This is a genomic window from Butyrivibrio hungatei NK4A153 (assembly GCF_000424465.1).
Classification (GTDB): Bacteria; Bacillota; Clostridia; order Lachnospirales; family Lachnospiraceae; genus Butyrivibrio; species Butyrivibrio hungatei_A.
Map to the genome: position 1 here is coordinate 115344 of NZ_AUJY01000008.1, position 54880 is coordinate 170223.

At 42.2% G+C, this 54880-nt stretch carries 77 protein-coding genes (2 of these 77 only partly in view); all 77 read left to right on the top strand.

The features are described from left to right. Window positions 1-181 carry the final stretch of a hypothetical protein gene (locus tag G628_RS0106130; RefSeq protein ID WP_027208721.1) on the top strand. It extends 632 nt beyond the left edge of the window, so only the last 181 of its 813 coding nucleotides appear in the window; the start codon falls outside the window, past its left edge; its stop codon occupies window positions 179-181. A 180-nt stretch (window positions 182-361) separates the two neighbouring features. Then, window positions 362-1225, top strand: coding sequence for an aldo/keto reductase (locus tag G628_RS0106135; protein ID WP_027208722.1), 864 nt, complete (start codon window positions 362-364; stop codon window positions 1223-1225). A 104-nt stretch (window positions 1226-1329) separates the two neighbouring features. Next, a complete protein-coding gene (locus G628_RS0106140) occupies window positions 1330-2256 on the top strand; it encodes an aldo/keto reductase (protein ID WP_027208723.1) in 927 nt (308 codons plus the stop codon). Between the two features lie 948 nt (window positions 2257-3204). After that, a complete protein-coding gene (locus tag G628_RS0106150) occupies window positions 3205-3687 on the top strand; it encodes a MazG nucleotide pyrophosphohydrolase domain-containing protein (protein WP_027208725.1) in 483 nt (160 codons plus the stop codon). Window positions 3688-3708: 21 nt separating this feature from the next. After that, entirely contained in the window at window positions 3709-4107 is a 399-nt protein-coding gene (locus G628_RS0106155; protein WP_026654234.1) for a GNAT family N-acetyltransferase, read from the top strand. Between the two features lie 48 nt (window positions 4108-4155). Beyond that, window positions 4156-4359, top strand: coding sequence for a hypothetical protein (locus tag G628_RS19135; RefSeq protein WP_027208726.1), 204 nt, complete (start codon window positions 4156-4158; stop codon window positions 4357-4359). Then, window positions 4337-4669, top strand: coding sequence for a hypothetical protein (locus tag G628_RS19140; RefSeq protein WP_242827182.1), 333 nt, complete (start codon window positions 4337-4339; stop codon window positions 4667-4669). Before G628_RS19135 ends, G628_RS19140 begins: the two co-directional genes overlap by 23 nt. A gap of 70 nt (window positions 4670-4739) precedes the next feature. Continuing rightward, entirely contained in the window at window positions 4740-5825 is a 1086-nt protein-coding gene (locus G628_RS16605) for a carbon-nitrogen hydrolase family protein (protein WP_242827183.1), read from the top strand. 112 nt (window positions 5826-5937) lie between these two features. Beyond that, window positions 5938-6642 carry a hypothetical protein gene (locus G628_RS0106175; protein WP_034500680.1) on the top strand — a complete coding sequence of 235 codons (705 nt, stop codon included), beginning with the start codon at window positions 5938-5940 and terminating at the stop codon, window positions 6640-6642. Between the two features lie 44 nt (window positions 6643-6686). Beyond that, complete coding sequence (locus tag G628_RS0106180; RefSeq protein WP_027208729.1) at window positions 6687-7307, top strand: class I SAM-dependent methyltransferase; 621 nt, start codon at window positions 6687-6689, stop codon at window positions 7305-7307. A 52-nt stretch (window positions 7308-7359) separates the two neighbouring features. Then, window positions 7360-8055 (top strand): NUDIX hydrolase, encoded by a 696-nt coding sequence (locus G628_RS18450; RefSeq protein ID WP_081670580.1) that lies wholly within the window; start codon window positions 7360-7362, stop codon window positions 8053-8055. Window positions 8056-8123: 68 nt separating this feature from the next. Next, entirely contained in the window at window positions 8124-8477 is a 354-nt protein-coding gene (locus G628_RS0106190; RefSeq protein ID WP_027208731.1) for a VOC family protein, read from the top strand. A 541-nt stretch (window positions 8478-9018) separates the two neighbouring features. Next, a complete protein-coding gene (locus G628_RS0106195; protein ID WP_026654239.1) occupies window positions 9019-9591 on the top strand; it encodes an HD domain-containing protein in 573 nt (190 codons plus the stop codon). Window positions 9592-9619: 28 nt separating this feature from the next. Then, a complete protein-coding gene (locus G628_RS18055; RefSeq protein ID WP_051199056.1) occupies window positions 9620-10390 on the top strand; it encodes a class I SAM-dependent DNA methyltransferase in 771 nt (256 codons plus the stop codon). Window positions 10391-10460: 70 nt separating this feature from the next. Next, window positions 10461-10901 (top strand): DUF5680 domain-containing protein, encoded by a 441-nt coding sequence (locus G628_RS0106205; RefSeq protein ID WP_026668253.1) that lies wholly within the window; start codon window positions 10461-10463, stop codon window positions 10899-10901. Window positions 10902-11246: 345 nt separating this feature from the next. Next, entirely contained in the window at window positions 11247-11630 is a 384-nt protein-coding gene (locus G628_RS0106210) for a VOC family protein (RefSeq protein ID WP_027208732.1), read from the top strand. A 14-nt stretch (window positions 11631-11644) separates the two neighbouring features. Continuing rightward, window positions 11645-12121, top strand: a complete 477-nt coding sequence (locus G628_RS0106215; RefSeq protein ID WP_027208733.1) for a pyridoxamine 5'-phosphate oxidase family protein — start codon at window positions 11645-11647, stop codon at window positions 12119-12121. Continuing rightward, entirely contained in the window at window positions 12118-12756 is a 639-nt protein-coding gene (locus G628_RS0106220) for a methyltransferase type 11 (protein WP_027208734.1), read from the top strand. The genes G628_RS0106215 and G628_RS0106220 overlap by 4 nt, the downstream gene beginning before the upstream one ends. A gap of 130 nt (window positions 12757-12886) precedes the next feature. Then, window positions 12887-13552 carry a zinc dependent phospholipase C family protein gene (locus G628_RS0106225; protein ID WP_027208735.1) on the top strand — a complete coding sequence of 222 codons (666 nt, stop codon included), beginning with the start codon at window positions 12887-12889 and terminating at the stop codon, window positions 13550-13552. Window positions 13553-13689: 137 nt separating this feature from the next. Next, on the top strand, window positions 13690-14289 hold the full coding sequence (locus tag G628_RS0106230; RefSeq protein WP_027208736.1) for a 5' nucleotidase, NT5C type: 600 nt from the start codon (window positions 13690-13692) through the stop codon (window positions 14287-14289). Between the two features lie 3 nt (window positions 14290-14292). Next, window positions 14293-15117, top strand: coding sequence for a Cof-type HAD-IIB family hydrolase (locus G628_RS0106235; protein ID WP_027208737.1), 825 nt, complete (start codon window positions 14293-14295; stop codon window positions 15115-15117). Window positions 15118-15153: 36 nt separating this feature from the next. Beyond that, window positions 15154-15309, top strand: coding sequence for a hypothetical protein (locus tag G628_RS18890; RefSeq protein ID WP_196803725.1), 156 nt, complete (start codon window positions 15154-15156; stop codon window positions 15307-15309). Then, on the top strand, window positions 15309-15428 hold the full coding sequence (locus G628_RS19405; RefSeq protein WP_242827184.1) for a hypothetical protein: 120 nt from the start codon (window positions 15309-15311) through the stop codon (window positions 15426-15428). The genes G628_RS18890 and G628_RS19405 overlap by 1 nt, the downstream gene beginning before the upstream one ends. A gap of 44 nt (window positions 15429-15472) precedes the next feature. Further along, window positions 15473-16294, top strand: a complete 822-nt coding sequence (locus G628_RS0106245) for an alpha/beta fold hydrolase (protein WP_027208739.1) — start codon at window positions 15473-15475, stop codon at window positions 16292-16294. After that, window positions 16284-16979 (top strand): 2-phosphosulfolactate phosphatase, encoded by a 696-nt coding sequence (locus tag G628_RS0106250; RefSeq protein WP_026654250.1) that lies wholly within the window; start codon window positions 16284-16286, stop codon window positions 16977-16979. Before G628_RS0106245 ends, G628_RS0106250 begins: the two co-directional genes overlap by 11 nt. A gap of 16 nt (window positions 16980-16995) precedes the next feature. Next, on the top strand, window positions 16996-17439 hold the full coding sequence (locus tag G628_RS0106255) for a GNAT family N-acetyltransferase (protein ID WP_027208740.1): 444 nt from the start codon (window positions 16996-16998) through the stop codon (window positions 17437-17439). A gap of 45 nt (window positions 17440-17484) precedes the next feature. Beyond that, complete coding sequence (locus G628_RS0106260) at window positions 17485-17862, top strand: SdpI family protein (RefSeq protein ID WP_027208741.1); 378 nt, start codon at window positions 17485-17487, stop codon at window positions 17860-17862. A gap of 38 nt (window positions 17863-17900) precedes the next feature. After that, a complete protein-coding gene (locus G628_RS0106265; RefSeq protein WP_027208742.1) occupies window positions 17901-18551 on the top strand; it encodes a class I SAM-dependent methyltransferase in 651 nt (216 codons plus the stop codon). Window positions 18552-18621: 70 nt separating this feature from the next. Further along, entirely contained in the window at window positions 18622-18744 is a 123-nt protein-coding gene (locus G628_RS19245; protein ID WP_255346787.1) for a hypothetical protein, read from the top strand. Window positions 18745-18950: 206 nt separating this feature from the next. Then, window positions 18951-19730, top strand: a complete 780-nt coding sequence (locus G628_RS18060; RefSeq protein WP_051199057.1) for a GNAT family N-acetyltransferase — start codon at window positions 18951-18953, stop codon at window positions 19728-19730. 82 nt (window positions 19731-19812) lie between these two features. Continuing rightward, the gene (tsaA, locus tag G628_RS0106280) at window positions 19813-20265 is read left to right on the top strand and encodes a tRNA (N6-threonylcarbamoyladenosine(37)-N6)-methyltransferase TrmO (protein WP_026654253.1); all 453 of its coding nucleotides are present in this window, start codon (window positions 19813-19815) and stop codon (window positions 20263-20265) included. Between the two features lie 30 nt (window positions 20266-20295). Next, a complete protein-coding gene (locus G628_RS0106285) occupies window positions 20296-20748 on the top strand; it encodes a GNAT family N-acetyltransferase (RefSeq protein WP_026668409.1) in 453 nt (150 codons plus the stop codon). 81 nt (window positions 20749-20829) lie between these two features. After that, entirely contained in the window at window positions 20830-21375 is a 546-nt protein-coding gene (locus G628_RS0106290) for an NUDIX hydrolase (protein WP_027208744.1), read from the top strand. A 55-nt stretch (window positions 21376-21430) separates the two neighbouring features. Continuing rightward, window positions 21431-21895: a GNAT family N-acetyltransferase gene (locus tag G628_RS0106295; protein WP_034461898.1), complete on the top strand. Its 465-nt coding sequence runs from the start codon at window positions 21431-21433 to the stop codon at window positions 21893-21895. A gap of 542 nt (window positions 21896-22437) precedes the next feature. Then, the gene (locus G628_RS0106300) at window positions 22438-23088 is read left to right on the top strand and encodes a CatA-like O-acetyltransferase, family 3 (RefSeq protein WP_027208745.1); all 651 of its coding nucleotides are present in this window, start codon (window positions 22438-22440) and stop codon (window positions 23086-23088) included. Between the two features lie 29 nt (window positions 23089-23117). Continuing rightward, window positions 23118-23612, top strand: coding sequence for a hypothetical protein (locus G628_RS0106305; protein WP_027208746.1), 495 nt, complete (start codon window positions 23118-23120; stop codon window positions 23610-23612). A gap of 267 nt (window positions 23613-23879) precedes the next feature. Next, window positions 23880-24053 carry a hypothetical protein gene (locus G628_RS19050; RefSeq protein WP_207637987.1) on the top strand — a complete coding sequence of 58 codons (174 nt, stop codon included), beginning with the start codon at window positions 23880-23882 and terminating at the stop codon, window positions 24051-24053. Window positions 24054-24068: 15 nt separating this feature from the next. After that, complete coding sequence (locus G628_RS0106315) at window positions 24069-24284, top strand: hypothetical protein (protein WP_027208748.1); 216 nt, start codon at window positions 24069-24071, stop codon at window positions 24282-24284. 101 nt (window positions 24285-24385) lie between these two features. Continuing rightward, on the top strand, window positions 24386-25012 hold the full coding sequence (locus G628_RS0106320) for a nucleotidyltransferase domain-containing protein (RefSeq protein ID WP_027208749.1): 627 nt from the start codon (window positions 24386-24388) through the stop codon (window positions 25010-25012). A 97-nt stretch (window positions 25013-25109) separates the two neighbouring features. Further along, window positions 25110-26000 carry an AraC family transcriptional regulator gene (locus G628_RS0106325; protein WP_027208750.1) on the top strand — a complete coding sequence of 297 codons (891 nt, stop codon included), beginning with the start codon at window positions 25110-25112 and terminating at the stop codon, window positions 25998-26000. Between the two features lie 110 nt (window positions 26001-26110). Then, entirely contained in the window at window positions 26111-27022 is a 912-nt protein-coding gene (locus G628_RS0106330; RefSeq protein WP_027208751.1) for a hypothetical protein, read from the top strand. Between the two features lie 47 nt (window positions 27023-27069). Continuing rightward, window positions 27070-28449 (top strand): radical SAM protein, encoded by a 1380-nt coding sequence (locus G628_RS0106335; protein ID WP_027208752.1) that lies wholly within the window; start codon window positions 27070-27072, stop codon window positions 28447-28449. After that, window positions 28442-29449: a hypothetical protein gene (locus G628_RS0106340; RefSeq protein ID WP_026654263.1), complete on the top strand. Its 1008-nt coding sequence runs from the start codon at window positions 28442-28444 to the stop codon at window positions 29447-29449. Before G628_RS0106335 ends, G628_RS0106340 begins: the two co-directional genes overlap by 8 nt. A 58-nt stretch (window positions 29450-29507) precedes the next feature. Next, window positions 29508-29873 (top strand): ACT domain-containing protein, encoded by a 366-nt coding sequence (locus G628_RS0106345; RefSeq protein ID WP_026654264.1) that lies wholly within the window; start codon window positions 29508-29510, stop codon window positions 29871-29873. A 488-nt stretch (window positions 29874-30361) separates the two neighbouring features. After that, window positions 30362-30508, top strand: a complete 147-nt coding sequence (locus G628_RS18455) for a hypothetical protein (protein ID WP_196803716.1) — start codon at window positions 30362-30364, stop codon at window positions 30506-30508. Window positions 30509-30539: 31 nt separating this feature from the next. Then, on the top strand, window positions 30540-30977 hold the full coding sequence (locus tag G628_RS0106355) for a GNAT family N-acetyltransferase (RefSeq protein WP_027208753.1): 438 nt from the start codon (window positions 30540-30542) through the stop codon (window positions 30975-30977). A gap of 19 nt (window positions 30978-30996) precedes the next feature. Next, a complete protein-coding gene (locus G628_RS0106360; RefSeq protein WP_027208754.1) occupies window positions 30997-31569 on the top strand; it encodes a chromate transporter in 573 nt (190 codons plus the stop codon). Further along, on the top strand, window positions 31566-32126 hold the full coding sequence (locus tag G628_RS0106365) for a chromate transporter (protein ID WP_027208755.1): 561 nt from the start codon (window positions 31566-31568) through the stop codon (window positions 32124-32126). The genes G628_RS0106360 and G628_RS0106365 overlap by 4 nt, the downstream gene beginning before the upstream one ends. Window positions 32127-32153: 27 nt before the next feature. Beyond that, entirely contained in the window at window positions 32154-32711 is a 558-nt protein-coding gene (locus G628_RS0106370) for a hypothetical protein (RefSeq protein ID WP_027208756.1), read from the top strand. Between the two features lie 52 nt (window positions 32712-32763). Beyond that, on the top strand, window positions 32764-33198 hold the full coding sequence (locus G628_RS0106375; RefSeq protein WP_026668396.1) for a GNAT family N-acetyltransferase: 435 nt from the start codon (window positions 32764-32766) through the stop codon (window positions 33196-33198). A gap of 23 nt (window positions 33199-33221) precedes the next feature. Further along, window positions 33222-33992 (top strand): MBL fold metallo-hydrolase, encoded by a 771-nt coding sequence (locus tag G628_RS0106380; protein ID WP_027208757.1) that lies wholly within the window; start codon window positions 33222-33224, stop codon window positions 33990-33992. 71 nt (window positions 33993-34063) lie between these two features. Continuing rightward, complete coding sequence (locus G628_RS0106385; protein WP_026654269.1) at window positions 34064-34324, top strand: type II toxin-antitoxin system HicA family toxin; 261 nt, start codon at window positions 34064-34066, stop codon at window positions 34322-34324. After that, window positions 34321-34668 (top strand): type II toxin-antitoxin system HicB family antitoxin, encoded by a 348-nt coding sequence (locus G628_RS0106390; RefSeq protein ID WP_026654270.1) that lies wholly within the window; start codon window positions 34321-34323, stop codon window positions 34666-34668. The genes G628_RS0106385 and G628_RS0106390 overlap by 4 nt, the downstream gene beginning before the upstream one ends. Window positions 34669-34795: 127 nt before the next feature. Further along, window positions 34796-35293 carry a hypothetical protein gene (locus tag G628_RS0106395; RefSeq protein WP_034500682.1) on the top strand — a complete coding sequence of 166 codons (498 nt, stop codon included), beginning with the start codon at window positions 34796-34798 and terminating at the stop codon, window positions 35291-35293. Between the two features lie 138 nt (window positions 35294-35431). Beyond that, the gene (locus G628_RS18460; RefSeq protein WP_081670582.1) at window positions 35432-36628 is read left to right on the top strand and encodes a helix-turn-helix domain-containing protein; all 1197 of its coding nucleotides are present in this window, start codon (window positions 35432-35434) and stop codon (window positions 36626-36628) included. 35 nt (window positions 36629-36663) lie between these two features. Further along, window positions 36664-36825 carry a hypothetical protein gene (locus tag G628_RS18465; protein ID WP_242827185.1) on the top strand — a complete coding sequence of 54 codons (162 nt, stop codon included), beginning with the start codon at window positions 36664-36666 and terminating at the stop codon, window positions 36823-36825. A 329-nt stretch (window positions 36826-37154) separates the two neighbouring features. After that, on the top strand, window positions 37155-38114 hold the full coding sequence (locus tag G628_RS0106410; protein ID WP_027208759.1) for a D-2-hydroxyacid dehydrogenase: 960 nt from the start codon (window positions 37155-37157) through the stop codon (window positions 38112-38114). 92 nt (window positions 38115-38206) lie between these two features. After that, entirely contained in the window at window positions 38207-38452 is a 246-nt protein-coding gene (locus G628_RS0106415) for a hypothetical protein (protein ID WP_027208760.1), read from the top strand. A gap of 160 nt (window positions 38453-38612) precedes the next feature. Then, complete coding sequence (locus G628_RS0106420) at window positions 38613-39041, top strand: NUDIX hydrolase (RefSeq protein ID WP_027208761.1); 429 nt, start codon at window positions 38613-38615, stop codon at window positions 39039-39041. A gap of 142 nt (window positions 39042-39183) precedes the next feature. Further along, entirely contained in the window at window positions 39184-39930 is a 747-nt protein-coding gene (locus G628_RS0106430) for a hypothetical protein (protein WP_027208762.1), read from the top strand. 47 nt (window positions 39931-39977) lie between these two features. Beyond that, entirely contained in the window at window positions 39978-40775 is a 798-nt protein-coding gene (locus G628_RS0106435; protein ID WP_026668388.1) for an alpha/beta fold hydrolase, read from the top strand. Between the two features lie 187 nt (window positions 40776-40962). Beyond that, on the top strand, window positions 40963-43002 hold the full coding sequence (locus tag G628_RS0106440) for a HelD family protein (RefSeq protein WP_196803717.1): 2040 nt from the start codon (window positions 40963-40965) through the stop codon (window positions 43000-43002). A 564-nt stretch (window positions 43003-43566) separates the two neighbouring features. After that, a complete protein-coding gene (locus G628_RS0106445) occupies window positions 43567-45108 on the top strand; it encodes an ATP-binding cassette domain-containing protein (protein ID WP_027208764.1) in 1542 nt (513 codons plus the stop codon). Between the two features lie 518 nt (window positions 45109-45626). Beyond that, on the top strand, window positions 45627-46172 hold the full coding sequence (locus G628_RS0106450) for a GNAT family N-acetyltransferase (protein ID WP_027208765.1): 546 nt from the start codon (window positions 45627-45629) through the stop codon (window positions 46170-46172). A 153-nt stretch (window positions 46173-46325) separates the two neighbouring features. Continuing rightward, complete coding sequence (locus G628_RS16620; RefSeq protein ID WP_278246545.1) at window positions 46326-47057, top strand: GNAT family N-acetyltransferase; 732 nt, start codon at window positions 46326-46328, stop codon at window positions 47055-47057. A gap of 38 nt (window positions 47058-47095) precedes the next feature. After that, on the top strand, window positions 47096-47560 hold the full coding sequence (locus G628_RS16625) for a GNAT family N-acetyltransferase (protein WP_051199059.1): 465 nt from the start codon (window positions 47096-47098) through the stop codon (window positions 47558-47560). 90 nt (window positions 47561-47650) lie between these two features. Next, a complete protein-coding gene (locus G628_RS0106465) occupies window positions 47651-49015 on the top strand; it encodes an MATE family efflux transporter (protein WP_034500683.1) in 1365 nt (454 codons plus the stop codon). A 6-nt stretch (window positions 49016-49021) separates the two neighbouring features. Continuing rightward, window positions 49022-49897 (top strand): NAD-dependent epimerase/dehydratase family protein, encoded by an 876-nt coding sequence (locus tag G628_RS0106470; RefSeq protein ID WP_027208767.1) that lies wholly within the window; start codon window positions 49022-49024, stop codon window positions 49895-49897. Then, window positions 49894-50262: a fluoride efflux transporter CrcB gene (gene crcB, locus G628_RS0106475; RefSeq protein ID WP_027208768.1), complete on the top strand. Its 369-nt coding sequence runs from the start codon at window positions 49894-49896 to the stop codon at window positions 50260-50262. The genes G628_RS0106470 and crcB overlap by 4 nt, the downstream gene beginning before the upstream one ends. A gap of 37 nt (window positions 50263-50299) precedes the next feature. After that, the gene (locus tag G628_RS0106480) at window positions 50300-50767 is read left to right on the top strand and encodes a GNAT family N-acetyltransferase (protein ID WP_027208769.1); all 468 of its coding nucleotides are present in this window, start codon (window positions 50300-50302) and stop codon (window positions 50765-50767) included. 5 nt (window positions 50768-50772) lie between these two features. Beyond that, window positions 50773-50928: a hypothetical protein gene (locus tag G628_RS18695; RefSeq protein WP_155833779.1), complete on the top strand. Its 156-nt coding sequence runs from the start codon at window positions 50773-50775 to the stop codon at window positions 50926-50928. Then, window positions 50925-51698: a PhzF family phenazine biosynthesis protein gene (locus G628_RS0106490; protein WP_027208770.1), complete on the top strand. Its 774-nt coding sequence runs from the start codon at window positions 50925-50927 to the stop codon at window positions 51696-51698. The genes G628_RS18695 and G628_RS0106490 overlap by 4 nt, the downstream gene beginning before the upstream one ends. Window positions 51699-51711: 13 nt before the next feature. After that, entirely contained in the window at window positions 51712-52086 is a 375-nt protein-coding gene (locus tag G628_RS0106495) for a hypothetical protein (RefSeq protein WP_026654287.1), read from the top strand. An 86-nt stretch (window positions 52087-52172) separates the two neighbouring features. Beyond that, window positions 52173-52886 carry a hypothetical protein gene (locus G628_RS0106500; RefSeq protein WP_027208771.1) on the top strand — a complete coding sequence of 238 codons (714 nt, stop codon included), beginning with the start codon at window positions 52173-52175 and terminating at the stop codon, window positions 52884-52886. Window positions 52887-52932: 46 nt separating this feature from the next. Beyond that, window positions 52933-53700: a GNAT family N-acetyltransferase gene (locus tag G628_RS0106505; RefSeq protein WP_027208772.1), complete on the top strand. Its 768-nt coding sequence runs from the start codon at window positions 52933-52935 to the stop codon at window positions 53698-53700. Beyond that, window positions 53697-54215, top strand: a complete 519-nt coding sequence (locus G628_RS0106510; protein WP_242827186.1) for a GNAT family N-acetyltransferase — start codon at window positions 53697-53699, stop codon at window positions 54213-54215. The genes G628_RS0106505 and G628_RS0106510 overlap by 4 nt, the downstream gene beginning before the upstream one ends. A gap of 55 nt (window positions 54216-54270) precedes the next feature. Further along, a protein-coding gene (locus G628_RS0106515; protein WP_051199060.1) for a DMT family transporter crosses the window boundary here: on the top strand, window positions 54271-54880 show its 5' portion. The gene runs 341 nt beyond the window's last position; the window shows 610 of its 951 coding nt (coding positions 1-610); it begins with the start codon at window positions 54271-54273; the stop codon falls past the right edge of the window.

A 54880-nucleotide genomic window follows, 5' to 3' on the forward strand; every position in this document is an offset into this window, starting at 1 on the left:
GCGTGAAGAAACTGACGATCACTTTTTTATCAGCATCGGCAGTGATCAGCGCGAGACATATTATGTATCAAGCGTAGTTTTTGAAATGGGTGATGTGCGATATTCCATAATGACATTTGATGAGAATATAATGTCCGATGAGCTATTTGGAATGGCGGAGGAAATAATAAAAGCAAGGTGAGTGTCAGAAAAAAATATAAATGATGGCGAAGGAAGCAGGTATCTGTTGGATATCTGCTTTTTTTACATCAAAAAATGACAGATAATATCGCAGAATATGATAAGTGGCGGTATCGTAGAAATGCTACAATATAAAAGTTATGTGGAAAATGACGGCTATTCTTTTTACGGAGGGCGAGATATGAAGAAGCAAACCGAAGTTTACAAGCTTTCAAACGGTGTGGGAATTCCTTGCATAGGATTCGGAACATGGCAGACACCTGAGGGTGATGTAGCTGTTGAAAGCGTGAAATGTGCTATAGATGCGGGGTATCGTCATATTGATACGGCGCAGGTATATGGAAATGAAGAAGGTGTCGGCAAGGGCATCAGAAGAGGAATCATCGACAATAAATTACAGAGAGAGGATATCTTTGTTACGACCAAGATCTGGAACGATAAGCATAGCTATGAGCTTACCGTCAGCTCTTTTGACGAATCATTAAAAAAGCTGGGGCTTGATTATGTCGACCTGCTTTTGATCCACTGGCCCAATCCGGCTATGTTCAGAGACCGTTGGGAGGAGGCAAATGCCGAGACCTGGAGAGCGATGGAGAAATTTTATGAAGCGGGAAAAGTGCGTGCGATCGGTATCAGTAATTTCAAGCAGCACCACATCGATGCGCTCATGAAGACTGCAAGGATCAAGCCGATGGTGAATCAGATCAGGCTTTGTCCGGGAGCTACGCAGGATGAGCTTGTCGCATACTGCAGGGAAAAAGGAATGATTCTTGAAGCGTACAGCCCGCTTGGAACAGGCAAGATTTTTGATGTTCCCGAGATGAAAGAGCTTGCGGAAAAATACGGAAAGAGCATTGCGCAGATCTGCATTCGCTTTAGCATACAGATGGGATATCTTCCTCTTCCGAAGTCGGTTACACCTGCAAGGATTGAAGAGAACTTCAAGGTGTTTGATTTTGAACTAGAGGAAGCTGATGTTAAGCGCATCGCCGACCTTAAGGGCTGCGTAGGATATGAGACAGACCCTGATACAGCGCCATTCTAAGCAGAGTTGGCAAAGATTTTTGCATGTGAAACGCTTTGCCTGACTTTTGTTATGACATTTGAAGATTATGCAAAGAATCTGCATAGAGACAGAAAGGATCACCGATGAAATACATTGACATAATGAACGGACCACAGAACGCATCTGCTATTATTCAGGGGTGCATGAGAATGCCTTCTCTTTCGAAAGAGGAAGCCGCAAAGGTTATAAAAACTGCCCACGAGCGCGGAATCAATTATTTTGATCATGCGACATGCTATGGAATGGGAGAGGCTGAAACGCGCTTTGCAGAGGCTTTTCCGCTCACAGGAATTAAGAGGGAAAAGATATTTATTCAGAGTAAGTGCGGCATCTGCCCCGAGAGATCTGAGTTTGACTGGACAAAAGAGAATATTATAGCGAGCGTTGACGGCATTCTTGGCAGGCTTAAATGCGAATATATCGATACACTTCTTTTGCACAGGCCGGACCTTTTGTTTGACCCTGAAGAAGTTGCGGAGGCTTTTGATGAACTTGAGGAAGCAGGTAAAGTGTGCCGTTTCGGTGTAAGTAATCTGATGCCTATGCAGATTGAACTTTTGAAAAAATATGTAAAGCAGCCGCTTGTCATCAATCAGGTGCAGCTTTCACTTGAGCAGTCGCAACTGATCGACCAGTCGCTTTACATGAATAACAAGACAACGGATATGTCTATAAACAGAGACGGAAGTGCGCTTGATTATTGCAGATTGAATGACATTACGATTCAGGCGTGGTCACCGCTTCAGATCGGTATGTTTGGCGGTACGTTTATCGACAATCCCGATTATCCTGAGCTTAATAAGGTACTTGCAGAACTTGCGGATCGCGAGCATGTATCCAAAACAGCAATTGCGATTGCATGGATTCTTCGCCATCCCGCCAAGATGCAGGCAATCATCGGGACAATGAATGTCGATCACATCAATGATGCGTGCGATGCCACAAAAGTTGAGCTTTCTCATCATGACTGGTATGCGCTGTATCTGGCAGCAGGGAAGTTCCTGCCGTGATGTAGCGCATCTGGTAGAAGGGGAAGGTTCTTCTGTGGTGCGGCTGCATTTGGCAGCAGGAGAGTTCTTGCTGTTATGCGGCTATGTTGAGTGCTTACGCCATTTGTTTTGTTAATGAAATATGGATGTGTATGGCTCTTCGGAAAGAGAAATCTTTTGCGAGGAGCTTTTATATATCATAGGAAGTGCTTTCCTATGATATATAAAAGCTCCGAAGGGTTGCGCAGCTCGCGGAATGGTAGATAATTGCTTTGCAATACCGCTCGCGCGCAGCATTTCGCGAGCGAAATGCTTTTTCAATTGAATTTGAGGAGATTTCTCCGGAATTGTACGGTGTGGAAAAGAAAAGAGGCACCGTATGGATGATATATGAAGGAAGTGTACGGTGCGGAAGTTGAGAAATGCACCGTACATAAAAGCTGTGGATGATATGTGTGGTGCGAAAATGCGAACAGGCACCGCACAGAAAAGCTGTGGAGAATGTGTGCGGTGCGGAAAAGCAAACAGGCACCGCACAGAAAAGCTGCGGAGAATGTGTGCGGTGCGGAAAAGCAAACAGGCACCGCACAGAAAAGCTGCGGAGAATGTGTGCGGTGCGGGAAAACAAATAGGCACCGCACAGAAAAGCTGTGGAAGAAATGTACGGTGCGTTAGACAAAAAATGCACCGTACGGGTGGTTCGCGACGGAAGTGTACGGTGACGAAGAAAAATCTTATCTGTGAGGAGGAAAATTGTGAAAATGAAGGTGCGCTACAGCACATTGCTGTTATAATGGTGAGTATGTATATAGCACGCTATGATAGTGGCATAATATCATTGAATATGATGCCATTGTAGTATCGACTAGGATTGCATGACAGCACTGGCAATGACAGTATAGTAGCATTATGGAATCATAGCAGACATGATAATGGCGGCAACAGAGAAAGCGAGAACATCCTAAGGATATGAAGAATACATCACAAATAGAAAGACTAAAGAAAATAGTAGAAACACTTCGAAGTGAAAACGGTTGCCCGTGGGACAAGGTACAGACGCATACAAGTCTTAAAGCAGGTTGTATAGAAGAGGCTGCGGAGGTTATCGGTGGAATCAATATACTTGATGAGACCGGTGATGCGGAGAACCTCAAGGAAGAGCTTGGAGATCTTTTGTTTCAGGTAATGTTTCATTCGGTGATTGCTGAGGAAGAGGGGTTTTTTACATTCGAAGATGTGGCAAAAACGGTTGCAGATAAGATGGAACGCAGGCATCCGCATGTTTTCACCGATGTAAAGTTTGAGACTGAGGAAGAACTTCATGCCGCCTGGGCAGAGATAAAGAAGCAGGAAAAAGCGGGAAAAGAATGGCACGCTGATTATCTTTTCGGTGCATTTGAAGAAGCGCATGATCTTATAGATAAAGCGCAGGAGAGAAAAGGTTTCAAGTAATCTTCGCAAGGAGGGCAGCGCATGGAGTACAGAATAGTTGAAGATATAAACGAAATGAAACTTGATGATATCGTGCGACTTCTTCGGACGACGTATTGGGCAGATAAGCGCCCTGTGGAAAAGATTGAGAAGTCTGTGCAAAATTCCAAGTGCTATGGCTTGTACCTTGAGGAGGCAGAGAATCTCGTAGGATTTGCGAGGATTATCACCGATTATGCGACAAACTATTATCTGAGCGATGTTATAATCGATGAAAAATATAGGAACAAAGGGCTTGGAAAGGCGCTTGTGTCACACATAGTTTCATCGCCGGAACTTCAGGGGCTTCGAGGTATATTGGTCACAAAGGATGCGCAGAAGCTTTATTCGCAGTATGGATTTGAAGTTGTGGATGGCAGAGTGATGCTGAGAAATCCGTAAGAGGCGGCGATTTAAGCATAACCGATAGCATCGGCAGCAGGAGAATAAATGAGATCTTTTTTAAGACTTACTGATTATAAAAAAGAAGAATTGCGGGAAATCTTTAACATAGCCGATAACATCAATCGTTACGAGGGCTTTTTGACCGGAAAGACGGTTGTCATGTTTTTTCCTGCAAACAGCATCAGGACGCGAGTGGAAAGAAGCGTCGAAAGCTTTTGGATTTTCTTTGACGCAGAGTTGTCCCGATGAGTTTCGGATTCCGGAGACAGACTGCATCGAGAATTTGAGAGATGCAATCGTGGGAAAAGATATTGTGTGTACGGATTCTTTTCCTTCGGAGATGCTTAACGGCGATAATAAATATCAGGTTACGAAAGAAATAATGGATCTTGCAAATGCCGGAGCAGTGCTGAATCCTTGCCCGCCGTTTTACAGAGGCGAAGAGGTTTCGTATGATGTGATTGATTCTGAGTATTTTGTGGGGTATGAATTCAAAAAGAACCTGCTCAGAGTGCAGCAGGCGATTATTGTCTTTTGCATGGAAAGAAGTGTCCGATAATGTTTTTGAATTAGTATATGGTTTTAACAGATTAAAAGCGTTTCTTTGGTTAGAAATGATGGAGGGGGAAATGAATATCAGAATAGGTTTTTTGCAAATACATCCAGGGACAGACATCGAAGAAAACCTTGCGCTTGGGAAAAAGGCGTGCGCCGAGGCAAAAGAAAAAGGCGCGGATATAGCTCTTTTCCCCGAGATGTGGAGTGATGGGTATCGCCTGCCTCAGGACAAGGCGGAGCTCAAGAAGCTTGCAATCTCGAAGAATAGCTTTTTTTTAGAAGAATTCCGTGCGCTTGCGGCAGAACTGCAGATGGCAATAGGAATTACTTTTCTTGAGGCAAATGATCCAAAGCCTCTTAATTCCGTGATTATTTTTGATAAAGATGGAAAAGAAATCCTGCATTATTCCAAGGTTCACACCTGTGCGTTTGATCTTGAAAAAGTGCTTTCGGGCGGGGATGACTATTACACGGCCGAGCTTGATTTTGGGAGAGGAACCGTGAAGATCGGCTCGATGATCTGCTTTGACAGGGAGTTTCCCGAGAGTGCCAGGATTCTGATGATTAAGGGCGCCGAGCTTATTTTGGCGCCGAATGCCTGTCCTATGGAAATCAACAGATTGGCGGCGATTAGGACAAGAGCTTACGAGAACATGGTTGCTGTGGCGACCTGCAACTATCCGGAAGGGCATCCTGACTGTAACGGACACTCGACGCTCTTTGACGGAGTTCCGTGGAATGAAGACGGAGTCAGGGATATGTGCGTATTCGAGGCTTCGGGCGAATCAGGCGTGTATGTCGCTGAGCTTGACCTTGATAGTCTGCGTGCGCACAGAAGAAATGACATCATGGGCGATAAGTATAGAAGGCCCGATAAGTATGGAATTCTGGCAGATGTCGGTTCAAAGAATGAGAAAGTTAATATGATTCTCTGCGGCGAAGTTGTGGAAAAAGATGACGCAGATGCAGAGAAGGTCGGTGTTGTCTCGGTTGTCTATGTTTCTTCTGATGAGCTTAAGATAAAGGAGAAACTCGATGAATTGCAAAAGTCTAATCCGGATAAGTTCTATATGGAATACACAACGCCGTTTGATGCTAATCTGACTGAACTTGAACATTACCCGTCTATCGAGGTTTCGAAAGAGGATTTACAGTAGAGAATTTGTTGAGAGTGCAGTATCAGTATTTAATGTGTTTCTTAAAGTATATTTTTTAATCGGAAAAGAAGTTACGTAAAAGATTATGCTTGAAATAATGGAGCAAAGAACAATGAAGAAGATTTTATTTATCGGAAACAGCCACACATATATGAATGATATGCCGGAGCTTGCAAGGCGCATGATCGAGGAAGCGACGGGAGAAGCATGTGAGGTATTCGCGTTGACTTATTCCGCAAGACCGCTTAAGTGGCACTTGGGGGAAGAATATTTTGCGGTGCGGTTTAATATCCTGCATGGCGGGTATGACTACTGTGTTATTCAGGAGCAGGCGCATCCTATGCCTCCCGAGAAGGATACGGTAGAGTGCGCGGACAGGATAATCAAGTTGTGTAAAAAAGTAGGTATCGAGCCGATTATTTTTGAAACCTGGGCGGAGAAGGCGAAGCCTGAAAATCAGGCAAAGATGAATAAAAGATATAGGGCAATTGCAGAGCAGCAGGGAGTGACATTGGCGCCAATCGGAGAAGTATGGGAGCGTGTGCTGCAGGCACTGTCCAAGTTGCCGGATGCGAATCTTTATGACCTTTATTACCGCGACGGTGCTCATGCATCTGCCGTCGGTGATTATCTGGTTGCTACAGTTCTTACCAAGGTGATTACAGGTAAACTTCCGAAAGAAGATTTTTTGACCGCGTTCGACTTTAGTCTCCCCGATGATGAATGGTTGCATGTAAAAGAAAACGTGGAAGAGGAGACTACGTGCCTGCCGCGAGAGGTGGCGCAGGTGATCAGAGACTGTGCGGAGTTGGACTGAGACTTAATTAAAAAGACATTATAGAGAATGACAGGAGGAAACAAATGCTAGACAACAAGGGATTTAACTTATGGGCTGACGGCTATGACAAGGCGGTAGGTATTTCAGAGGAGGCAAATACCTATCCGTTTGCGGGATATAAGAGCGTTCTTGGTGGCATTTTTGATGAGATTATGCACAAAGAAAAGGCTGCTGTTCTGGACATTGGATTTGGGACGGGAACGCTTACGACCAAGCTTTATGAGAATGGGTGTGACGTGTACGGACAGGACTTTTCTCAGAGGATGATCGAGCTTGCAAAAGAAAAAATGCCCGATGCGAATTTGTATCAAGGCGATTTTTCAAAGGGGCTTGTTACGGAGCTTAGTGCGCACAAGTATGATTTTATCTTGGGAACATATTCGTTGCACCATTTGACGGATGAGAAGAAGGTCTTTTTCTTCAAAGAATTACTGGATCTTCTTGATGAGGGCGGAAAGCTCCTAATCGGAGATGTGGTGTTTGAGACGAGAAGCGAACTTGAGAAGTGCAAAGAAGAGGCCGGCAGTGCCTGGGATGAGGATGAAATCTATTTTGTGATAGATGAACTTCGCAAGGCGTTTCCTGAGCTTGAGTTCGAGCAAAAGTCGTATTGCTCGGGGATTATAAGTATAAGTAAGAACTGAAGATGGTGTGGGCTGTAAGGAATGAGTTTTGTCGTTCGGAGGGAGGAAAGGTATGGCCACAACAGAGTTGGTTACAACAGAGTGGTTTCTTACATTTATGACAATAGTCAATTTGATACTTAGGATACTCCTTTTAGCAGTGATTGTTATGGGGGTAATCAAAGGGATACGTTATATCAAGAAAATCATTAAATTCATTGATAAAGCTGAGAAATACATTGATGAAAAAGATACAGCTAATTTTTCCAAAACAGAAAGAAAACTTTCAATCGCTGACTATATCAAGCTGTACAAGGAGTGCGGCTATATCATGGAGATGCGCAAGTACGTCGGACATGCACCGATTATGTCATGCTCGTGCGGAGTGATAATTGAAAATGCTGCAGGAGAGATTCTTTTACAGAAAAGACGTGACAACGGCTGCTGGGCACTGATCGGCGGTGCGATGGAAATGGGCGAGACTTTTGAAGAAGCTGCAAAAAGAGAAGTTAAGGAGGAGTCGGGGCTTTCGCTCGGAGAACTTGAAATCTTCAAGATTTGCTCAGGACGTGACTGCATTATTGAGTATCCGAACGGGGATGTGACTTTTGGCCCGGGAATTATTTTTTTAACCAAAGAATACGAGGGTGAAATCGAAGTAGATCCCAAAGAGGTTATTGAGCACAGATTCTTTAAAAAATCGGAGATTCCGGAGAACCTGAATGGGTTCGATAAGGCAGCCATATTGGAATGGGCGAGCAGGGCTTGAGACATAATTGAAAAAGATATTTTGGAAGAGACAAGTGCCTATATATGATTTTTTTCACGGAGAATGACATGAATTGCAAGATTACTTCATTATATATTTGCGTAAAAGACATGGAGCGGGCCGTAAAGTTCTACGAAGTTTTTTTTGCCTGCCCTGTCACTGAACGCGACGAGATATACAGCGTTTTCAACATCGGCGGATTCAGGTATGGCTTGTTTGCATATCAGAAGATGAACGAAGAGCATGTATTCGGTAGCAATTGCTTGCCAAGTGTAAGCTTTGAAAGTGTGGATGAGCTTAAAGCTAAGCTTGTTGGGAAAGAAATTTGTTTTCCTTTGACTAGGATAAAGAATAATTGGGTTGCGGAGTTCGTTGATTCCGAAGGAAATCATGTGGAAGTGACTGCGCCGGTGAAGGATTGAGGAAAAGTGCAGAGATGTTATTGCGCCGGTTAAGAAATGGTGAAAATCACAGATATATTGTTGTATCGATGAAGCTGGCGGTGAGATTTTTTCACTTTTTACTACAATTATCTGCTCATAATCGAAAAAGTTGAAAAATGGTATATCAATTTATCTGCCTATATTTCGAAGAGCGAAGATAGAGGCAGTGCAAAAAACAAGAATAAAATTGTGAAATGGGTGAGATGGCCTGCTCATTTCTCATGAAGTAAGAAAATAGGCAGTGCATTTTGAAGTGAAATGGATAGAAAAAGCAGGAAAACCACTGCTTATATGTAGCGAAATGATAAAATAAGCAGAATGGAGTGCCTGCCTATATTATTAAAGGATGAGATATGAGCAGTCCGAGTGAAGGCTCACGTGGAAAAATAGCTCAAAATTCTCTGCCTAAAATATCTTAAATGATGTTCTAGGCAGAACCGGTGCAGGTAAAGTGGCTTTTTATAGCCTGATAGCGACTGCCTATTTATGGCAAACTAAAGGAAATAGCAGAGAAACTAAGATGAATGCTTCAATAATTGAAAATGCAAAAAGTTACATAGAGGAAATTTTCAGTAATAACGCGGATGGACATGACGCGGCGCATTCGATGCGGGTTTATGCAAATGCTATGAGACTGGCGGAGCGTTATCCCGGGTGTGATAGCGAGGTCGTGGCGCTTGCGGCTTTATTACATGATGTTGATGATCATAAGTTGTTTGATACGAAGGACAATGCTAATGCGAGAGCTTTTTTGACAAGTAATGATCTTGAAGAAAAAGAGATTGAGCAGATCTGTGCTATTATCAACGGAGTTTCTTTTAGCATGAACAGGGGCCAAAGGCCGGAGAGCATTGAAGGGCAGATAGTGCAAGATGCGGATAGGCTTGATGCGATTGGAGCAGTGGGAATTGCAAGAACATTTGCGTACGGCGGAAAAGTCGGAAGATCTTTGGATGATTCAATTCAGCACTTTTATGACAAGCTCTTGCTGTTAAAGGATGAGATGAATACCGAAGAAGCAAAGAAAATGGCTCTTCATCGTCATGAGTACATCAAAGGGTTTATTGAGGAGTTTAATACAGAAACTAAATAAATACATAATTGAAACGGAGAAATTAGAAATGAACGAGATAAAAATAGATTGGAACAGCATGGCAAAGGCATATGAGGAGTTTAATAATGCAGAGGATTCTTATAGCTACTGCATTGAGTGGCCGTGCATTAAGGAAATGCTTCCTGATTTGAAGGGAAAGACAGTAGTGGATTTAGGCTGTGGTACGGGGATATTTACTTTTCTTTTGGAAAAGAGTGAGCCGGCGAAGATTGTAGGAATCGACCTTTCGGAAGAAATGCTTAAGATTGCGGGAGAAAAAGCCGGCGCAAGCGGTTCAAAGGCTGAATTTGTGCAGCATGATGCAGCTACTTGCAAAGAGGTGATAGATGAGCCTGTCGACTTTATTTTTTCATCGACAACAAGTCATTACATTGAGAATTTGAAGCAGCTGTTTGAGAATGTGGCAAAAAGCCTTAAAGAAGGCGGGGAATGTATCTTTTCCGTGATCAATCCGGTATATTCGGCGATGTATCCTGTTGAGCATGAAGATGGTTCTTTTCCTGAGGACGAAGAGTGGAATGTCAGATATATGGACAAAGCGATGAGGGCTTACATCCAGCCGTGGCTTGAGTACAACGATGACTACGAGAATCATCTCAGCAAAAGTTATCATCATATTTTTTCGGACTATGTAAATGCCATAGTTGGTGCGGGACTAAAGATTGAGAAGGTGTGTGAGCCGATGGCGCCCGAAGAATGGAAGGAAACGCAGGCTTACAGATACGAGAGCTTTGTTGAAAATCCGGTGTATATGATCATCAAGATGAAGAAGGCGTAAAACATAAGGGGCCGGAATAGCTGATGAAAGGCGGAGCTGACATCAGCTTATATTAGGAGACATAAGAAAAATGGACAAGAAAATAATTGATTTTTTGATAAAAGCGAAGCAGGCAACTTATGCTGGAAAAGGCGCGGAGACTACACCGTCCAGGGAAAAATCGCATGATCTGATCTATAAAGATGGAAATTATATGTACTACGATACGTACCTTGGCGGCAATAAGTTTGCAGGCGAGGAGGCGCTTTGGAGTGATGGCGAGCCGTTTTGGAGCATGAACTATGTAGGAAGAGTTATCGGAGATGGTTTTAGTGGAGATTTTCTGAAGGAAGCTCTTTTGCACGTTCCCGAGGATAAGCCTTTCAGAGGCCCTGCTGATTACAGCAACGGTGACTATAATTACAAGTGCAGCGTAGACGGCGATTTTGAGTGGTTCAGCGGAAAAGAGATCATAAGCTATAAAGGTAAGAGTGTTTACGAATGCGTATTTCATGGCGGAGCGATTGAGTGAAGGGATTGATATCGACTTCTACACGTAGAAGTATGAGGTGAGAGAATGGCTTTACGGACATAGAATCCTTAAAATCGATTTTTACACGTAGAAGTAAGCGAATGAGGGAATGGCTTTACGGACATAGAATCTTGAAAATCGATTTTTACACGTAGAAGTAAGCGAATGAGGGAATGGCTTTACGGACATAGAATCTAGAAAATCGATTTTTACACGTAGGAATAAGTGAATGTGAGAAAGATTTTACGGACATAAAGTTTGTAATTGAACATAAGTGACGTAGGTGAGGACAAGAGAGTCTATTTGGATTATGTGATGGGCTGACCATAGTTAAGGAGGTAGCAGATGAAGATAGAGCATGTAGCGATGTACGTTAATGAGCTGGAGGTGGCAAGAGATTTCTTTGTTAAATATCTTGGCGGAACATCCAACGACGGTTATCATAATGAGAAAACAGATTTTAGATCGTACTTCATCTCTTTTGATGACGGGGCAAGACTTGAACTAATGAATAAGCCGGGCTTGAATGATATGGAAAAACCGCTTAATCGTACGGGCTTCATTCACATTGCCTTTTCTGTGGGTAGTAAAGAAAAGGTCGATGAGCTGACTGAAATGCTTAAAGCTGCCGGCTACGATGTTGTCAGTGGCCCACGCACTACTGGTGATGGCTACTATGAGAGTTGCATCGTGGGGATTGAAGGGAATCAGATTGAGATTACGGTCTGACAGGAGGGACGCATATGTTCAGAAAAATGAGAAGATTTAATCAGCAGATAACTGATGAAGAGTGCATAGAAGTTCTCAAGAATACCAAGAGAGGTGTGCTTTCGCTTATAGGCGACGACGGATATCCTTATGGAGTGCCGCTTGTGCACTGGTATTGCGAAGAGGACGGTAAGATTTATTTTCACGGGGCAAAAGACGGACACAAGAATGATGCAATCAAGTCTTGTGACAAGGCTTGCTATACCGTTCACGATGAAGGCTACCGCGAAGAGGGCGAGTGGGCGCTGAACTTTAAGAGCGTTATCACTTTCGGAAGGATAAGCTTTGTGGAAGATGAAGAGAAGGCAAAAAAGATTTGCATTGCTATGGTAAAAAAATTCACGGACGATGAGGAGTTTCTTGCAAAAGAGCTCAAGTTCTTTTTCCCGCGAGTGCAGTGCTTTGAATTTACGCCGGAGCACATGACGGGAAAGAGAGTCAAAGAAGAATGAAAAATCCATGGGAAGAGATTGGGCTGGACGACTACGAGAATCATATGAAGCTTGATTCCGTAAAGCAGCTTCAGACGCTTAATTCGATGATGAAGGCGCAGTTTGACGAGTATCCCGTGACTACAGCGATGGTTCTTGGCGTTGCGGGCGGAAACGGTCTGGAGCATGTGTATGGTGGCAAGTACAGCACTGTTTACGGCGTTGATATAAATGAGAAATATCTTGATGCTGTGGCGGCAAGATTTGCAGGAATGACGGATTCGGGAGTGCTTAAGCTACTTAAGGCTGATCTTATTTCTGAACCTGAGAAGTTGCCGCAGGCAGAGCTCTTGATAGCAAATCTGTTGATCGAGTACATCGGCTATGATGCTTTTGCAAAGGTGGTTTCCGCGGTGAATCCGCGCTTTGTATCTTGCGTTATCCAGATCAATGAGGATGTCTGCAACTGGGTTTCCGATTCGCCTTACATTCATTCTTTTGACAAGCTTGAAGAGGTTCATCATCAGATGGAGGAGAATGAGCTTGTTGCTACAATGAATGCGGTTGGATATTCTGAGAAAGCGAAGATGAAAGAACGCCTTCCGAACGGAAAGGCACTTGTACGAATAGACTTTGAGAATGAAGTGCTTAACTGACATGCCAAGGAGGTGTACATGAACAGTATTACCTACAGAGGATTAACGGAAAAAGACCGTAGGAACGAGCGCAATTTCATGCAGTATAAGTTGTAATCAAAATGTTTAGTAAATAAAAAGGTAAAATTCAATGGCTTTACAAATGACTCACTTAGCAGTTGCCTTCAAGGTTGCAGAGATTTTGAGAATAGAGGATAACAGGGCGGAATATATTCTTGGATCCGTTGCGCCTGATTCTGTCTGGTTTTCGGATGCATATCTTGAGAAAAAAATTCATTCCCACAGTTTTGAAAACTGCGGACCATGGGGCGATACGCAGTATTATGATAACTGGCTCCTGAACATAGAAGCCTTTTGGAAAAAGTACGTTGTAAGTGAGAAGGACGCGCAGACGAGAGCTTTTTTGACCGGAATGTGCGTGCACAATCTGACTGACTATTGGTACGACCTTATGGTCTGGAGTGCGCTTAAAAGAAAGATGATTCCGCCGATGACATTAGATGAGTTTAAGGAAAAGTATTATCCTGAGGCGCAGTGTTTGGATAAATGGCTCTTTAAGAATTTTTACGGGTCAAAAGAGATTTTGAAGCTGCTTCGGGAGTCGAAGGAAACAGACTTTGAAGACTTCGTTACGGCTGATAATCAGGTTGCGATGAAGAGGCATCTTATTGAGAAGCAGTTCAATATTGAAGAAATTGTCGATGTGTCTTCGAATGAAATGTTTGCGGTTAGTATGTTGAGCAGCTTCATTGATGAAGCGACAGAGAAGATATGTGAGCAGATACGAAATTATTAAAGCGAACTGCGATATTCTTCATGTGATAATTTGAAACAGTGAATATATTGAATGCGTTTAAAGATTGGAAAACGCCGATTAGATCATTGTTTTCATAGATGTTGTGATAAAGCATAATTGATAATGAGGTTTTCAAAATGAAATTTTATGTAGATTTTGATGACTGTCTGTGCGAGACGGCAAAGGCGTTTACAGTGATTGCAAAAAGGTTTTTCGGAAAAGATGTTCCGTATGAGAAGGTACGTTTTTTTAACTTGCAACAGTCTTTTGAACTTACCGATGATGAGTACGAAAAGCTGATGCTTGAGGGGCATCGCACGGAGGAGCTTCTTTCCTATGATGAAACTCCGGGGGCTTCTAAAGTGCTTAATGAACTTATCGACAAGGGGCATGAGGTCTTTGTTATAACGGGGCGTCCGTCGAGTTCCTATGAGGCGTCAAGGAGATGGCTTGATGAGCATGGTCTGGAGCGTGCGACGCTTTATTGCCTGAACAAATACGGCAGGGACTCTTTTATCAAGAACAGCAATTTCAATCTGGAGCTTGAGGATTACTATAAGATGAGCTTTGACTATGCGATTGAGGACTCGCCGATGGCATTCAGGTTTTTTGACCATATGCCTGAGCTTAAGGTTCTTGTCATCGACAGGCCGTGGAATCACGAGTGTGAGCTACCGGGCGAGAACTACACAAGATGTTTTGACTGGGAGCAGATAAGGCGTGAGATTGGAGGATAATTATTGAGAACATTATACGTTTCAGATCTTGACGGAACTTTGCTGCAGAGCAATGAGCAGATGTCAGAATATACTAACAATACGATAAATACGCTTGTGAGCAAGGGAATGCTCTTTTCCTATGCAACGGCACGTTCCCTGATAACGGCCAAAAAAGTCACTAAAGGGCTTAACGCAAAGATACCGCTGATTGTTTATAACGGTGCTTTTATCATTGATAACGTCACAGAGGAAGTGCTTCGGGCAAATTACTTTGATGAGAGTGTGAATGATGTTTTGGAGAATCTTTTTTCACATGATATATATCCGATCGTGTATGGGATTGTTGATGGAAAAGAGAAGTTTTCTTTTGTCCCCGGGTTATGTACGAAGGGAATGAACACATTCATAAATTCCCGCAAAGGTGACATTAGGACTAATCCGATCGATGATTATAGAGACTTGAAAAAAGGAAATATCTTTTACATTTCATGCATCGATGAGACGGAGAAGCTTGCGCCGATGTATGAGGCGTACAAGCGGGATTATCACTGCGTTTTTCAAAAAGATATTTATACGGGCGATCAGTGGCTTGAGATTTTGCCCAAGGCTGCGTCAAAGGCAAATGCCGTCAGGCAGCTGCGTGAGATGATCGGCTGCGATAAAGTTGTGGCTTTTGGCGACGGCAAAAATGACATAAGCCTTTTTCAAGCCGCCGACGAAGGCTATGCGGTCAGCAATGCGCATGAGGATTTGAAGAAAGTTGCTACGGGCGTCATTCTTTCCAACAATGAGGACGGAGTGGCGAAGTGGCTTGAGAATGAAGTGGACTCTTTGGGACGGGGTTAGTGGTCCATTTTAGAGAATCTATATTTGGGAGAGACTATGAGACAACTGGTAAAGCCGCGCCGATTGAAGCCGGGGGATACGATAGCAACGATCAGCCCTTGCAACGGTTGGGCCGGAGATGAAGGCATAAAATGGAAATCCGAGTCATACGGCAGATCGTTTCCGGAAAGCATTTTTGCCAAATTCCTATAATGTATGGACTTAACTTTGGTCATTCTTCACCGATGTTCATTTTACCTTACGGGGCGCGGGCGGAGATTGATTGCGAAAAGAAGACATTTTCTGTTTTGGAGAGCGGAGTTACAGAGTGAGATGAGGGGCTGAAATGCCATATTGGGACGATTGAGGAGAACTGATGGAGCATAAGACAATTAACGGAGCCGGCGGAGTAGTACATTACTGGATTTCGCGGCCCAAAGAGACATCTAAGGGAGCTATAGTTTTTACTCACGGAGTTACTGCGGATCACACAATGTTTGAGAAGCAGCTTGAGTTTTTTGATAAGGAATATACTGTGATTACGTGGGATGTGCCGCTTCATGGGCTGTCCGTAGATTACAGAGATTTCTCTTTTACAAATACAGCAAAGGATCTTAATGACATATTGGAGCAGGAGGCCGTGGAATCCGCGGCTCTGGTAGGCATGTCGCTTGGTGGATATCCGTCGCAGATGTTTGCTCATATGTATCCTGAAAAAGTGCAATGTTTCGTAGCACTTGATACTACACCTTTTGGAAAAAGATATTATTCTAAGTTTGATATGTGGTGCCTTTCGAAGGTTAAGCCGATGGCCGGGCTGTTCACTGATAAAGCGCTTCGAAAGAGCATGGCGAGATCGATATCGCTGACGGATTATTCATATAATAAAATGTTGGAAATTCTTGCGCCTATGACAAAAGCGCAGATTATCGCGCAGATGGACGTTGCGTATGGGAAGTTTGCGCAGGAAAACAGAGATATTGAGCTTAAGTGTCCTGTACTTATTTTGCTTGGAGATAAGGACAGAACAGGGAAAGTTATGCAGTATTGCAAAGCCTGGGCTGAGAATACAGGTTATCCGCTTCATATCATTGAGAATGCGTCGCATTTTTCAAACGGAGACAACGCGGAGCAAGTAAATAAGGAGATTGCAGAGTTTTTGGACTCCTTGGGACGGAAGGGTGAGCATGAAGATTAGAATTTTACAAGGCGTTGAGGAGGCGAAAAAAGCAAGAGGCACAGCAGTTGTAATTGATGTGTTTAGGGCTTTTTCGCTTGAGTGTTATCTCTTTGCTTCGGGGGCTGAAAGAATATTTCCCGTAGGCGCGGTTGAGACGGCAAGACAGCTTAAGGATGTACATCCTGAGTACACTTTGATAGGAGAGAGACATGGAAGAATAATTCCCGGATTCGATATGGGTAATTCGCCTGCACAGATGGTTATTAGCATGATTAAAGACAAGACCATTGTTCATACCACAAGTGCCGGAACTCAGGGAATTGTTGCAGCGTCAATCGGTGCTGATGAGGTACTTACCGGAAGTCTTGTTAATGCAAGACCGGTTGCAGATTACATTATTAAAAAGAATCCGGATGAAGTATCTATTATTTGCATGGGAGTTAGGGGCGTTGAAGCTTCACCCGAGGATACGCTTTGCGGTGAGTATATAAAAGCTATGCTGACAGGTGAGAATATCAATATGGAAGAAGGGATTAAAGCTATCAGAAACCATAAAGAAGGAATGAAGTTTTTTGATCCGGAATTACAGGACGTTTTTCCTGCGAGGGATTTTGAAATGTGCACGGATGTCGACCGGTTCGATATGGTGCTGAAAGCCGTTAAGATTGATGATGATGTGTATGAGACGGTAGTTGCAGAGTGACGGAGTAAGGGAATCTATGGTACAACTAAAAGAAATAACAGAAGACAATTTTATCGATGCATTTAATCTCAAGCTTGCACCGGGGCAGGAGGAGTTTGTGTCGCATCCGATACGGAGCCTTGCGCAGGCATATGTGTACAGGAACCAATGCCGGCCGTTTGGAATCTATGCGGAAGGGAAGATGGTCGGATATGTCATGGTGATTTATGATTATGATATTCCGGAGTATGATATCTGGCACATGATGATCGATAAAGATTGTCAGGGGCATGGTTACGGAAAAGAGGCGCTTGACCGCGTGCTTGAATTTATTAAGACAAAGCCGTTCGGCGATTCGGAAAGAGTTGTTTTAACCTGTAATAAAAACAATCCTGTTGCGAGAAAAATGTATGAGGATAAAGGATTTGTGGCAACGGGAAATGAGGACGAAGACGAAATAGAACTTGCTATGTCGGTATAGTAAAATCACTACTATTGTGAAAAAACAAATATGCGGAGGAGAAAAATGGGATTCTGGTTTTTTATGGCAATAACTGATTTGCTTTGCCCCGGTATTATGATCTTTTTTGGAAAAATGTTTATGAGAAAAGCGCCAAAGAATATAAACGGCGTGTTTGGTTATCGAACGAAACGTTCCATGCAGAATAAAGATACTTGGAATTTTGCTCACAACTATTTTGGAAAGATATGGTATATTTGCGGGCTGGTTTCAATTCCTCTTTCGATAATTCCCATGTTATTCGTGTTGGGAAAAGATTACGATCAGATCGGAACTGTTGGCACAGGTATTATTATTGCACAAATACTTCCGCTTGTTGGCGCGATGATTCCGACAGAGCACGTACTTTCGAAAAGATTCGACGAGCTTGGAAGAGTTCGATAAATAGATTCGGATGCATTCAAATGGGGAAGTGACTGAAAATGCTTGAAAAAATGGATGATTTTTTTACTGCCCGTGCCAACGGATATGACGAGCATATGAAAAGCAATATTGTAGGTGCTTCGGCGTTTTATAAGTATACGGCTTCGCTTTTACCTACGGAGAAGAAAGCAAAGGTTCTGGATCTTGGTTGCGGTACCGGCCTTGAGTTAGAAGAGTTTTTTGCTGTAAATCCGTATGGCAGTGTTACGGGGATAGACCTGACGGAAGCTATGCTCGAAGCGTTTAGGGCAAAGTTTTCGGATAAGGATATTACTATGATCTGCGGATCGTATTTTAATGTTTCTTTTGGCGAAGAGGTATTTGATGCGGCAGTGTCTGTGGAATCTTTGCATCATTTTACCAAGGAGGAAAAAACACCTCTATATACCAAACTAAGAAAAGCTCTTAAACCCGGAGGCTATTTTATTATTACAGATTATTTTTCGGATTCGGATGAGCAGGAAGAATTCCATAGGCAGGAGCTTCTTCGGATAAGAAAAGAGCAAGAGCTTTCGGATGATATATTCTATCACTACGATACTCCGTTGACAGTTGAACATGAAAAAGAAGCCCTTCTTGCTGCGGGATTTACGCAGGTTGAGGAGCTTAACCGGTGGGAAGTGACTCATACATTAAAAGCAGTCAGGTAACCGGTGGTTTATGTGGAATCAAGTTTACAGGACAGTTTAGGCATCAGTGAGAATGACCGGGAGGTAAAAGATGGCGAAGCAGAATATTTACAGGCTGTTATGTGACGGCGGAATCTTTATCTTTTCACAGGAGCATCCGCTCACGACATGCTATTCAGGCACCGGTGACAGGTCTGAGGTATACAGTTATTGATATGAGTATAAGATGACGACGATTTTTATGCCTCAAACACCGGAAATGAACGCTCATAGGTAGAAAGTCTTTTTAAGATGCTTCTTTTAAGTAATCGATATTAAAAAAGGTATTACGGATAATAGGTTTATAACTACAAGAGCGTTATTAAGAACACGTGGAGTGTCATTGAAGTAGCCGGCAGGAAATATTATGTTGGAGAGAGCATGAACAAGCAAGAGATAATTAGTATATTAAATAATTTTCCTTACAGTCACGACGAGTACTGGATAATTACCGGAAGCGCTATGGTTTTATATGGAATACGAGAGCAGACTCATGATATAGATATGGGATGTACATCTAAGATGGCAGATCAGCTTGAAGTAGATGGATATTCGTTTGTGTTAACTGAAAGTGGCAATAGGAAGTTTAAAATTGGGGAAAATATAGAAGCTTTTGAAAACTGGATTAAAGATACAACTGATATGGTTGATAGCGTTCCTGTAATCTCAATTAGAGGTCTCATCGAAATGAAGCAGGAACTTGGGCGGGATAAGGATAAAAAAGACATTGCGCTAATCAAGGAATATTTGAATTCTAAGATTGAACTTATTGACAATGTATTGCAACCGGAAGATTTTGTGAGGCTTAGAAATACTACAGGCTTTGCAGATATTCCTGTGGAGCATGCAAGAAAGGCGCTTCGGAACGGCCTTGTAAATGTTTCAGCTTTAAAAGATGGCGAACTGATAGGAATGGGAAGGCTAGTCGGCGATGGGGCAATGTATTGGTATCTGCAGGAAATAGTTGTTTTGCCGGCATATCAAGGCATGGGCATAGGAACCATGATAGTTAATCATCTTGTAGACTATGCCGTGAAGAATTCTTCTACAGGGAAATTTACAACTATTGGTGGTGTTTCTGCCAAAGGGAAAGAAGGCTTTTATCAGAAACTTGGATTTGAAGTGATCCCTAATGGCATAAGAAAAATGATAGAGATATAGGTTTGTGTTGCAGTAAATTCATACTTGTATAGCTGCATCAATGAGAATGATTGTGATGTAAAAGGTTGCTAAGGAGAGAATTATGCAAATTGAAATGGAACCAATTGGCTATGTTAGAAATGAAGTTAAGGACAGAAAAGATGTTTCCTGGGGAGAAGATACTTCTTCTATAGTGTTGAATGCAGAGTATATTTCAGGCTTGAAGGGGCTTGAAGATTTTTCGCATGTGATCATTTTATATCATCTTGATAAGGCAAAGTATGAAAAAGAAAAACATCTTCAAAGAAGGCCTCAGAATAGAGAAGATATGCCTCTGGTGGGTATTTTTTCCCAGCGTGGAAAAGACAGACCTAACAGGATTGGCATGACTTCGGTTGAAATTGTATCTGTTTCGGAAGACAGACTCGTTGTCAAGGGACTTGATGCGATTGATGGCACACCGATCCTGGATATCAAGCCATACTATCCTGTATATGATAAAAAAGATGCAGTTGTTCCGGAGTGGGTTGACCGCTTGATGGAGCATTATTTCTAATAGATAAATTCAAGTTTGTAGGGGAGCGAAATGGGAATAGTTTATAAAAAACTTACTGAAACTGACCTGAATACCTTTATAAAAATGCGTATAAATCAACTGAGAGAAGAAGGGGCTAAAGAGGATATAGATTTAACTCCGGCTCTTAAGGATTATTATAGCAGACATATGGCAGATGGAACCTTTGTTTCCTGGTTAGCTTTTGATGGAGATAAAATTATTGGTACTAGTGGTATGTCTTTTGTTGAGAAACCTCCTTATTTTGGATGTCCATCTGGCAGAATAGGCTTATTATCAAGTATGTATACAAATCCAGAATACAGACGTCAAGGAATTGCTAAAGAACTGCTTGATAGAGTTGTAAATGAGGCAAAAGCATATGGTTGTGGAACAGTTCAAATCACAGCTTCTGATATGGGAGTGAAGTTGTATACCTCATATGGATTTAAGCATAACGAAAATTTTATGCAGTATAAGCTTTGAGCAAGGATTAGGGGGAGAGACTTATGTTTTTCAAGCGAAGGATGGAGATAATGCATTATCTTTCCGAAAAGGAGATTAGAAATGAAGAATGAAGAACTCATGCCAAAGCGCCTTGGACGAACAACATTATATGAAAGTGAACATGTATGTTTGTATTCTGACAGAGTGGCTCAGCCAAGCGGACAAATAACAGAAAATTATTATCAGATTCATTATCCCAAGAAGGCTGTTGCAATTGTTATTTTTGATGAGGAAGATAACATCCTTCTTATTCAGAACAGGAGATATACTGTAGGCCGCCTTGAATGGGAAGTGCCCGCAGGAAGGATTGAGTATGGTGAATCAAACGAAGCTGCAGCTAAGAGAGAAGCTATAGAAGAAACGGGATGCGAGCTGGCTGATTTACAGTATTTATGCTCTTATAATCCATCAAACGGAATGTCGGATTCTTTGATTCATTGTTTTGCGGCAAAGGTATCATCAGAAGGCGATTTTACAGATTCTGATGAGATAAATAATAAAAGATGGTTTTCAAAACAAGAGTATATGGATTTGTTAAAAACAAATGGAACAATGGACGGTGTCACCATTTTAGCAATTTTATATGCGCTGCAGTTTTATAAATGATACGTAGTCGGTCGTAGGGAGAGATACGGAGCATCAAGGCAAAGGGTTAGATAACATGGTGAAAGAATATATTCTTGCAAAAACTGCAGACATAGAAACTGTGTTTAACATAGTTCAGAATTCGATAAAAACCACATATCCCAAGTATTATCCTAAAGAGGTCGTTGAGTTTTTTAGCAATTTGCACAGCATGGAAAATATTCTAAAAGATATTGAGTGTGGTTTGGTTGGTATCCTTTTGGCCGATGGAATATGCGTTGGTACCGGCTGCTACAAGGATAATCATATTACCAGAGTATATGTTGAGCCGGAATATCAGGGAAAAGGATATGGCACATGTATCATGGACTGTTTGGAAAAAAATATATCCGAGAAATTTCCTACGGCAGTATTAGATGCATCTTTGCCGGCTTGTCATTTATATGAAAAAAGGGGATATAGAACTATTGAGCATTGCAAATATTCTGTTGAAAATGGCGCAATTCTTGTGTATGAGATGATGGAAAAAGAACTCGCTTAGAACAATTTGAATATATAACATTGATTTGACGATAATGTGCGGTAATGGTAGTATAATAAATGAAAAAGGTGCTACCGATAGACGGTTAGCCCCAAACAAGTTTAAGTAGTTAATAACCGCTCATACAAGTCTGCCAGGACAATGGGCGGTTATTTTTGTGTCTTGGATTCATGCTTTCCATGCATATAACCAAGACTAGAACAAAGAGTCGCTTGCGACTCTTTTCGCGCCGATGCGCGCAAGCTTTAGCTTGCATAATTCATCTGCGCATCGGTCGCATCTATAGCGTAGCGATTTATATTTGATAGGAATACTATCAAATATAAGTCGCGCACAGTGCAAGCACCGCGATAAGGTCAGTGATGGTGAGCATAAGCAAGTTCCTCCAACAAAGATTTCTCATGAGAGATTTCTATGATTAACGGAGGTCACAGTCCTCCGGTTGAAGAACTAACCGCCTACCGTAATTACTGGTAGCACCAAGTAATAATTATAAAGAACGAATGTTCTGGAGTCAATATTTGATTTTGGGGAGAGAGAATATGAACTACAAAATAATAGATAAAGAAACATACTACAGAAAAGGTGTATTTCGCCACTTCTCAGAGGATTGCAAATGCTCGACTTCTATGACAGCCAGGATTGATGTTACAGATCTGGTTCTTTTTTCTAAAAAAGCAGGAACAAAGTTCTATATCAATTTCCTCTATATTCTTTCGAAGGTTCTCAATTCGCGAGACGATTACAGAATGGGGTATCTATGGCAAACGGACGAGCTCATCTGCTACGATGTGATCAATCCTACTCAGTATGTTTTTCACGAAGATACCGAGACTTGTACTCCTGTATATACAAGATATGATGAGGACTATGAAAGTTTCTACGCAGATGCTCTGAAGGATGTTGAAGAGGCTAAGAAAACAAGAGAATATATGCTGGATATGGCTAATCATCCAAACTGGTTTGATGCATCTTACATATCATGGCTTTCATATGATTCGCTTAATATTGAACTTCCGGATGGGCATTTGTTTTTTGCACCTATTATCAATTGGGGAAAATATCGCGAAGAGAACGGCAGACTTGTTATGCCTGTGAGTGTTCGATTGAATCATGCTATAGCTGATGGCTATCTGGTTGCGAATGTGTTCCGGCTTTTGGAAAAAGAGGTACAGTCTTTTGTGGAACCCTGATAATTATAAAAACATTTACGAGGACGACCATGTTGAAATTCATACACTTGTTTAAAAATTACTATCTGGGAATATCGCTTATAGGTGTTGCGGCATTTGTCATACAGGAGATTCCGTATATGATAATGCCGCTGATAAAACCTGCATCCAATCCGATAATGAACATGCAAAATGAGATTAAATGGCTTGAAACGGTTCAGGGTATATTTGGATTTCTGTGCATGATTTTGCTGATGCTGATCGTGAGGGATGATGTGAAAATTTTTTCGATAGCATCTGCAAGAGAAAAAATCTTTTTCTGCTTAACCATTCTAATGATACTGATTAACTTTGTGGGATGGGCATTTTATTACAGCGGATATCAACGTGGATGGTTGATAGTATTAAGCCAATTCGCGGCGGTTCCTTTGTACTATCTTTTCTTTGGATTGTGGAAGAGCAATTATCTATTGGTTGGAGCGACAGGCCCGTTCTTTTTAATTCACACAATAAATGGAATATTGAATTTTGGGGTGAGGAAGTAAATTTAGGTTGCTTATAGGCGATGTTAACGCAAGATTGCCGGGGGCATGATTTTAACGATTAAAAAGAAAATCGGCGAATAAACAGCGAAAATAGGTAAATACATAATTCCTGCTGTCGAGAAGAGTACTTATGGCTTGATCATGACAGCGGGAAATATAGTTTTATAAAAATCCGCTGTCGAAAAGTAGGCTTGTACCTTGATTGTGACAGCGGGAAATATAGTTTTACAAAAATCCGCTGTCGAGAAGAGTACTTGTGGCTTGATCATGACAGCGGGAAAAAACAGTTTTATAAAAATCGCTGTCGAGAAGAGTACTTGTGGCTTGATCATGACAGCGGGAAATATAGTTTTACAAAAATCCGCTGTCGAAAAGAGTACTTGTGGCTTGATCATGACAGCGGGAAAAAACAGTTTTATAAAAATCGTTGTTGAAAAGTAGGCTTGCGCCTTGATCATGACAGCGGGAAATATAGTTTTACAAAAATCCGCTGTCGAAAAGCAAGCTTGTGTCTTGATTATGACAGCGGGAAAAATAGTTTTACAAAAATCCGCTGTCGAAAAGCAAGCTTGTGTCTTGATTATGACAGCGGGAAAAAACAGTTTTATAATAATCGCTGTTGAAAAGCAAGTATTGGCTTTAATTATGGCAGCGAGAAATGCAAATTTATAAATTCCGCCGAAAACTCGCTGCAATATATAGGGACATTGAAGAATCGGCGCTAAAACCGGTACAGATGAGGCACCATAAATTTTTTTACGAAGGTGATGACTATGGATATGACTTTATATAGAGAGCAGAAAATAGTGGAGTATTTGGAAAAGACATACAATCCTACTGCAATTATCAAGTACGGATCATATGCTGATGGTAGTGCCAATGAGAATAGCGATTTTGATGCGCTTGTGATTGCCGGAGATGTTGAAAAGCATGATTCGTCTGTAGTTGCGGATGCTGTTTTGGATGTTTGGATTTATCCTGAGAAAAAGTTTTTTTCTGAGTATGATCCCGAGAAATTTCTTCAAGTGTTTGATGGCATTATAATTCAGGATCAGAATGGAGCGGCAGAAAAACTAATTAGAAAAGTAAATGAGCATATAGACCAAGCTTCGACGAAATCTGATGATGAAATAGAACAAGAGATTAATTGGTGCGAAAAGATGCTTGCAAGAACTGTCAGAGAAGATGCGGAAGGCTATTTTAGGTGGCACTGGCTTCTTATGGACAGTCTGGAAATCTATTTTGATATAAAGCATTTGTATTATCATGGCCCTAAAAAGGCACTGCGATTTATGAAGGAAAATGATCCGGTGGCATTTGACGTATACTTTCGTGCATTAAAAGAGATGAATCGAGACAATCTGGCTCAGTGGATTAGAACGCTGAGGGATATGAAATAAGAAGCGCGACATCAACCTGACAAATCTTCGCAAACGAGGAAATGTACCTAATCCGGATCTCGTCCATAATGGACTGTGTAAGAGGGAGAACAAAAGCATGGAATGGATCGAAGCATTACAAAAAGCCATCACGTATATGGAGGAGCATCTTCTCGAGGAAATCAACTATGAAGATGTAGCGAAGCAGGTGCACACGTCGAGCTACGAGTTTCACAGGGCTTTCAGTTTCGTGACGGGCTTAACGGCCAACGCGTATATAAGAAACCGCCGCTTGTCTTTGGCGGGAAAAGAAGTTGTGGAGACCGATGCGAAGATCACCGATCTGGCGATGAAGTATGGATATGAGACACCGGAAAGTTTTACCAAAGCGTTTACAAGATTTCATGGTGTTGCGCCCAAAACAGCCAGAGAAGAAGACTGCAAACTTGTGCTTTTTAATCCGCTTACGATTACTATATCTGTGAAAGGTGGTAAGAGTATGGATTATCGCATTGTTCAAACAAAGGAAAAGAAGTTTATTGCACTGGTAAGAGAGTTCAGCAACGGTATCATTAACGACGAAGCAAATCACGATGTAGCGGACTTCTGGGGAGAGTGCAACAGTAAGCAGATGCTTTCTCCGATACTTATGCTGAGAGAGGACGGGAAGCGCGACCTATACGGCCTTTGCAGTCCAACGAAAGAAGGAAAAGATACTTTTGAATACGGCATCGGCATCATTATTGATGAGGATACCAAAGAGTTTGACCGGAATGATCTGGAGAAAAAAGGTTTCCGCATCTGGGACGTCAATCCCGGTACATATGTGGTCTTTGAATGTGTAGGCGAAGACGGCGACAGCATCGCTAAGACCTGGGTAAAGTTCTATAAGGAGTTTTTGCCGCAGATGGGCTATGAAGCTTCTGAAGAGACTGACTATGAACTTTACTACGACGGAACCAGGCCGGATATATTCTGCGAGCTGTGGATCCCGATCAAGAAGAAGTAAAAAACAGCAACTTTAAGTTTATGGAGGAAACGATTACATATAGTATATAATGCAATTATATCGCAACTATTGTTTTAGCAAATACTATTTGTAAGAAGTGAGTGGGGTTTATGAAAGCTGTAAAAGAAAATAAAAGAACTTATAGGCAAATCAAAAGTTTAAAGGATATACCGCGCGCAGAACTGGGAGAAGGAGCGTATGATTTTCTGTGGCAATTTTTGGGCATGTGGTTACTTGTGTTTTCAGTTTTCTTTGGTTTATTTTTTTTGTGGAGCGATGAATCCGTCAGTTCCAGAACAAATGCAAACATAGTCATAATGTTTGTACTGGCAGTATATCTGCTTTTTGTGAAAAATGCATTTAGGGAAAAAATGAATAAGCGTGTACTTAGAATGAATCCGGATGGAATCATATATGAGTGGCCGTTTGGGATTACAAAACAGCACAGCTATAGTGAATGGGCAGAATCTATAAATGCAGGACACTATCGCATAGGAAGCCGCGGCATTGAATTTTGGCTGGGATTTGAGAAGATAGTTTTCTTTTATAATGTGGGCCATTTAGGTGAGCGAAAAAAAGCGGAAGAACGATATGAAATGTTCGTTGATTATTTGGCTGAAGTTGATCCAATGCTCAGAGAAAAACTGCCGAAGTTCACGAAGGAAAACATCGATTTACTGGATAAGCGCTGTTTTTACCACAGGAGTCGTAAGCATCAACTGATAGTAATGTTTTTTAATATGTTCTTATTTCTTATGTTGATTGATTCAGGTGGACATAAGGGAGCGGTTGCTTCAGCATTTTTTTGCGGAATAATTGAGATATTTGTTTTGTATTTCTTGTCCAAAGGTGCTTATTACAACTATAAAAATGAAATGGAAATCAGAAAAAAAATGCCGGATGAGACCGGATTGGTGCGAGATGATGGCATTGGAATTTTAAGACCATACTGGGGATTTATATATGTAGTTTTGGTGTTTGGAATAAACTATGCCATGCAGTGCGCTATTTTATGGTTGTAATTTGTTGGAAGACTTTTTTAGCATAATAATTGATATGGGTAAAAAATATGATACGTGAAAAATTATATGAATTAAAAGAGTGGAAGGGCGTTGTACATACGACATGGAATCCAAACGGACCCGGTGTGATCAGAATCCACATGATTCCGCCCAAATTTAGATTATTTCATTTTGCACCTTCTACGGTTATTTTAAATGGTCAGGATGTGTTGCCAATCAATGAGGCATGGGCGATTCTTTTAACCGAGTTTGTTCGTGGGGTTAATAGTTTTGGCAATGGACAGATGAGCCGGGAAATTCTTGATGATATTTTGCTGGGTGTTTTTCATCGCGTAAGAAAAGTATATCCAACTGTATCAGACGAGCTTCTGAAAGAAGATTTGCAAACAATCGTCAGCACTTTTGATGACATTGCAAGAAATGAGCTTCCTGCTGTTGATATTGGAATAATGAGTCTTTCTGAGTATGCACCTCATATGACAGCGCCGCATAGAATGGACCTTATGGTATCAGCCATGACAAAAGACGGCAACTGGGCATGTAATCAGCATTGTCTTCATTGTTACGCCGCAGGCCAAAAATATGCGGAAACTAAAGAATTGTCAACTTCTGAATGGAAGAAGGTAATTGATTGTTGTAAGAGTGCAAGAATACCTCAGCTTACTTTTACCGGTGGAGAGCCGACTTTGCGAAAAGATTTAGTTGAGCTGATTCGATATTCGCGATGGTTTGTGACGCGATTAAATACTAACGGAATACTTCTGACAGAGCAGTTGTCTAAGGATTTGATGGACGCTGAACTTGACAGTGTTCAGGTAACTTTGTATTCGCATATTGAAGAAGTGCATAATGAGCTGGTTGGTTCAAAGCATTTCAATGATACGATAAACGGAATAAAAAATGCGTTGGCAGCAGGTTTGAATTTAAGTGTTAATACACCATTATGTTCACTTAATAAGGATTATGTAGGTATGCTGGAGTTCCTGCACGAATTAGGTGTGCAATACGTGACTTGTTCAGGTTTGATTGTCACGGGAAATGCTACTTCGGATGCATCAAGACAATCCCAGCTTACAAGTGATGAATTATATGAAATATTACGAGCTGCAAAAGAATATACCGACAATCATGACATGGAAATAGATTTTACATCTCCGGGATGGATTGATAGTGGAAAATTAGCGCAGCTTCACATGGTCGTACCAAGTTGCGGGGCATGCCTTAGCAATATGGCAATTAATCCGGACGGTAGGGTAATACCATGTCAAAGCTGGCTATCCGATGATACCCTTGGCGATATGCTCAAGGATCCTTGGAAGAAGATTTGGAATGGGCGAAAATGTAAGAAGATTCGAATGGAATCTGCAAAGGCTGAAGGAATATGCCCTCTTCGTAAAATGAATGAAGGGGAGGTAGTACATGAATAAAAGAATATTTGGTTTTGCTGTTGCAATAATCTTTTTTGCAAGTTTGTTATACTGCCCGGTTGTAAAGGCGGCAAAACCTTTAGATCACATTCATGATTATGAAGTGACGGTAGATATGCGTAAAGATGGCTCCTGTGATATTTCGTATCATATCGTATGGGAGGTATTGGACAGTGAATCAGAGGGGCCGTTAACCTGGGTAAAGGTTGGATTAGCCAATAGATATGCCGATGAATTTAAAGCGATTTCCGACAATATTGATTCCATAAGTCATTACATTGATGATGGCGATTACGTAAGGCTTAACCTGGATAAAAGATATACGGCAGGAGAAACACTGGTACTTGATTTTTCGCTTCATCAAAAAAATCTTTTTAAAATGAAAAAAGATTGTGTCAATTATAAATTTACTCCGGGATGGTTTCCGGATACGCCGGTAGATAAAGTGGTAGTTCGTTGGAATGCTGAGGATGTTTTGGATGTCAGAGGTAATCCTAAGCTTGAGAACGGATATTATGTATGGGTCAATGATGCCGGTGGATATAATCTGAAAGAAACTGCACGACTTTCTTATGACATAAATCAATATGACTATATGTCGGGAAATGTAAGCGACAAACCTTCGAATGACCAACATAGAGCTGACATTAGCGAATTATATACTGACGAGGACAAGCAATTATGCAGTATTATGTTATTGGTTATACCATTAGGCGGACTGCTTATATGCATTGTCCTTATGAGTGTGTGTAAGGCGGTACGTGAAGATGGATATTCGGAAAAAAGAGGACTTGGTGCAAAGTTTTATATAGATCAGGATTTTAATAAGAGCACAAGTAGTAATTACCATGTCCATGACGGTGGCGGTGGTGGCGGATGTGCATGCGCCTGTGCATGTGCATGCGCTTGCGCGGGAGGTGGCCGTGCCGGTTGCTCCAGAAAAGATTTTTATGGCACCAGGCTGTATACGAAGGATATTTACGATGCGCTGAAGAAATAAGGGGTATAAAAGGGGTATAAGCGCATGGGGGTGAAGTTTATGGAGGAAACGATTACATATGGAATTGAAGAGAATTGAGCATAAACTTACTGTTTGCAAAGTGGCAGAGGCATCCAATATTAACATGGATGCCCCTTTCTACTTTATCGGTAAGACTGATGAAGAGTTGTCATTGGTGTGCAGAACGGAGGATGCGCCACAAAACACGCTCGAGCGTGATGATGGCTGGAGAGGCTTTCGTATTCAGGGGGTTCTTGATTTTTCATTGGTCGGCATTTTGTCAAAGCTGTCCGGCATACTCGCGGAGCATAAAATCGGAATCTTCGCTGTGTCGACATATAACACGGATTATATTCTTGTGAAAGAAGAAAACTTTGAGCGAGCGTTGGACGTTTTGGCGTCTGAAGGGTATATAATAGTATGATATCTTAACTGAAATTACAGAAATCCGCACTGGCTGCGGATTTCGTGAGAACATGATTCAGGAGTCAACCAAGCCCTATCGACGAAGTCGATTCAAATTAGCTTGGTTTATGCATTCTTGAACTTCATGTTCAAGAATGCATAAAATGCAATTCTATCGCAACTATTGTTTTAGCAAATACTATTTGTAAGAAGTGGGTAAGTTAAGTCGCCGAAATAAAGAGGTCATGATTAAAAAAGAAATGCGAATTTAAAGTTTTACGTTTAAAGTTTTGCTTTACGGAAAATAGAAGTGGAGATAAAGCGGCGGAAACCGGTGAATGTATGATTTTCGCCGCCGAAAAAGAAGCATTTTTTTAATTATGACAGCGAAATAAACGGTTTTATAAAATCCGCTGTTGAAAAGCAAGTTTTTGTCTTGATTATGGCAGCGGGAAATGCAACTTTATAAATTTCCGCTGTATTTAAGTTGAGTCCGGAAAGGGTACTATGAACATACAAGTTATTAGGGCAACGGAAACATGGCAGCAGGCCGGTGCTTATTACGTCCGAATACATGGAATGGCAAAACAACACAATATTACGCTAAGGCGTGAGTTTGATGAACATGATAAGCCGGATACAAAATATATATGACAAAATACATTATAAAAGGAGAGGCAATTAAATGTTTGAAATAAAGGACTGCGAGGACTACGAAGTAGCGAAAATGCTGATCAGGGAATACTCTGAAATAAAAGGTGCCGAGAGCTGCTATGTATCATTGGATAAAGAATTGGCGGATCTTGGCACGTATTATAAAGGCGGAGCTCTTTTGATTGGATTTGAAAATGAAAATCCTATAGCTACTATCGCGATTAAACATGTAGATGATGAAACCTGTGAAGCGCGAAGACTGTATATTAAGCCTGATTATCGCGGAAAAGGCTATGCAAGAATTCTTATGAATGAGATGTTGGACAGAAGCCGAGAGCTTGGTTTTAAAGAAGTGAAATTTACTACCAAGCCGGAAGTGATGAGCGTTGGATATGGTCTGTATAAGCGCATGGGTTTTGAAGAAGTTGATTGCACTGACGGTGTGGCTTCGATGAGAATGGCTTTGTGATAATTAAGGAGACGTTAAAGTGCCTGTATTATTTGAATTGTTTTTTACCTTTGCCAAAATAGGATTGTTTACCTTTGGCGGAGGTTATGCGATGCTCTCTCTGATAGAGAATATTTGCGTTGAGAATAAAAAATGGATAACACATGATGAAATGATGACGGTTGCGGTAATCGCGGAGTCTACACCGGGGCCTATAGCGATTAACTGTGCAACCTATGTCGGATATAAGAAAGGTAAATTACAGGGAGCAATCGCAGCAACGCTTGGGGTGGTGCTCCCTTCTTTCATAATTATCTATTTAATATCAAGATTTCTGGATCATTTTCTTGAGATAACCCGGGTAGCAAATGCTTTTAGGGGAATCAAGATAGCGGTGGGAATTCTTATCATAGACGCAGCTTTAAAGATGCTAAAAAAGATGAAAAAAGCGCCATTGCAGATTTCAATGGTCTGCTTTGCTGTGATTTCAATGGTAGTGATCAATCTTTTTTCACTAAATATATCTTCGATGGTATTGATGCTCGCGGCTGCAGTTATTGGACTTATGGTATTTATGATAAAAAATGCGGAAAAGGAGCGGGTAGAGAAATGATATATCTTGATTTGCTCATAGGCTTTTTGGAAGTCGGCTTCTTTTCTTTTGGTGGCGCCTATGCAGCGATTCCACTTATCAGGGATGTGGTTATGACTCATGGATGGCTCGATGAAGAGATGTTGACATATATGATCGCAATAAGCGAAAGTACTCCCGGACCGATCATGGTAAACATGGCTACATATGTGGGAAGTGAAAAAGGAGGACTTATAGGTGCGGCAATTGCCACTACAGCGGTTGTGTTGCCGGCTTTTTTCATCATTTTGCTGATCATGGTAGTTATGAATAAGTTCCTCCAAAATCAATATGTAAAAGCGGTTTTGAGTGGATTAAAGCCGTGTATTATCGGTATTATTTTGGTTACGGGAACACATATGCTCGTAAAAAACTGCGGACTGTTATTTGATTCCAAGGCGGATTTTCTCACAATCGGGCTGACCTGCGCTATTGCGCTTATATATTTTGGCTCAAGGAAGGTTTTGAAAAAGGGCCTGAATCCTATCATGCTTATTTGTTTGTCGGCAGTGGTGGGAATTGTGGCATATTCATTATAGAAAGCGAATAGCATAGGAGGAAGAAAAATGATTGATCTTGATGCATTGGTAAAAAATTTTTTCCCTAAAATAAAAGAAGTCGGATTAGCTGCTAAGGCAGATGAAGCCTCGGTTGTAGAATCTTTGAAAAAATATCCAAGGGATATGCTTGAGGACTTGGGCGAAGAAGAGATTGTCGTCTTTATGCTGGCGGCTGTTTCGTTTTCGGATGCATTCCTTACAGATTTTGAAGGCATCGGGTATGATGAATTTCTAAAAGAAATCCAAGATATTTCAGCCGGAGAATTGTCTTTTAGTGATGTAAACAATAATGTTTCGGAAGAAATTCTTGAAAAGGGAATCGGAACAAGTGAAGTGTCTTTTAAATGTAACGGGGAAGCGTTCAACTATACAGCCAAGGTGTATTACGATTGGTTTGATGTTAAATTCATATCTTTCTTAAAAACAGTTTTTGAGAAAAAGGGGATTGAGAAAAGGCTGATAGTTTTCGGTGACCCGAACGGAACTTTTATCACATATAAAAAGCCTGAGTTCGTTAAGAAATTCAAAGAAAACTTCCCGATGATGAAGGCTGATATAGCATAAGATTTTAGAAGTTTGGTGAAAAAAACGTGATTTACCAAGCCGGAGGATTTGAATGGAATTTAGAAAACTAACGGAAGAGGATTTATTGTCATTGCTTGAGTTATACAAACAGCTTCAACCTGATGATTCTTTATCTTCAGAAAAAAGTAAGATTGTGTGGCAGGAAATTCAGAATAATCCGAATATTCAATATTTTGGAGCGGTTGATGACGGCAAGGTAGTATCTACTTGTTATGCGGTGTATATTCCTAATCTTACAAGAAACAATCGGGGTATCTGCTTTATTGAAAATGTAGTAACGGATGAGAAATACAGAAATCGGGGATTGGCGTCAAAGGTCATTGATATGGCCGTAGCATACGCGAAAGAGAAGGATTGCTATAAGGTTATTCTTCAAAGCGGAACTGCACGGGGAGAGGCGCATAGATTTTATGAAAGCAAAGGATTTGACGGGGATTCAAAAAAGGCATTTGATATGAGACTATGATAATGTTTCGGGAGGTCTTTTGTATGGAAAAAGAATTGTATATTAAGCAATTAAAGCCTTTTCTATATCTTATGGATGAGGCGCACGAAGCAACGGGGTACATAGTTGTAGGCGATGAAAGAGTCTGCGTGATCGATACGATGAATGGCTATAATGACCTTCACAAGGTTGTCAGGGAAATTACTGACAAGCCGATCGTTGTTGTAAACACGCATGGCCATCCGGATCATATCTTTGGGAATGTATACTTTGATGAGGCATACATGAATCCTAAGGATTTTGAAATGGCATCGTCTTTTTTTAATGAGCCTGAATTTGTGAAGATTTGTAATGAGAAAGGCTTATCTGTTCCTCCGCTTAAGCCGATTAAAGGCGGCGATGTGATAGATCTTGGCGGAAAGACACTTGAAGTATATGAACTTCCGGGGCATACTCCCGGCGGAATTCTGTTGCTTCTAAGGGAGGAGAGGATTCTTTTCACAGGTGATTCCGTTAACCATCATTTATGGATGCAATTGGACGGCTGCCCGGAGATGCAAGAATACGTAAAGGCGCTTGATAAGATCATGTTCTTGGAAAAAGAGGCTGATGTGATATTGCACGGGCATGCGACAGGCTTTGACGACATATCATTGCTCAGGTGTATGCGGCAAGGTGCAGTTGAAATATGCAACGGCGAAACAGAAAATGACCTGCCATACAATTGGTTCGGCGGCGTGGCAAAGCAACATCCGTTCAAGCTTGAAAAAGGTAAGGAGTATGACCAGACTGTGAGCGTTATATGCTATCGGTAAGTAATAAAAAATTGACTGGGATGTTGCAAAATGTTATAGTGTAACTGGAAAATAGTTGCAAAGGAGTTGCTGTGCCAAAGAAATCTAAGTTATTGGAAAAACTGTTGTCAAAACCGGCACCAACAAGCTTTACCATACGAGAGCTTGATGCTCTGATGAAGCAGTGTGGATGTGAAAAATTTGAAGGTGGAAGAGGTTCAGGAATAGGTTATTATCATGTGGAAACTAAGCGAATACTTCAGTTTGATGGACCACATCCGGGAAACGAATTATATCGATACCATATTAAAATGATTAAAGCTTTTTTGAAGGAAGTAGGTGAGATAGAATGATCAGTTCATTGATGGAATACAATGGGTATCATGCAAAAGTTGAGTTTGACAGTGAGGACCAGATTTTTATAGGTCATGTGCTTGGAATCAATGACTCTTTGAATTTTCATGGAGAGTCTGTAAAGGAGCTAACTCAGTCAATGCACGACTGTATAGATAATTACCTTGATTACTGTAAACAAGTTGGAAAAGAACCTGAACGCGAGTTTAAAGGATCTTTTAATGTGCGTATTAAACCGGAGCAGCATAAAAAAATCGCTTTATACGCTGCAAATGAGGGAATCACGATAAATCAGTTTGTATCAAGGGCAATAGATGATGAACTTGATATTCTTGAAGGATAAATTGAAATACTATTAGTATATAAAAGTACCAAGCGAAACATAATCCGTGCGGTACTTTTTTGATATTACATATTCTTGAGTTTTTTTTATGAGATGACTTAGAGGAAGCCAAAAGGAAGGTATAAAAATGGATAGCTTTGTTGATGCATTATTATCTGTCAAAACTGATAAAATCCCAGATGAATATGATTGGTTTGCACCGCTTATTGGTGATTGGAATTGTGATTACTATGATGAATTTAATGGTCAAAAAAGATATGTAAAGGGAGAGTGGCTCTTTAGAAGAGTGCTTGAAGGTGCGGGAATACAGGATGTTTTTATATTTCCGTCGCGTGATACCAAAGAAAAAGCGCCTCAGCCGGATGGTGAATACGGCTCTTCTTTGCGCATGTTTAATCATTTTGAGAATTGCTATGATGTTGTATATACATGCGATCACTGTATGAAGAGACTGCGTTTTGATAAGAAAGGCAATGAACTTGTGGGAAAGGTTCTGGATGAAGAGAATACCTATTGGATTTTTTCTGATATTACTGATAACAGTTTTACTTGGAAAAACGTAATGATTTCTGATGATGGCACTTACACTCTTGATTGTGAAATACACGGAAAGCGTGTGAGATGATCATGTTTTAGGGGAGCATTTATTTGGAAAAAAGGCTATAGACACAACTGTCTAATGCAGTAAATACGGCAATTCCCGCTTTGTGTCGTGTTAATGCTGCTTCGGATTAAATTATCATGCAAGGGAAGGAGGTATCCCATGGATCAGAAGAAGATAGGCTTATTTTTAAAAGACTTGAGAAAAGAAAAAGGGATTACCCAGGAAGAACTTGCGCAGCTCCTTGGTGTGTCTTCAAGGAGCGTTTCACGTTGGGAGACAGGATCTAATATGCCGGATATTTCTCTTTTGTCCGCTATTGCTGATTATTACGATGTGGATGTGCGAGAAATAATTGATGGCGAAAGGAAAAGCGGGATGAATGAAGAAATAAAAGAAGTTGCCGACAAAATGGCAGATTACGCAGGAACGGAGAAAAGCAGTCTTTTCAAATGGGTAAGGATAATCAGCCTGATAGGAACAATGTTTCTGACTCTGGCAGTTGTGTTTCAGTGCATTGAATATGAGCCTAATATATTCAGGTTCGGGGCGGTTGTATTATCTTTTTTGGGATTGGTGGCATTTGCCATAACAACGCTTTATGCCAATGGAATATTGGAAAAACTTGCCGAGAAAAAACATTTTACAACAGTTGTGCGTGTAATTGTCATTTTGCTTATCGTAATAAGCATAAAATTTATCATGATGAGTACCGTTATTATCGGACTTGGCCTTTTGGAGGCTAGCCAGCCCTATGATAAGAAGTCGGGAATCGATAACTATGATAAAGAGTATTTGCTTGAAGAATACGGATCTGATCTTGATACCGGATTATTTATTTTTCCAAATGATGGCCAAAATGCTGTTTCTGTAGAATATGAATCGTCTCTAAAATCAGGGATGTTTGATACGGATGGATATATATTTTTTTCTGCCACATATGAAGATGATGAGTTCAAAAAAGAAGTCGAACGTTTGTCAGAAATATCTTGCACGGTGTTCGAATCAAAGCATGAGGATAGTGATTATCATATAGGAAATATCATATATGATACTGAAAGCTATAAGTTTCCTGCATATGTTGCATCGGACGGGTATAGTAGTGTTTATGAGTATGCACTTATCGATAATGAAAATAAGCGGATTATTTATGTATTATTATCACATCCCGATATAGCGAATGATGAATCGGGGACGATTCAAACGGAGTATTTGAAAAAAGATTTAAATGCATATGATCTGAAGAATGGATCTACACTTGAAAGATTTTCAATTTACAGTTTTGGGTTTTCAAAGGGAATTTGGAGTGAATATTCTCCAGAAGACGAGGGAAGAGAAACATCAGGAAATCCCAGGTAATCCAAAGTGAAAAAAGTGATCGGAGGAGCTTAGATATGCTAAATACAAGGGTAAAAGAATTTCTTGAAGAAAACGGTTTTGGAGACAGGCTTACAGAGCATGCGGAGACTATAGATACTGTTGAACATGCGGCACAGCAGATTGGTTGCACAGAGTCTGAGATTGCAAAGACGCTGTCTTTTATTGTGCAAGGCTGACTTCTTGCATCGAATAGAGAATGCTATTACGGGTATAGAATCCGAGAAAAAGATTTATGCACGCAGAAATGAGTGAATGTGGTAATGGCTTTACGGGCATAGAATCTGAGAAATGGATCTGTACACGTAGAAATGAGCTAATGTAGAAGTGACTTTACGGACATTAAAACCCTAGAATTGATCTGTACACGTAGAGGTAAGTGGATTTAGGAGTAATAATACGGACATAGAATCCATAAATAGATTTTGTACACGTAGAAATAAGAGAATGCGAAATGGCTTTTACGGATATAAAGTTTGTAATTGATATACAAGGATGGGGTGGTTAGATGAAAATAATTGTTTATAACAATGCATTAAAATCGAGGCACAAGAATATGATAAGAGAAACGGCAGAGCAAGTAGGTGCTGATGTATGTTTTATAGAATCTGAAGACAGCATTCCGGAGGAATTCGAGGATGCAGAAATCTTTTATGGGCCCGGATTAAAAACAATCGGAAAGAGTAAGCATATTAAGTGGTTTTGCGCGCCCTCTGCGGGGGTTGATTTTCTTTTGAAACCGGGTGTATTTGCAAATGAGGACTGCATCATTACTAATTCTGCAGGGGCATATGGAGTCAGTATTGCAGAACATATAGTCATGTTGAGTCTTATGTTGATGAGACAGATGCATGTTTTTTTCAGAAAGTCTATTTTGGGAGAATGGGGCAGACCGTTGCCTCAGAAGTCGCTTAAGGACTGTAGGATTACGGTGCTTGGTACCGGTGATATCGGAAGTTCTTTTGCAAAAAGAGCGAAAGCGTTTGAACCTAAGAGTATTGTAGGCGTGTGCAGGAGTGGAAAATGCAGCGAAAGTTCTTTTGACAAGATATTCAGAATTGATGAGCTTGATGAAGTGCTCCGTGATACCGAGCTGCTGGTCATGTGCCTTCCGGGGACTGCGGAGACAGAAGGGGTGTTATCCAAAGAAAGAATGGCACTTCTGCCTCAGGGCGCATATGTTGTGAACGTCGGACGCGGATCGGCGATTGATGAAAGCGCACTTGTAGAGAATCTTGAGAGTGGAAGGCTTGCGGGGGCGGCGCTGGATGTGTTTGCAAACGAGCCGCTTTCGGAGGCAAGTCCTCTTTGGAATACTAAGAACCTGATCATAACGCCGCATGTGGCAGGCAATTTGACACTTGATCATACGCTTGATAAAAATGTTGAAATGTTCTGCGAGAATATGGTCAATTACGCCGAGGGCAGGCCGCTTAAGCATGTGATTGATAAGGCGAGAGGGTATTGATACAGGTGTAGGGGCGAAGAGTGATGTGGCGTAATCGCATGACTGCAGGAGAAGAAATGGCAATCTGAGCCATATGGATTTTTCGAGATGTTATGACCCTAGAAGGTAAAAAAGCTGATTTGGGTCATATGGCTTTGCGAGGTGCTATGACCCTAGAAGGTGAAAAGGCTGATTTAGGTCATATGGCTTTGCGAGGTGCTATGACCCTAGAAGGTGAAAAAGCTGATTTGGGTCATATGGCTTTGCGAGATGCTATGACCCTAGAAGGTGAAAAAGCTGATTTAGGTCATATATCTTTGCGAGATACTATGACTCTGGAAGAGGAAATTGCGGAATAGGGTCATTCGCAGGAGCGGAATCGGATGACTGCAGAAGAGAAAATGCCACGTTGAGTCAACTTCCGGGGGGAGCCGCATGACTGCGGAAAAGAAAATCACCAAGTTGAGTCAATCGGCGCCATGAAATCAATCCACAACAATATAGAACGAAGGTGAAAGCATGCAGATAAAATTTTACGACAAGATGGAAGATTCACATCTTAAATTTGCGGTTATTATTGCTAAGATGGATGGAAAGTATGTATTTTGCAAGCACAGAGAGCGCAGTACATATGAGATTCCGGGCGGGCACAGAGAAGATGGCGAATCTATATTGGATGCCGCAAAGCGTGAGCTTTATGAGGAGACCGGTGCGGTGAAGTATGATATCAAACCGGTCTGCATCTATTCGGTTACAGCGCCTGATGAGTTCGATGGAGCGGAAACTTTCGGCGGCCTGTTCTATGCTGAGATTAAAGAGCTGGAAAAAGAGCTCCACAGTGAGATCGAGAGAATTGCGTTCTTTGATGAGGTGCCGCAAGAGCTGACTTATCCGCTGATTCAGCCAAAGCTGATTGATGAGGCGAAAAGACGCGGATTTATAGGTTAAAATCGATGTTGATCATGATTTTGGTGATGAAACCGATAATGAGCTTGATTTCCGATGATGGAAACAATGCTAATCATGATTTTACGGTGATGAAACCGAATAGAGCAAATGTAGCTAATATGCTGGCTTGGAGGCTTATCGGATGAAACGTTACGAATACGGAAATCCCGATTCTGCAAATGTGCTTGTTCAGATGATCGGGGAACACGAAGTTTCGGGGATGGAAAAAGAAATTGCGCATATAAAAGAGAATGTCGGAGACGATTTCTTTTTGCTTGCCTATAAGGTTGAAGATTGGAATATGGAGCTGTCGCCGTGGCAGGCACCTGCAGTGTTTGGAGATGAAGGTTTTGGAGGCGGTGCGGGTGAGACGCTGAAAGAATTATTACAGGATTTGAGAAGTGGTAATGTGCTGTCTGAGTATACGAATGATGAGGCACTGTCAGAGAAGACTAAAGATAAATTATTTTCACCGCTGACAGGTGGCAAAGAAGTTACGGGAATATCACGTGAGAAAAAGAAATACTTCATCGGCGGATATTCACTCGCGGGCTTATTTGCGCTGTGGGCGGCTTATCAAACAGATCTTTTTACCGGAGTGGCAGCAGCTTCGCCGTCTATATGGTTTCCGGGATTTGTTGATCACATGAAAGCAGGCAAGATCAATGCGGACAGAGTGTACCTGAGCCTTGGAAATCGCGAGGCAAAGACAAGGAATTCCGTGATGGCGACTGTTGCGGATTGCATTGAGATTTCTTTTGACCTGTTGCGGAAGCAAGGCGTTATGAGTATGCTTGAATGGAATGAAGGAAACCACTTCAAGGATGCGGACATAAGGACTGCGAAGGCGTTCTCGTGGGTGCTGAATGGACCCGGGGGACGGGGGTAGTGGACCATTAATTACACTAAATAACTGGATGAAATGGGGCTTGAAACATGAAAAAGAATGGTTACGTAACTTTGGGCAATACTGTGATGCATTATGTTGCTTTTGGAGATGGGGCGAAAAAACTGGTTGTTTTGCCGGGATTGTCGGATGGACTTGCTACGGTGAAAGGAAAAGCGTGGATTCTTGCGGGTTCATACAAGAAATTTTGGGCTGACTATACCGTTTATATGTTTAGCAGGAAGGAAGACATGCCGGATGGGTACAGCATCAAGGATATGGCGGATGATCTGGCTTTGGCGATGAAGAGTTTGGGAATTGAGAAGGCTTCTGTTCTTGGCGTGTCGCAGGGCGGAATGATAGCACAATGTCTTGCCGTAAATCATTCTGAGATGGTTGAAAAGCTGATTCTTGCTGTGACGGCGCCGTATGCCAATCCTGTTCTGAAGGATGCTGTGACGGGGTGGATCGATATGGCAAGGAGAGATGATCACAAGACGCTTATGATTGATACTGCCGAAAAAATGTACTCGCAAAAGTACCTTGATAAGAACAGAAAAATATTTCCGCTTGTTGCAAAGCTTACCAAGCCTGCAAGTTATGATAGGTTTTATAAGAATGCGTATGCGATTTTGGATTTTGATGTACGTGATGAACTCTCAAAGATATCCGCGCCGACGCTGATCATTGCGGGAAGCGATGATAAAACGGTAGGAAATGATGCGGCAGCAGAGCTTAGCGACGGCATCAAGGGGAGCGATAAATACATCTACAATGGACTTGGACACGGCGCATTTGAAGAAGCAAAGGATTTTTATGACAGAGTGCTGGAGTTTTGTGAGAGATAAATTTGTAAGCTTGTGATATGATAATAAATACGTCTGATTTTAGGTAGCACTTTCGGATTTGAAAAAAGTGCTACTTTTTATGCGTATATTTTTTGACGCTGTACAATTGAGGAGTATTTCTTTACAATTTATATGCAGAACTAAAGAATGATGAAATGTGCATGCGATGCATGTATGGAGAAATGACATGGGAAATGAAATATTTGAAAATGAACAGGCCCATTTGACAAAGACCTATAATAAACTGCTGGATATTAAGAAGAATCTCGAGGAGCAGATTACTGCCCTGAATGAGAAAGCGGTTGAAGATAAAAATGATATTCGTGACAACATCCGTTTTGATTACGCAGATGTTGAGACTACGATGGAGACTCTCGCTGAGATTGAGGTATGGAACCGTTACATTGATACCTACAATGTTGAGAGTAATTCTTTGGGTAAAAGACTCGAGACAGTCAATAAACTTCTGGAGTCGCCTTATTTTGCAAAGATCGAGCTTGTGTTTGAAGGCGAGAGTGTGCCTGAAAGTTACTACATCGGACGAGCTGCAATCTCAGAAAACGGCTATGATCAGATGGTTGTAGACTGGAGATCTCCGATTGCCGAAGTTTACTACAATCAGGAGAACGGGCACACAAGTTACATGGTTGAGGACAGGACAATACCTGTTGACTTAAGGCTTCGTCGTCAGTTTGAGATAAATAAGGACAAGCTTGTTTCGTTTTTTGATACACAGATTGCGATTGAGGATCCGATGCTTCTTAAGTCTCTTTCGCAGACCCGCTCTGACAAGATGCAGGCTATTACAGCCACAATTCAGAAAGAGCAAAATACGGTTATCAGGTATCCCGATGTGCAGGTTCTTTTGGTGAACGGTATTGCAGGTAGTGGTAAGACTTCGGTTCTTTTGCAGAGAATAGCATATCTTTTTTATCAAAAGAGAAAGACACTTCGTCCCGAGCATGTATGTCTTTTAACCCTTAATCCGGTATTCCGCGATTATATCGACAATGTCCTTCCGGATCTTGGAGAGACCAATCCGCCGACTTTGACGTGGCATGAGTTTCTTAAGAAAGTGGGCGTTCCTTTTGCGGATAACGAATATGACGGCACAGGTGACGGAAGTTTGCAGAAGATCCATGATGCTTTGCTTACGTTGAGCCCCGAAGAGGATGATTTCTACAATATTACTCACAACGGCAAGACTGTGATGTCAAAGAGCGATGTGTTTGATGTGGTAAAAAGATTTTCCAAATTCCCGATGGGAGTGCGCCTGATCCAGACGGTTGCGGATGAACTTGAAGAGCGGGCCAAAAACATTCTAAGGAGCAAAGATATTTTTAATGAGGATTCCGAGAATTCGGCAGGATCTGATGCGGCTGAGGAAAACCGCATTGAAAATGACTTTGGCGGAGCGCTTAGCTTTATCAGACGTTGTAATTTCGTCAACATCAAGCATGTTGCGCAGCGTATTCTCGGAAGCGAGTATATCACTGCTGCGGAGTGGATCTATACTAAGATGGAGCTTACAGGTAAGTGTGATAGAAATGTGCGTTATGTCATGATCGACGAAGTGCAGGATTACACTGAGGCGCAGCTCATGGTATTTAGTAAATTTTTCCCCAACGCGCGTTTTATGCTGCTTGGAGATGAGTTCCAGGCAATCAGAAAGGGCACGATTTCTTTTGGCCGGATAAAAGAGATGGCAGAAGCAGCGGGAAAAGAATTCGTGGAGCTTCCACTTATGACAAGCTACCGAAGCTCACCGGAGATAACAGAAATGTTTGCTTCGCTCCTTCCTCAGGAAAAGAAAATGATGGTTTCATCGGTAAAGCGCTCGGGAGAAGAGATTGTTATAAAGAGCTGTGATTCCGATAGCGAGTATTATAAGGAACTTATTTCTCTTATAAATGAGTTTGAAAAGAAAGACGGCCTTACTGCAGTTATTTGCAGAAGCGGTTACAGTCTTGAAAAGATTGCCGGTGCGCTCGGAGATAAAGCACCGCAGCTTATTGCTGAAAGCGACAGTTTGCCAAAGAAAGGTGCATTTTTGATAGAGCTTGCACTTGCGAAAGGTCTTGAGTTTGATAACGTGATCCTGGCCGATGCAGATGCGGAGTCTTATCCTTCCGATGAACTCGGCAAACATTGCCTGTATACGGCTGTATCCAGAGCTACGCAGCATCTGGCTGTTTTGGCGAAAGGGAAGTTGACGGAGAATATTTAAGAAATCCTTGAGTTTGGAAAAGGTTGTGAGCCTTCGGCGGACTTTCATGCAGAAGGCTTAAAAAACCGCTTGCATGGCGGGCTTATCGATGTTAGCATGTAATAGTATGATATCTTAGATGAAATTACAGAAATCCGCACTTGCTGCGGATTTCGTGAGAAAGTGATTCAAGAGTCAACCAAGCCCCATCGACGAAGTCGATTTTAATTGGCTTGGTTTATACATTCTTGAACTTCATGTTCAAGAATGTATAAAAGTATAAAGAAAGAACGCGTAGCGTTTAGGTGAGGATATGTACAGAAGATAATTAGTTTAGGTGAACACTATCAGTGATGATGAGGCTGCTTACGGCGGCTGTTTTGTGTGCGCTTAATCTGGATTATCATGCATGTTTAGCCTATATGTAATGTGGGTCTATTTGTGTGAGTCTATTTTGCGTATGCAGAATAGGCTTTTTCTTTTTCCATATGGTCCCAGGGGACGGGGGTAGTGGACCATTTTGGCGAGCGAATGCGAGAGCAGAGCTTCCTTACGTACTCATCATTTTACCTTTGGAGGAACAATATGCTTAACGTAAAAAACTTAACAATAACGCACCGCAAGGACCTGCGCGTCATTCTTGATAAATTCAATTTGACTCTAAACGACGGCGATAAGGCTGTGATAATCGGCGAGGAGGGCAACGGCAAATCTACGCTGATGAAATGGATATACGATCCGGAGCTTGCGGAAGAGTACGCGGAGTGCGAAGGCGAGAGAATTCTTGGCTACGAAGTCCTTGGCTATCTGCCGCAGGAACTTCCTGAATGGGAAAAAGAAAAAACTCTTTATGATTACTTTTCGGAAGCCGGGAGCTTTTTTGACAAGACACCGAAAGAACTCTCGGAGATGGCGAATGAATTCCGGGTTTCTAAGGATTTCTTTTACGCAGATCAAAAGATGGGGAGCCTTTCCGGTGGCGAAAAAGTAAAGGCGCAGCTGATGCGTATACTGATTGACGAGCCGACGGTTCTGCTTTTAGATGAACCGTCAAATGATATCGACATAAGCACGCTGGAACTTCTTGAGAGGCTGATAAATGGGTGGAAGCACATAGTTCTTTTCATCTCGCATGACGAGACGCTTATTGAAAACACGGCCAATGTGATAATTCATATCGAGCAGATCATGCGCAAGACCAAGAGCCGTTACGTGGTCGTGAAGGACAACTACAGGCATTACATTGCGCATAGAGCGGAGGCTTTCGAGAGGCAGGAGCAGCTTGCGCTTAATGACCGTAAGGAAAAGAAGCTTCGTGACGAGAGATACAACAGGATTCATGATAAGGTTGAGCGGGCGCTTTCGAATGTTTCGCGGCAGGAGCCGGGAGTCGGAAAGATGCTTAAGGATAAAATGCGCGCGGTGAAGTCGATGGAAAAGCGCTTTGAGAAGCAGGATGCGAACATGACGGAGCGGCCTGAGCAGGAGGAGGCAATCTTTTTTAAACTGGGAAAAGAAAATTCGAGGATGCCGGCAGGTAAGACGGTTATCGAGTTTTCTCTTGATGAGCTGGTTGCGCCCGATGGTTCAAAGGTCTTGGCAAAAGATATTTTTCTAAGGGTAAGAGGACCTGAGAAGGTATGCATTGTTGGAACAAATGGAGTTGGGAAAACTACGCTTCTTAGGTTGATTGCGGATGAACTTCTGGCAAGAGAAGACCTGAGGGTACAGTATATGCCGCAGAATTATGAGGATTTGCTTGATCTTGATGTGACGCCGGTGGAATTTTTGGATGACACGGGAGATAAGGAGGTTCGCACGCGCATAAGGACTTATCTTGGTTCGCTTAAATATACCGCAGATGAGATGGAGCATCCTATTCGTGAGCTTTCGGGCGGGCAGAAGGCGAAAGTGTTGCTTCTTAAGATGAGTCTTTCCGATGCGAATGTGCTTGTTTTGGATGAGCCAACGCGTAACTTCTCGCCACTTTCGGGACCTGTTATCAGGAAGATGATAGCTTCTTTTCCGGGCGCGGTGATCAGCATATCGCATGATAGGAAGTATATTGAGGAAGTGTGCACGAAGAAGTATTTACTTACGAGAGAGGGACTTGAGGAAACTAAATGAACACGGAATATTGGATGAAACATATATATAATTCGTGGAAGATATGTACGGTGCAGGGAAGTGAATAAGCACCGTACAGAGGAGCGGCGTATGATGCGTGCGGTGCAGAAAAGTGAAAGAGCACCGCACAGATGAGCGGCATAAGATATGTACGGTGCAGAAAAACTAATATGCACTGTACAGGAAAGTCGTGGAAGATATGTGCGGTGCGGGGAAGTAAATTAGCACCGCACAGATGAGCGGCATAAGATGTGTACGGTGCAGGGAAGTAAATTAGCACCGCACAGATGAGCGGCATAAGATATATACGGTGCAGAAAAGCTAATATGCACCGTACAGGAAAGTCGTGGAAGATATGTACGGTGCGGGGAAGTGAATAAGCACCGCACACAGGCGCGGGATAAGATCTGTACGGTGCAGGGAAGTAAATTAGCACCGCACAGATGAGCGACAGAAGATGCGTACGGTACAGGCAGACGTAAAATGGACCGTACAGAATTTTGGAGGACAGAATAGAAATGAAATATAACAAGATTATTACTTTAAAAAACGGAAGAGAGGCACTTCTTCGAAACGGCGAATATGCTGATGGCGAGGCTGTTTTTGTGAATTTTAATGAGACTCATGCGGAGACGGATTATCTTTTATCCTATCCTGATGAAAATAGTTTCGATGCGCAGCAGGAGGCGGAGTTCCTTAAGGAGAAAACGGAGAGTCCAAATGAGATTGAGATAGTTGCAGTGGTAGACGGTGTTGCCGCCGGAACAGCTGGTATCGAAGCGGTTGGATCAAAGTACAAGCTTAAGCACCGCGCAGAGCTTGGAATTGCTATTTTGAAGGAGTATTGGGGGCTTGGGCTTGGCAAGGCTCTTATGGAGGCTTGCATAGAATGTGCCAAAGAAGCAGGCTACACGCAGCTGGAATTAAATGCTGTTGCAGAGAATGAAAGAGCGGTGGCATTATACAAGAAGATGGGATTTGTGGAGTATGGCCGCAATCCCAGAGGTTTTAACTCAAGAGTAAGCGGGTATCAGGAAGTTGTATATATGTTGCTTGAGCTGTGACAAGTTATAAGGAAGGGTTTGTAATATGACAATCGAAAAGAATTACAGAGATAACGAATATCTCAGAAATTCCTTCAATGAGCTTGCAGGCAAGGTGTTTGGCGGCTGAATTTTGAAGGTTGGTACCGGAATGGCTTTTGGAAAGATAATTACATTCCGTATTCGGTTGTGGCTGACGGGAAGATTGTTTCGAATGTTTCGGTGAATGCTTGCAATATGAATTATGACGGCAGAATTGTTAAGCTTATCCAGATTGGAACGGTAATGACCGATCCTGATTACAGGGGGAGGGGATACGCAAGGATGCTGATGGAGAAGATTGTTGAAGACTACGAAAACAAAGTTGATGGAATATATCTTTTTGCAAACGATTCTGTCGTTGATTTCTATCCTAAGTTTGGCTTTCGAAAGAGTAGAGAATTTCAGTTTAGTAAGGCTGTTAATAATGATGCAGAGCGGACTGCGCAGCTTGTTCCAATGTCGGAAAAGAGAGATTGGGACAAAATGGTGCAAATTCTTAATCAAACCGAGCAAAATGCCAAGGTGTATATGGTTTCCAACGCTGGGCTGTACATGTTTTACCTGGCTCAGTTCATGAGGGAAAATACTTTTTATATCGAGGATTGTGACAGTTATGCGATTGCAGAGATTGAGGACGATACTTTGATTCTTCATGCCGTTGTCGGTAGTGGCGCGATAGACCGCGTGATATCTGCTTTTGGAAAAGAAATTAAGAAAGTCATTCTCGCATTTACACCGAACGATTCGACAGGTTATGATAAGAGCGAGGTTGTAGAGGAAGATACACATCTTTTTGTAAGAGGGAAGTTCTTCGACGAAAACGGTGAGGATGAGTTTATGTTTCAGGCGATAACGCACGCTTGATGGGAAAGCACATGAATAGTGCTTAAGAGGGAGATTTTATGTCAGACAGCATTGCTTATAACTGGACAGACGGAAGTAATAAGGATTTTCAGGAGTTTTATAGAAAGACAGAGGAATATTACAGCAAGATTGTTGGCGGAATAGAGAACAGAAGAGCTTTTGTGCCATATAACCATTCTGACGGAATACCCAATGTGCTTATTGCATATATCGGGGATGTTGCCGTTGCATGCGCAGGATTTAAGCCGTATTCGAACGATGATGCTGAGATTAAGCGTGTTTGGGTGGAACCTGATTACAGAGGCAGGCACATTGCCAAAGATTTAATGAAGCAGATTGAAGATAGAGTTAGAGAATTTGGATATAAAAGAACAATTCTTCAAACAAGAGCGATAATGGCTGATGCTGTTGGACTTTATGAGAAGCTTGGCTACAGCAAAATCGAGAATTATCCGCCGTATGATAATCTGGTCGGAGCGGTGTGTATGGCAAAAAATCTGTGAAAAACGGTATATATTATATGTTGTGCAATAATGGACCACAACCCCCGTCCCTATGGACCAAAAGGACGGATACCAACGAAAGAGAAACTCATGGAAGATAAGAAATTTCTTTTTGAAAAAGATAATATACCGCATGCGCTGGGAGTGATGGCGCTTCCGGCGATTGCGAGTCAGCTGATTGCACTGATATATAACCTTGCGGATACGTGGTTTGTCGGAAGGACAAATAATCCGTACATGGTGGCGGCTTGTTCTCTGGTGATGCCGATTTATATGCTGACAATTGTGATATCAAATATCTTTGGAGCTGGTGGAGGTACGCTTATTGCGCGCCTTATCGGTGCGGGTAATGATGAAGAAGCATCGAAAGTGTCAGCGGCCTGTATATGTATGGCGCTGGGAGTCGGATGCCTTTTCTCATTACTTAGTTTGATAGGGATGACGAAGATACTTGTTTTTCTTGGGGCGAGCGAAAATGTGCTTGAGTTTTCCAGGCAGTACATGCTTTTTGTGGTTGTTATCGGTGGAGTACCGTTTATTTTCAGCAGCACGGTTTCATCAATGCTAAGAAGCATAGGACTTTCGGCAAAGGCATCGTTTGGGCTTAGTATGGGCGGCGTGCTTAATACTGTGCTTGATCCTATTTTTATGTTTGTGATTTTGCCTGACGGAAAGCAGGTTATGGGTGCCGCGCTTGCAACTATGCTAAGTAATATTGTGGTTTCGGTGTATTTTATCGTTACTTACCATAAGGCGGGAAAAGAAACTATTCTCAGATTTAGGACAAACGGCGAATATCCTTCGAGAGAGTCTTTTTACTCAATATTTGGAGTGGGAATTCCTGCGGCTGTGGGAGTGCTTCTTTTTGACCTGTGTACGATCGTGATAAATCGCCTGTCAGCGTCGTATGGCGATGTTGAGCTGGCCGCCATCGGAATTGTGCTTAAAGCCGAGCGTCTGCCGCTTAATATCGGAATCGGTATCTGCATGGGCATGGTTCCGCTGATCGCGTACAGTTATTCTTCGGGCGATAGAAAAAGAATGGACGGAATTTTCAGATTCGGCAGAGTAGTGGGGCTTGCGATAGGAGTTGTGAGTGTGATCTTGTATTATGCATTTGCGCCTTTGATCATGAGGGCATTTATCGGAGATCCCGACACGGTGCGCTTTGGAACGCAGTTCCTTCGTGCGAGGTGCTTTGCAACGCCGCTGATGTTCCTTTGCTTTTCGATGGTTCATTTTGCACAGGCAATCGGGCGCGGAAAAGAATCTTTTTGGCTTGCCGTGATAAGACAGATTGTCTTTAACATACCTATCCTGATCCTGTTTAACCGTCTGTTTGGAATGACGGGAATTGTGTGGACGCAGGCTGTCGCGGATATGTTTACGGTCATTGCTTCATACATTATTTATGCAAGGATAAGGAAACATGAAGGTTGGCCGGCGGGAGTGTGACAGAGTATGAAGATTTTAGTTGTTGGTGGGACGAGATTTTTTGGCATTCCTATGGTGAATGCGCTTATAAATGCGGGGCATGATGTGACGGTCGCGACGCGCGGGAATAATGCGCTTAGTTTTTGCGGGAGCGTTAGGCATATTGTTATGGACAGGACTGATACGGAAAGTGTCAAAAGAGCTGTAGGTGACGGGAGTTTTGAAGTGGTAATTGACAAGGTTGCGTACAGTTCAAATGATGTGAGAGCTCTTTTGCCCAATATCAAGTGTGATAGGTATATTCAGATGTCGACGTGCTCGGTTTATGCGAAAGATGCGCCGCTTATTGGAGAAAATGAGTTTGATGCCGCTAAGTATCCGCTGGTGTGGGCGTACAGAACGGAGGATTATGACGAGTCCAAACGGCAGGCGGAAAGGGCGACTTATGAGTTCATGGACGCTGGGAAGTGCGTGTTTGTCAGGTATCCCATCGTGCTGGGCGAAAATGACTATACCGGAAGGCTTCGGTTTTATGTAGAGCATATCATGAATGAGTTGCCGATGTTTGTGGATGACCTTGATTATGGGATTTCTTTTATCCATGAAAAAGAAGCAGGCGAGTTTATCGCGTTTCTTACAAGTGCCGATGTGTGCGGGCCGATAAATGGCTGCTCTAAGGGAATTGTCAAGATTTCTGAGCTTATCGGTTATATTGAAAAGAAAACCGGAAAGGCTGCGGTTTACAGCAAAGATGGTGACGTGGCTCCTTATAATGGACTTGAAAATGACATGAGCCTTGATACGCAGAAAGCGCGGGCGCTGGGATTTGAGTTTTCGGAGCTTGGTGATTGGATTTATGAGCTGATGGATTATGAGATTGATATGGTGGAGAGGTGTGTATGAATTTTTTGTTTGTTGCTCTCGGAGGAGCTTTGGGAGCGGTGCTAAGATATGCGATAAGTCTTATTCCGGTTAAATCCGGATTTCCGATACTGACGCTTGTTACAAATATTTTAGGTGCAGTTTTGATCGGATTTATCGTAGGGCTTGCCGATAACAATGAAGGTATATCGGGAAATACTGTTCTTTTCTGGAAAACGGGAGTGTGCGGAGGCTTTACAACGTTTTCTACGTTTTCGCTTGAGGCGGTCAATCTTTTTGAAAAGAAGCAGTATGGCGCAGGCGGAGTGTATGTGGCGCTTAGTTTTGCGTGCTGTATTGTCGGCGTAATCTGCGGCAAGAGGCTTGCGGCGCTTGTTAAAGGGTGATTCGGCAGTGAGATTTTTGGAAAAGGAGGATGGGGGCATGGACGTAGAACTCAGGCTTGTAACAATCGATGAGATTGAAATTGTATGGAAGATGCAAGTGGAGGCATTTGCGGAGCTTTTGGAGAAGTATCAAGATTACGTAATGAGCCCCGGTGCGGAGAAACTTGAAAAAGTCATTGCCAGGTTCAAACAGCCTTGGACGAAATATTTTTTTATTATGCATGGAGATGAAAAGGTAGGAGCAATCCGTATCGTTGACATGAAAGACGGAAGCAGGAAGCGTATCTCTCCAATATGGATAATGCAGGAATTTAGGGGGAGAGGATATGCGCAACAGGCGGTAAAGGAGGCGGAGAAGCTATACGGATCCGAGCATTGGTGCCTTGATACGATACTTCAGGAAAAAGGAAATCTGCATTTGTATGAGAAACTTGGTTACCATCAAACGGGTAAGATTGAAAAGGTAAATGAGCACATGGATATTGTCTTTTATGAAAAAGGGTGATAAGCATGGATAAAAAGAACCAGGATAAGAAACTGAAAGAAATCGAGCTCAAGCAGAATAAGTATGCGGATAAGATATCAGCGGTTTCTGCGGAGCAACTGGCTAAGGCACTTGAGACTCTTATGGCAAAAGATAAAGACAAGGATAAGGACAAGAGATGAGACAGTATATTGTAGATGCATTTACAGACAAGCTTTTTCATGGAAATCAGGCGGCAGTTTGTGTTTTGGATAAGTGGTTGCCTGAAGAACTTATGATGAATATTACCAGGGAGAATAATTTTTCGGAGACGGCATTTGCCGTGAAATCCAATGACGGATATGATCTCCGCTGGTTTACACCTGGGGGAGAAATCAATTTGTGCGGACATGCGACGTTGGCGACGGCGTTTGTTCTTTTTAACTATTATGAGAAGAACGCGGATAACATTACCTTTCATACCATGAGCGGTGATCTGTTTATTCATAGGCAGCAGGATGAGATTGTCATGGACTTTCCGGCATATCGGCTTAATGAAACACCTGTCACTGAACAGATGACCAAGGCAACGGGGCATACGCCTGTCAGAGCGTTTATTGATCGTGATCTTATGCTTGTTTATGAAGATGAACAGATAATTCGCGAGATGTCGCCTGATTTTGATGAGATGATTCAACTTGATGGCGGTGGAGTTGGTGTAACGGCTCCGGGAAAAGAGTATGATTGTGTTTCAAGATTTTTTACCCCGAAAGATAAGATAAATGAAGATCCTGTTACCGGTTCCGCTCACTGCATGATTGCGCCGTATTGGGCAGAGCAACTTGGAAAAAAAGAAATTCACGCGTATCAGGCATCTGAACGAGGAGGCAAGCTTGAATGCAGAATTCAGGCGGATAGAGTGGTGATTATAGGCAAGGCGGTGTTGTACTCTGTGAGTGAATTATTTGTGTAGGAGATGGCAAAATATGAAAAGAGAACTTGGTATAGCAAGGTGCGGATTGGCGTGCTGCCTTTGCAGTGAGAACGATCATTGCGGAGGTTGTGACTCTGGTGAGTGCCCGGGAGATGCTTGGTGCGAGAACAGGAAGTGCTCCAAAGAGAAAGACTATGGGCATTGCTACGATTGCGACAGCGACTGCAAGAAAGGCATGTTTGGCAAGATAAAGCCGTATGGATTCACACTTTTTGTAAAGAGATACGGAGAGGAAGAACTGCTTAACTGTCTAGAAAGGAATGAGCGAAACGGCATAGTCTATCACAGGAAAGGTATTATTGGAGACTATGACGATTTTGATGATGTTGAGGAATTGATACGATTCATTAAGACGGGTGAAAGATAAATTTAGAAATAGGATATATGCGACTTTTTGTAATGAACCATAAACCTCGTCCCATGTAGACTATAGCAAATAGATGAGAGGTGAACATGACTACAATTATCAAGGCAAAAGAACTGATCATAAAAGGCGAAGAGAACATACTGGAATTACCGGAGAATCTAAAAGAACAGGTTTCAATATATTGGAATGAGCAAAAAAGGCAGCATCCCGGAATGTTTAACGGGCCGGTGTATTCGGTGCTTGATATGGAGAACAACAACGGCGAGATTACCTTGGAGTGCGCACTTTCCGATTATGCGAATTACAAGTACAGTGAAATACATGATTTGGGAGAATTTGCGTGCAGGAATCTTTACGCGGGATGTCTTTTAAAATCTTGTGAAGGAAAATATATTGTTGCTCTAAATGGTGCGGGTTCTGAATTTACAGGCAAGATACAGTTTATTGGAGGCGCGATGGATCCTGAAGATAAGGATGATGTGACGGGAAAACTTGATCCGCTTATTACCGTGATGAGAGAACTTGAGGAAGAAGCCGGAAAAGAGATTAGGAATAGTATCAAAAATGTCGGAGAAACCTATCTTATAACTAACGGCAGAAAATATGGTATAGGCACGGTGCTTCAGTCATCTATGAGTGCGGATGAGTTAACCGCGGCGCTTGGCAGATTCAAGGACAGTACGCATAATAACGAGATAGACAATCTTGTTGCTTTTGGAAAAGAAAACAAGGATGAACTTGAGAATTACGTAGACAGGCAGGATATCGGTGTGGTGGAGTTTTTGAAAGAAGTACTTTGAAAAATGGACCACAAACCCCGTCCCCATGGACCATAGAGGATTAAAAATGACTAACAAAGAAATACTGGAAATAGCGCTTCGGCAGTCGGCGGAAGACAACGGTTGCCGTGCGGAGGATTTTTTGTCGGATAAAAATGTTGTTGTTCCGTTCAGGCTAGGTGAGAAGGCGCGCAAGTACTATAAGGAGCCGATAACGTGCAATTTCATTACGTACGGTAATAACGTGGTTGCGGCTTCATCGGATGAAGTTGCGGATATTGTAAAAGAGTACGTCGGAAAGTTTGAGTTTTATCACTGCTTTGAGACGCCAAATATGAATTGGCTCATTGAGAGGATTGAAAAACTTGGGCATAAGGTGTGTTTCATGGCAGAGTTCTTTTTGCCCGATATTGAAAAGATGCCGGTGCTTGAGTGCTCATATGCTACAAGGATTCTGGGACCTAAGGATTTCAAGGCGTTGTATCTTCCGCAGTGGAGCAATGCACTTTGCAGTGCCCGCAAGGAACTCGATGTTCTTGGAATGGGCGCGTACGATGGCGATAAGCTTGTGGGATTTGCAGGGGCTTCTGCGGACTGCGACGATATGTGGCAGATAGGAGTGGACGTTCTTCCCGAGTATAGGCGGAATGGAATAGCGTCAGCTCTTACTAATATGCTGGCAAAAGAGATACTTAAACGCGGCAAGGTTCCGTTTTATTGCTGTGCGTGGTCGAATGTAAGGTCGGCAAGAAATGCGATAAGAAGCGGATTTGTGCCCTCGTGGGTTGAAGTAACGGTGAAGCCTGCGGAGGTTGTGGACGGAATGAATAAATGACAACAATGGAAAGGACTATAGACTTGGAAAAAGAATACAAGATCATAACAGCCACGGAGGAAGACCGTGAGGAGATATTGGCGCTGTATAAAGCGCAGATCGGAAGGGAACTTTGCCCGTGGGATGAGTATTATCCGTCGAATGAGACAATCGATGCGGATTTTGCGCGTGACGGACTGTTTGTATTAAAGGAAGACGGGATAATAAAAGCTGCGATTTCGATTGATGAAGATGAGGAAGTTAACAGGCTTCCCTGTTGGGATAAGAATCTCGAACCTGAGGGAGAGCTTGCTAGGCTTGCAGTCCTTCCTGCGGAGCAGAATAAGGGACTTGCAAGGATAATGCTTAAGCATGGCATGGAGGAGCTTAAGAGACGCGGATGTAACGGAATTCACATACTTGTCGGTAAGTACAATACCAAGGCAATCCGCTCATATGCGGTATTTGGATTTAATGAAGTGGGCGAGTGTCATTTGTACGATCAGGATTTTTTATGCTATGAAAAAGAGCTGTGACATGATCCGGCAGAGAGAACTATTACTAAATAAAAGCTTTGGAAGGTAATTATTCATGAAACAAAATGGACCACAAACCCCGTCCCCCGGGACCAAAAGCACTTTGCTGCAGAACAAATTTGTAGTATGTCTGTTGGCGGTATTCTGTTGCCTCTTGTGGGGGAGTGCGTTCCCGAGTATCAAGGCGGGATATGAGATGTTTGAGATCGGCGCGCAGGACAGCGTGTCGCAGATTCTTTTTGCGGGAATAAGATTCTTGCTGGCGGGAGTGCTGACGATCATTTTCGGAAGCCTCCTTCAGAGAAAAGTTCTTTTTCCCAAGAAGACATCATGGAAGATGGTCTGCACTCTCAGTGTTTTTCAGACGATGCTGCAGTATTTTTTCTTTTATATAGGACTTGCGCATGCATCGGGAGTGAAGTCGTCGATAATCAATGGGATGACAACGTTTTTTGCGATTCTTTTGGCATGCCTTGTAAGGAAGCAGGAGCACCTGTCTTCGGAAAAGATAATCGGCTGCCTTCTCGGAACTGCGGGAGTTATCATTGTCAGCTTGTCAGGCGGAAGTATCGGTGCGGGATTTGCGCTTAACGGCGAAGGCTTTATCCTGATCGCTGCGGTTTCGTATGCAATTTCATCGGTGCTTATAAAGGAGTACTCCGTAA

What these genes read in the sequence shown, in the direction of transcription:
- G628_RS0106260 (WP_027208741.1), top strand. Translation starts at nt 17,485, where the DNA reads ATGGGATTCTGGTTTTTTATGGCAATAACTGATTTGCTTTGCCCCGGT.
- G628_RS18450 (WP_081670580.1), top strand. Translation starts at nt 7,360, where the DNA reads ATGGCCACAACAGAGTTGGTTACAACAGAGTGGTTTCTTACATTTATG.
- G628_RS16625 (WP_051199059.1), top strand. Translation starts at nt 47,096, where the DNA reads ATGTCAGACAGCATTGCTTATAACTGGACAGACGGAAGTAATAAGGAT.
- G628_RS0106265 (WP_027208742.1), top strand. Translation starts at nt 17,901, where the DNA reads ATGCTTGAAAAAATGGATGATTTTTTTACTGCCCGTGCCAACGGATAT.
- G628_RS0106435 (WP_026668388.1), top strand. Translation starts at nt 39,978, where the DNA reads ATGAAAAAGAATGGTTACGTAACTTTGGGCAATACTGTGATGCATTAT.
- G628_RS0106295 (WP_034461898.1), top strand. Translation starts at nt 21,431, where the DNA reads ATGGTGAAAGAATATATTCTTGCAAAAACTGCAGACATAGAAACTGTG.
- G628_RS16605 (WP_242827183.1), top strand. Translation starts at nt 4,740, where the DNA reads ATGAATATCAGAATAGGTTTTTTGCAAATACATCCAGGGACAGACATC.
- G628_RS0106290 (WP_027208744.1), top strand. Translation starts at nt 20,830, where the DNA reads ATGAAGAATGAAGAACTCATGCCAAAGCGCCTTGGACGAACAACATTA.
- G628_RS18060 (WP_051199057.1), top strand. Translation starts at nt 18,951, where the DNA reads ATGAACAAGCAAGAGATAATTAGTATATTAAATAATTTTCCTTACAGT.
- crcB (WP_027208768.1), top strand. Translation starts at nt 49,894, where the DNA reads ATGAATTTTTTGTTTGTTGCTCTCGGAGGAGCTTTGGGAGCGGTGCTA.
- G628_RS0106465 (WP_034500683.1), top strand. Translation starts at nt 47,651, where the DNA reads ATGGAAGATAAGAAATTTCTTTTTGAAAAAGATAATATACCGCATGCG.
- G628_RS0106345 (WP_026654264.1), top strand. Translation starts at nt 29,508, where the DNA reads ATGGAATTGAAGAGAATTGAGCATAAACTTACTGTTTGCAAAGTGGCA.
- G628_RS0106300 (WP_027208745.1), top strand. Translation starts at nt 22,438, where the DNA reads ATGAACTACAAAATAATAGATAAAGAAACATACTACAGAAAAGGTGTA.
- G628_RS0106415 (WP_027208760.1), top strand. Translation starts at nt 38,207, where the DNA reads ATGACCCTAGAAGGTAAAAAAGCTGATTTGGGTCATATGGCTTTGCGA.
- G628_RS0106420 (WP_027208761.1), top strand. Translation starts at nt 38,613, where the DNA reads ATGCAGATAAAATTTTACGACAAGATGGAAGATTCACATCTTAAATTT.
- G628_RS0106330 (WP_027208751.1), top strand. Translation starts at nt 26,111, where the DNA reads ATGAAAGCTGTAAAAGAAAATAAAAGAACTTATAGGCAAATCAAAAGT.
- G628_RS0106365 (WP_027208755.1), top strand. Translation starts at nt 31,566, where the DNA reads ATGATATATCTTGATTTGCTCATAGGCTTTTTGGAAGTCGGCTTCTTT.
- G628_RS0106355 (WP_027208753.1), top strand. Translation starts at nt 30,540, where the DNA reads ATGTTTGAAATAAAGGACTGCGAGGACTACGAAGTAGCGAAAATGCTG.
- G628_RS0106375 (WP_026668396.1), top strand. Translation starts at nt 32,764, where the DNA reads ATGGAATTTAGAAAACTAACGGAAGAGGATTTATTGTCATTGCTTGAG.
- G628_RS19245 (WP_255346787.1), top strand. Translation starts at nt 18,622, where the DNA reads ATGGCGAAGCAGAATATTTACAGGCTGTTATGTGACGGCGGAATCTTT.
- G628_RS0106150 (WP_027208725.1), top strand. Translation starts at nt 3,205, where the DNA reads ATGAAGAATACATCACAAATAGAAAGACTAAAGAAAATAGTAGAAACA.
- G628_RS0106440 (WP_196803717.1), top strand. Translation starts at nt 40,963, where the DNA reads ATGGGAAATGAAATATTTGAAAATGAACAGGCCCATTTGACAAAGACC.
- G628_RS0106430 (WP_027208762.1), top strand. Translation starts at nt 39,184, where the DNA reads ATGAAACGTTACGAATACGGAAATCCCGATTCTGCAAATGTGCTTGTT.
- G628_RS0106325 (WP_027208750.1), top strand. Translation starts at nt 25,110, where the DNA reads ATGGAATGGATCGAAGCATTACAAAAAGCCATCACGTATATGGAGGAG.
- G628_RS0106220 (WP_027208734.1), top strand. Translation starts at nt 12,118, where the DNA reads ATGAAAAATCCATGGGAAGAGATTGGGCTGGACGACTACGAGAATCAT.
- G628_RS18695 (WP_155833779.1), top strand. Translation starts at nt 50,773, where the DNA reads ATGGATAAAAAGAACCAGGATAAGAAACTGAAAGAAATCGAGCTCAAG.
- tsaA (WP_026654253.1), top strand. Translation starts at nt 19,813, where the DNA reads ATGCAAATTGAAATGGAACCAATTGGCTATGTTAGAAATGAAGTTAAG.
- G628_RS0106370 (WP_027208756.1), top strand. Translation starts at nt 32,154, where the DNA reads ATGATTGATCTTGATGCATTGGTAAAAAATTTTTTCCCTAAAATAAAA.
- G628_RS0106490 (WP_027208770.1), top strand. Translation starts at nt 50,925, where the DNA reads ATGAGACAGTATATTGTAGATGCATTTACAGACAAGCTTTTTCATGGA.
- G628_RS18455 (WP_196803716.1), top strand. Translation starts at nt 30,362, where the DNA reads ATGAACATACAAGTTATTAGGGCAACGGAAACATGGCAGCAGGCCGGT.
- G628_RS0106390 (WP_026654270.1), top strand. Translation starts at nt 34,321, where the DNA reads ATGATCAGTTCATTGATGGAATACAATGGGTATCATGCAAAAGTTGAG.
- G628_RS0106495 (WP_026654287.1), top strand. Translation starts at nt 51,712, where the DNA reads ATGAAAAGAGAACTTGGTATAGCAAGGTGCGGATTGGCGTGCTGCCTT.
- G628_RS0106190 (WP_027208731.1), top strand. Translation starts at nt 8,124, where the DNA reads ATGAATTGCAAGATTACTTCATTATATATTTGCGTAAAAGACATGGAG.
- G628_RS0106335 (WP_027208752.1), top strand. Translation starts at nt 27,070, where the DNA reads ATGATACGTGAAAAATTATATGAATTAAAAGAGTGGAAGGGCGTTGTA.
- G628_RS18055 (WP_051199056.1), top strand. Translation starts at nt 9,620, where the DNA reads ATGAACGAGATAAAAATAGATTGGAACAGCATGGCAAAGGCATATGAG.
- G628_RS0106250 (WP_026654250.1), top strand. Translation starts at nt 16,284, where the DNA reads ATGAAGATTAGAATTTTACAAGGCGTTGAGGAGGCGAAAAAAGCAAGA.
- G628_RS18460 (WP_081670582.1), top strand. Translation starts at nt 35,432, where the DNA reads ATGGATCAGAAGAAGATAGGCTTATTTTTAAAAGACTTGAGAAAAGAA.
- G628_RS0106135 (WP_027208722.1), top strand. Translation starts at nt 362, where the DNA reads ATGAAGAAGCAAACCGAAGTTTACAAGCTTTCAAACGGTGTGGGAATT.
- G628_RS0106230 (WP_027208736.1), top strand. Translation starts at nt 13,690, where the DNA reads ATGAAATTTTATGTAGATTTTGATGACTGTCTGTGCGAGACGGCAAAG.
- G628_RS0106255 (WP_027208740.1), top strand. Translation starts at nt 16,996, where the DNA reads ATGGTACAACTAAAAGAAATAACAGAAGACAATTTTATCGATGCATTT.
- G628_RS0106445 (WP_027208764.1), top strand. Translation starts at nt 43,567, where the DNA reads ATGCTTAACGTAAAAAACTTAACAATAACGCACCGCAAGGACCTGCGC.
- G628_RS0106305 (WP_027208746.1), top strand. Translation starts at nt 23,118, where the DNA reads ATGTTGAAATTCATACACTTGTTTAAAAATTACTATCTGGGAATATCG.
- G628_RS0106285 (WP_026668409.1), top strand. Translation starts at nt 20,296, where the DNA reads ATGGGAATAGTTTATAAAAAACTTACTGAAACTGACCTGAATACCTTT.
- G628_RS0106450 (WP_027208765.1), top strand. Translation starts at nt 45,627, where the DNA reads ATGAAATATAACAAGATTATTACTTTAAAAAACGGAAGAGAGGCACTT.
- G628_RS19405 (WP_242827184.1), top strand. Translation starts at nt 15,309, where the DNA reads ATGTATGGACTTAACTTTGGTCATTCTTCACCGATGTTCATTTTACCT.
- G628_RS19135 (WP_027208726.1), top strand. Translation starts at nt 4,156, where the DNA reads ATGAGATCTTTTTTAAGACTTACTGATTATAAAAAAGAAGAATTGCGG.
- G628_RS0106470 (WP_027208767.1), top strand. Translation starts at nt 49,022, where the DNA reads ATGAAGATTTTAGTTGTTGGTGGGACGAGATTTTTTGGCATTCCTATG.
- G628_RS0106320 (WP_027208749.1), top strand. Translation starts at nt 24,386, where the DNA reads ATGGATATGACTTTATATAGAGAGCAGAAAATAGTGGAGTATTTGGAA.
- G628_RS0106510 (WP_242827186.1), top strand. Translation starts at nt 53,697, where the DNA reads ATGACAACAATGGAAAGGACTATAGACTTGGAAAAAGAATACAAGATC.
- G628_RS0106225 (WP_027208735.1), top strand. Translation starts at nt 12,887, where the DNA reads ATGGCTTTACAAATGACTCACTTAGCAGTTGCCTTCAAGGTTGCAGAG.
- G628_RS0106140 (WP_027208723.1), top strand. Translation starts at nt 1,330, where the DNA reads ATGAAATACATTGACATAATGAACGGACCACAGAACGCATCTGCTATT.
- G628_RS0106380 (WP_027208757.1), top strand. Translation starts at nt 33,222, where the DNA reads ATGGAAAAAGAATTGTATATTAAGCAATTAAAGCCTTTTCTATATCTT.
- G628_RS0106155 (WP_026654234.1), top strand. Translation starts at nt 3,709, where the DNA reads ATGGAGTACAGAATAGTTGAAGATATAAACGAAATGAAACTTGATGAT.
- G628_RS18890 (WP_196803725.1), top strand. Translation starts at nt 15,154, where the DNA reads ATGAGACAACTGGTAAAGCCGCGCCGATTGAAGCCGGGGGATACGATA.
- G628_RS0106505 (WP_027208772.1), top strand. Translation starts at nt 52,933, where the DNA reads ATGACTAACAAAGAAATACTGGAAATAGCGCTTCGGCAGTCGGCGGAA.
- G628_RS0106245 (WP_027208739.1), top strand. Translation starts at nt 15,473, where the DNA reads ATGGAGCATAAGACAATTAACGGAGCCGGCGGAGTAGTACATTACTGG.
- G628_RS0106480 (WP_027208769.1), top strand. Translation starts at nt 50,300, where the DNA reads ATGGACGTAGAACTCAGGCTTGTAACAATCGATGAGATTGAAATTGTA.
- G628_RS0106180 (WP_027208729.1), top strand. Translation starts at nt 6,687, where the DNA reads ATGCTAGACAACAAGGGATTTAACTTATGGGCTGACGGCTATGACAAG.
- G628_RS0106500 (WP_027208771.1), top strand. Translation starts at nt 52,173, where the DNA reads ATGACTACAATTATCAAGGCAAAAGAACTGATCATAAAAGGCGAAGAG.
- G628_RS19050 (WP_207637987.1), top strand. Translation starts at nt 23,880, where the DNA reads ATGACAGCGGGAAAAAACAGTTTTATAAAAATCGCTGTCGAGAAGAGT.
- G628_RS0106205 (WP_026668253.1), top strand. Translation starts at nt 10,461, where the DNA reads ATGGACAAGAAAATAATTGATTTTTTGATAAAAGCGAAGCAGGCAACT.
- G628_RS0106215 (WP_027208733.1), top strand. Translation starts at nt 11,645, where the DNA reads ATGTTCAGAAAAATGAGAAGATTTAATCAGCAGATAACTGATGAAGAG.
- G628_RS0106395 (WP_034500682.1), top strand. Translation starts at nt 34,796, where the DNA reads ATGGATAGCTTTGTTGATGCATTATTATCTGTCAAAACTGATAAAATC.
- G628_RS0106175 (WP_034500680.1), top strand. Translation starts at nt 5,938, where the DNA reads ATGAAGAAGATTTTATTTATCGGAAACAGCCACACATATATGAATGAT.
- G628_RS0106340 (WP_026654263.1), top strand. Translation starts at nt 28,442, where the DNA reads ATGAATAAAAGAATATTTGGTTTTGCTGTTGCAATAATCTTTTTTGCA.
- G628_RS0106195 (WP_026654239.1), top strand. Translation starts at nt 9,019, where the DNA reads ATGAATGCTTCAATAATTGAAAATGCAAAAAGTTACATAGAGGAAATT.
- G628_RS18465 (WP_242827185.1), top strand. Translation starts at nt 36,664, where the DNA reads ATGCTAAATACAAGGGTAAAAGAATTTCTTGAAGAAAACGGTTTTGGA.
- G628_RS0106210 (WP_027208732.1), top strand. Translation starts at nt 11,247, where the DNA reads ATGAAGATAGAGCATGTAGCGATGTACGTTAATGAGCTGGAGGTGGCA.
- G628_RS0106410 (WP_027208759.1), top strand. Translation starts at nt 37,155, where the DNA reads ATGAAAATAATTGTTTATAACAATGCATTAAAATCGAGGCACAAGAAT.
- G628_RS0106315 (WP_027208748.1), top strand. Translation starts at nt 24,069, where the DNA reads ATGACAGCGGGAAATATAGTTTTACAAAAATCCGCTGTCGAAAAGCAA.